This window comes from Segniliparus rotundus DSM 44985 (genome assembly GCF_000092825.1).
In the GTDB taxonomy this organism is placed as follows: domain Bacteria; phylum Actinomycetota; class Actinomycetes; order Mycobacteriales; family Mycobacteriaceae; genus Segniliparus; species Segniliparus rotundus.
Map to the genome: position 1 here is coordinate 2,305,032 of NC_014168.1, position 56,761 is coordinate 2,361,792.

At 67.8% G+C, this 56,761-nt stretch carries 54 protein-coding genes (1 of these 54 running past the window's edge); 6 read left to right on the plus strand and 48 right to left on the minus strand.

Annotated elements, in window-relative coordinates; all coding sequences use genetic code 11:
* Positions 1-30: 30 nt before the first annotated feature.
* From SROT_RS11365 to SROT_RS11415, 11 genes are all read right to left on the minus strand, one after another.
* Positions 31-555: a bifunctional nuclease family protein gene (locus SROT_RS11365; RefSeq protein WP_013139171.1), complete on the minus strand. Its 525-nt coding sequence runs from the start codon at positions 553-555 to the stop codon at positions 31-33.
* Between the two features lie 178 nt (positions 556-733).
* Entirely contained in the window at positions 734-1,213 is a 480-nt protein-coding gene (odhI, locus tag SROT_RS11370) for an oxoglutarate dehydrogenase inhibitor Odhl (protein ID WP_013139172.1), read from the minus strand.
* A 124-nt stretch (positions 1,214-1,337) separates the two neighbouring features.
* Positions 1,338-1,760 (minus strand): glycine cleavage system protein GcvH, encoded by a 423-nt coding sequence (gene gcvH, locus SROT_RS11375; protein WP_013139173.1) that lies wholly within the window; start codon positions 1,758-1,760, stop codon positions 1,338-1,340.
* Positions 1,757-2,419 carry a CDP-alcohol phosphatidyltransferase family protein gene (locus SROT_RS11380; protein ID WP_013139174.1) on the minus strand — a complete coding sequence of 221 codons (663 nt, stop codon included), beginning with the start codon at positions 2,417-2,419 and terminating at the stop codon, positions 1,757-1,759. The genes gcvH and SROT_RS11380 overlap by 4 nt, the downstream gene beginning before the upstream one ends.
* 12 nt (positions 2,420-2,431) lie before the next feature.
* Entirely contained in the window at positions 2,432-4,720 is a 2,289-nt protein-coding gene (gene secA2 / locus SROT_RS11385) for an accessory Sec system translocase SecA2 (protein ID WP_013139175.1), read from the minus strand.
* 64 nt (positions 4,721-4,784) lie between these two features.
* Complete coding sequence (locus tag SROT_RS11390; protein WP_013139176.1) at positions 4,785-5,243, minus strand: OsmC family protein; 459 nt, start codon at positions 5,241-5,243, stop codon at positions 4,785-4,787.
* Positions 5,244-5,326: 83 nt separating this feature from the next.
* A complete protein-coding gene (arc, locus tag SROT_RS11395) occupies positions 5,327-7,072 on the minus strand; it encodes a proteasome ATPase (protein ID WP_013139177.1) in 1,746 nt (581 codons plus the stop codon).
* Between the two features lie 185 nt (positions 7,073-7,257).
* Entirely contained in the window at positions 7,258-7,596 is a 339-nt protein-coding gene (locus tag SROT_RS11400; protein WP_013139178.1) for a hypothetical protein, read from the minus strand.
* A gap of 60 nt (positions 7,597-7,656) precedes the next feature.
* Complete coding sequence (locus tag SROT_RS11405; RefSeq protein WP_013139179.1) at positions 7,657-8,541, minus strand: tRNA (adenine-N1)-methyltransferase; 885 nt, start codon at positions 8,539-8,541, stop codon at positions 7,657-7,659.
* Positions 8,542-8,582: 41 nt separating this feature from the next.
* Positions 8,583-8,852: a hypothetical protein gene (locus SROT_RS11410; protein WP_013139180.1), complete on the minus strand. Its 270-nt coding sequence runs from the start codon at positions 8,850-8,852 to the stop codon at positions 8,583-8,585.
* A gap of 4 nt (positions 8,853-8,856) precedes the next feature.
* Positions 8,857-9,144 (minus strand): hypothetical protein, encoded by a 288-nt coding sequence (locus SROT_RS11415; RefSeq protein ID WP_013139181.1) that lies wholly within the window; start codon positions 9,142-9,144, stop codon positions 8,857-8,859.
* Positions 9,145-9,350: 206 nt separating this feature from the next.
* Between SROT_RS11415 and SROT_RS11420 the strand changes: the two genes are divergently transcribed.
* Entirely contained in the window at positions 9,351-10,235 is an 885-nt protein-coding gene (locus tag SROT_RS11420; RefSeq protein WP_013139182.1) for a RecB family exonuclease, read from the plus strand.
* A 50-nt stretch (positions 10,236-10,285) separates the two neighbouring features.
* Here the strand turns inward: SROT_RS11420 and map are convergent, their stop codons facing one another.
* From map to SROT_RS11450, 6 genes are all read right to left on the minus strand, one after another.
* On the minus strand, positions 10,286-11,161 hold the full coding sequence (gene map / locus SROT_RS11425) for a type I methionyl aminopeptidase (protein WP_013139183.1): 876 nt from the start codon (positions 11,159-11,161) through the stop codon (positions 10,286-10,288).
* Positions 11,162-11,451: 290 nt separating this feature from the next.
* On the minus strand, positions 11,452-13,236 hold the full coding sequence (locus SROT_RS11430; protein ID WP_013139184.1) for a penicillin-binding transpeptidase domain-containing protein: 1,785 nt from the start codon (positions 13,234-13,236) through the stop codon (positions 11,452-11,454).
* A gap of 125 nt (positions 13,237-13,361) precedes the next feature.
* A complete protein-coding gene (ispG, locus tag SROT_RS11435; RefSeq protein ID WP_013139185.1) occupies positions 13,362-14,510 on the minus strand; it encodes a flavodoxin-dependent (E)-4-hydroxy-3-methylbut-2-enyl-diphosphate synthase in 1,149 nt (382 codons plus the stop codon).
* Positions 14,511-14,545: 35 nt separating this feature from the next.
* Positions 14,546-15,814, minus strand: a complete 1,269-nt coding sequence (locus SROT_RS11440; RefSeq protein WP_013139186.1) for a M50 family metallopeptidase — start codon at positions 15,812-15,814, stop codon at positions 14,546-14,548.
* A 23-nt stretch (positions 15,815-15,837) separates the two neighbouring features.
* Positions 15,838-16,953, minus strand: a complete 1,116-nt coding sequence (dxr, locus tag SROT_RS11445) for a 1-deoxy-D-xylulose-5-phosphate reductoisomerase (RefSeq protein ID WP_013139187.1) — start codon at positions 16,951-16,953, stop codon at positions 15,838-15,840.
* A 149-nt stretch (positions 16,954-17,102) separates the two neighbouring features.
* Positions 17,103-18,020 carry an ABC transporter substrate-binding protein gene (locus tag SROT_RS11450; protein ID WP_013139188.1) on the minus strand — a complete coding sequence of 306 codons (918 nt, stop codon included), beginning with the start codon at positions 18,018-18,020 and terminating at the stop codon, positions 17,103-17,105.
* Positions 18,021-18,041: 21 nt separating this feature from the next.
* On the opposite strand from SROT_RS11450, the gene SROT_RS11455 reads away from it, so the two are divergent.
* The gene (locus SROT_RS11455; RefSeq protein WP_013139189.1) at positions 18,042-18,353 is read left to right on the plus strand and encodes a DUF2631 domain-containing protein; all 312 of its coding nucleotides are present in this window, start codon (positions 18,042-18,044) and stop codon (positions 18,351-18,353) included.
* Here the strand turns inward: SROT_RS11455 and fmt are convergent.
* The 10 genes from fmt to carB form a co-directional block, all read right to left on the minus strand.
* Positions 18,313-19,305, minus strand: a complete 993-nt coding sequence (gene fmt / locus SROT_RS11460; protein WP_013139190.1) for a methionyl-tRNA formyltransferase — start codon at positions 19,303-19,305, stop codon at positions 18,313-18,315. The genes SROT_RS11455 and fmt overlap by 41 nt on opposite strands.
* A gap of 87 nt (positions 19,306-19,392) precedes the next feature.
* The gene (locus SROT_RS11465; RefSeq protein WP_013139191.1) at positions 19,393-20,220 is read right to left on the minus strand and encodes a PadR family transcriptional regulator; all 828 of its coding nucleotides are present in this window, start codon (positions 20,218-20,220) and stop codon (positions 19,393-19,395) included.
* 134 nt (positions 20,221-20,354) lie between these two features.
* The gene (locus SROT_RS11470; protein ID WP_013139192.1) at positions 20,355-22,313 is read right to left on the minus strand and encodes a primosomal protein N'; all 1,959 of its coding nucleotides are present in this window, start codon (positions 22,311-22,313) and stop codon (positions 20,355-20,357) included.
* A 79-nt stretch (positions 22,314-22,392) separates the two neighbouring features.
* On the minus strand, positions 22,393-23,607 hold the full coding sequence (gene metK / locus SROT_RS11475) for a methionine adenosyltransferase (protein WP_013139193.1): 1,215 nt from the start codon (positions 23,605-23,607) through the stop codon (positions 22,393-22,395).
* Positions 23,608-23,643: 36 nt separating this feature from the next.
* Positions 23,644-24,891 carry a bifunctional phosphopantothenoylcysteine decarboxylase/phosphopantothenate--cysteine ligase CoaBC gene (coaBC, locus tag SROT_RS11480; protein WP_013139194.1) on the minus strand — a complete coding sequence of 416 codons (1,248 nt, stop codon included), beginning with the start codon at positions 24,889-24,891 and terminating at the stop codon, positions 23,644-23,646.
* 37 nt (positions 24,892-24,928) lie between these two features.
* Entirely contained in the window at positions 24,929-25,198 is a 270-nt protein-coding gene (gene rpoZ, locus SROT_RS11485) for a DNA-directed RNA polymerase subunit omega (protein WP_013139195.1), read from the minus strand.
* On the minus strand, positions 25,195-25,794 hold the full coding sequence (gene gmk, locus SROT_RS11490; protein ID WP_013139196.1) for a guanylate kinase: 600 nt from the start codon (positions 25,792-25,794) through the stop codon (positions 25,195-25,197). The genes rpoZ and gmk overlap by 4 nt, the downstream gene beginning before the upstream one ends.
* Positions 25,794-26,108, minus strand: coding sequence for an integration host factor, actinobacterial type (mihF, locus tag SROT_RS11495; RefSeq protein WP_013139197.1), 315 nt, complete (start codon positions 26,106-26,108; stop codon positions 25,794-25,796). Before mihF ends, gmk begins: the two co-directional genes overlap by 1 nt.
* Positions 26,109-26,332: 224 nt before the next feature.
* On the minus strand, positions 26,333-27,208 hold the full coding sequence (pyrF, locus tag SROT_RS11500) for an orotidine-5'-phosphate decarboxylase (protein WP_013139198.1): 876 nt from the start codon (positions 27,206-27,208) through the stop codon (positions 26,333-26,335).
* A complete protein-coding gene (gene carB / locus SROT_RS11505; protein ID WP_013139199.1) occupies positions 27,208-30,567 on the minus strand; it encodes a carbamoyl-phosphate synthase large subunit in 3,360 nt (1,119 codons plus the stop codon). Before carB ends, pyrF begins: the two co-directional genes overlap by 1 nt.
* Positions 30,568-30,943: 376 nt before the next feature.
* Here carB and SROT_RS11510 point away from each other — a divergent pair, with 376 nt between their 5' ends.
* Positions 30,944-31,150, plus strand: a complete 207-nt coding sequence (locus SROT_RS11510) for a cold-shock protein (RefSeq protein WP_013139200.1) — start codon at positions 30,944-30,946, stop codon at positions 31,148-31,150.
* A 191-nt stretch (positions 31,151-31,341) separates the two neighbouring features.
* On the opposite strand, the gene SROT_RS11515 is transcribed toward SROT_RS11510, so the two are convergent.
* From SROT_RS11515 to SROT_RS11520, 3 genes are read right to left on the minus strand one after another with little or no spacing between them, the layout of a single operon-like run.
* Entirely contained in the window at positions 31,342-32,178 is an 837-nt protein-coding gene (locus tag SROT_RS11515; RefSeq protein WP_013139201.1) for a DMT family transporter, read from the minus strand.
* Between the two features lie 9 nt (positions 32,179-32,187).
* A complete protein-coding gene (locus SROT_RS16775; RefSeq protein ID WP_187288031.1) occupies positions 32,188-32,328 on the minus strand; it encodes a hypothetical protein in 141 nt (46 codons plus the stop codon).
* Positions 32,329-32,337: 9 nt separating this feature from the next.
* The gene (locus SROT_RS11520; RefSeq protein WP_013139203.1) at positions 32,338-33,132 is read right to left on the minus strand and encodes an SDR family NAD(P)-dependent oxidoreductase; all 795 of its coding nucleotides are present in this window, start codon (positions 33,130-33,132) and stop codon (positions 32,338-32,340) included.
* Between the two features lie 851 nt (positions 33,133-33,983).
* Here SROT_RS11520 and SROT_RS11530 point away from each other — a divergent pair.
* Positions 33,984-34,961 carry an NmrA family NAD(P)-binding protein gene (locus SROT_RS11530; protein ID WP_013139204.1) on the plus strand — a complete coding sequence of 326 codons (978 nt, stop codon included), beginning with the start codon at positions 33,984-33,986 and terminating at the stop codon, positions 34,959-34,961.
* Between the two features lie 668 nt (positions 34,962-35,629).
* Here the strand turns inward: SROT_RS11530 and atzF are convergent.
* Genes atzF through SROT_RS11550 form a run of 4 tightly spaced genes read right to left on the minus strand, consistent with a single transcriptional unit; the run spans position 35,630 to position 40,831 of the window.
* On the minus strand, positions 35,630-37,288 hold the full coding sequence (gene atzF, locus SROT_RS11535; RefSeq protein ID WP_013139206.1) for an allophanate hydrolase: 1,659 nt from the start codon (positions 37,286-37,288) through the stop codon (positions 35,630-35,632).
* Complete coding sequence (locus tag SROT_RS11540; protein ID WP_013139207.1) at positions 37,285-39,315, minus strand: 5-oxoprolinase/urea amidolyase family protein; 2,031 nt, start codon at positions 39,313-39,315, stop codon at positions 37,285-37,287. The genes atzF and SROT_RS11540 overlap by 4 nt, the downstream gene beginning before the upstream one ends.
* Entirely contained in the window at positions 39,312-39,974 is a 663-nt protein-coding gene (locus SROT_RS11545) for an urea amidolyase associated protein UAAP2 (protein WP_013139208.1), read from the minus strand. The genes SROT_RS11540 and SROT_RS11545 overlap by 4 nt, the downstream gene beginning before the upstream one ends.
* Entirely contained in the window at positions 39,971-40,831 is an 861-nt protein-coding gene (locus SROT_RS11550) for an urea amidolyase associated protein UAAP1 (protein WP_013139209.1), read from the minus strand. Before SROT_RS11550 ends, SROT_RS11545 begins: the two co-directional genes overlap by 4 nt.
* Before the next feature lie 270 nt (positions 40,832-41,101).
* On the opposite strand from SROT_RS11550, the gene SROT_RS11555 reads away from it, so the two are divergent.
* Complete coding sequence (locus SROT_RS11555; protein ID WP_013139210.1) at positions 41,102-42,700, plus strand: amino acid permease; 1,599 nt, start codon at positions 41,102-41,104, stop codon at positions 42,698-42,700.
* A gap of 50 nt (positions 42,701-42,750) precedes the next feature.
* Here the strand turns inward: SROT_RS11555 and SROT_RS11560 are convergent, their stop codons facing one another.
* The 11 genes from SROT_RS11560 to SROT_RS11610 all read right to left on the minus strand — a co-directional run bounded on the left by SROT_RS11560 (position 42,751) and on the right by SROT_RS11610 (position 54,184).
* Positions 42,751-43,605, minus strand: a complete 855-nt coding sequence (locus SROT_RS11560; RefSeq protein WP_013139211.1) for a DMT family transporter — start codon at positions 43,603-43,605, stop codon at positions 42,751-42,753.
* Between the two features lie 4 nt (positions 43,606-43,609).
* Positions 43,610-44,740 carry a glutamine-hydrolyzing carbamoyl-phosphate synthase small subunit gene (carA, locus tag SROT_RS11565; RefSeq protein WP_013139212.1) on the minus strand — a complete coding sequence of 377 codons (1,131 nt, stop codon included), beginning with the start codon at positions 44,738-44,740 and terminating at the stop codon, positions 43,610-43,612.
* Entirely contained in the window at positions 44,737-45,258 is a 522-nt protein-coding gene (locus SROT_RS11570) for a PH-like domain-containing protein (protein ID WP_013139213.1), read from the minus strand. The genes carA and SROT_RS11570 overlap by 4 nt, the downstream gene beginning before the upstream one ends.
* On the minus strand, positions 45,255-46,553 hold the full coding sequence (locus SROT_RS11575) for a dihydroorotase (RefSeq protein ID WP_013139214.1): 1,299 nt from the start codon (positions 46,551-46,553) through the stop codon (positions 45,255-45,257). Before SROT_RS11575 ends, SROT_RS11570 begins: the two co-directional genes overlap by 4 nt.
* The gene (locus tag SROT_RS11580) at positions 46,550-47,524 is read right to left on the minus strand and encodes an aspartate carbamoyltransferase catalytic subunit (RefSeq protein WP_013139215.1); all 975 of its coding nucleotides are present in this window, start codon (positions 47,522-47,524) and stop codon (positions 46,550-46,552) included. The genes SROT_RS11575 and SROT_RS11580 overlap by 4 nt, the downstream gene beginning before the upstream one ends.
* A complete protein-coding gene (pyrR, locus tag SROT_RS11585) occupies positions 47,521-48,168 on the minus strand; it encodes a bifunctional pyr operon transcriptional regulator/uracil phosphoribosyltransferase PyrR (RefSeq protein WP_013139216.1) in 648 nt (215 codons plus the stop codon). The genes SROT_RS11580 and pyrR overlap by 4 nt, the downstream gene beginning before the upstream one ends.
* A gap of 102 nt (positions 48,169-48,270) precedes the next feature.
* On the minus strand, positions 48,271-49,989 hold the full coding sequence (locus SROT_RS11590; RefSeq protein WP_013139217.1) for a long-chain-fatty-acid--CoA ligase: 1,719 nt from the start codon (positions 49,987-49,989) through the stop codon (positions 48,271-48,273).
* 94 nt (positions 49,990-50,083) lie between these two features.
* Positions 50,084-51,904, minus strand: coding sequence for an SDR family oxidoreductase (locus SROT_RS11595; RefSeq protein WP_013139218.1), 1,821 nt, complete (start codon positions 51,902-51,904; stop codon positions 50,084-50,086).
* Positions 51,905-51,960: 56 nt separating this feature from the next.
* Positions 51,961-52,422: a transcription antitermination factor NusB gene (gene nusB / locus SROT_RS11600; protein WP_049773355.1), complete on the minus strand. Its 462-nt coding sequence runs from the start codon at positions 52,420-52,422 to the stop codon at positions 51,961-51,963.
* A 4-nt stretch (positions 52,423-52,426) separates the two neighbouring features.
* The gene (efp, locus tag SROT_RS11605; protein WP_013139220.1) at positions 52,427-52,990 is read right to left on the minus strand and encodes an elongation factor P; all 564 of its coding nucleotides are present in this window, start codon (positions 52,988-52,990) and stop codon (positions 52,427-52,429) included.
* Positions 52,991-53,059: 69 nt separating this feature from the next.
* Positions 53,060-54,184 carry an aminopeptidase P family protein gene (locus SROT_RS11610; protein WP_013139221.1) on the minus strand — a complete coding sequence of 375 codons (1,125 nt, stop codon included), beginning with the start codon at positions 54,182-54,184 and terminating at the stop codon, positions 53,060-53,062.
* A gap of 260 nt (positions 54,185-54,444) precedes the next feature.
* Between SROT_RS11610 and SROT_RS11615 the strand changes: the two genes are divergently transcribed.
* Positions 54,445-55,167, plus strand: a complete 723-nt coding sequence (locus SROT_RS11615; protein ID WP_013139222.1) for a hypothetical protein — start codon at positions 54,445-54,447, stop codon at positions 55,165-55,167.
* Between the two features lie 43 nt (positions 55,168-55,210).
* Here the strand turns inward: SROT_RS11615 and SROT_RS11620 are convergent, their stop codons facing one another.
* The 3 genes in view from SROT_RS11620 to SROT_RS11630 are tightly spaced (at most 6 nt apart) and all read right to left on the minus strand, a layout consistent with a single transcriptional unit that may run on beyond the window.
* A complete protein-coding gene (locus SROT_RS11620) occupies positions 55,211-55,585 on the minus strand; it encodes a metal-sulfur cluster assembly factor (protein ID WP_013139223.1) in 375 nt (124 codons plus the stop codon).
* Positions 55,582-56,052 (minus strand): Fe-S cluster assembly sulfur transfer protein SufU, encoded by a 471-nt coding sequence (gene sufU / locus SROT_RS11625; protein WP_041407250.1) that lies wholly within the window; start codon positions 56,050-56,052, stop codon positions 55,582-55,584. Before sufU ends, SROT_RS11620 begins: the two co-directional genes overlap by 4 nt.
* Before the next feature lie 6 nt (positions 56,053-56,058).
* A protein-coding gene (locus SROT_RS11630; protein ID WP_013139225.1) for a cysteine desulfurase crosses the window boundary here: on the minus strand, positions 56,059-56,761 show its 3' portion. 566 nt of this gene lie beyond the right edge of the window; 703 of the gene's 1,269 nt are visible here — the last part of the coding sequence; its start codon lies off the right edge, out of view; it ends in the stop codon at positions 56,059-56,061.

Genomic DNA, 56,761 nt, shown 5'->3' on the forward strand with positions numbered 1-56,761 from the left:
TTGCCGGCCCACGCCGAAGAGCACCCACGGTCACTCCCCCTCGGGGGCGGTGAAGTCGCCGGGGCTCACCGAGTCGAGGAACTCCTTGAACTTGGCCAGCTCCTCTTCCGGAACGTCGGCCTCTGGCTCCGCGCTGGAGCCCTCGACCACTTCGACTTCCTCTTCCGAGAGGAAGAGGCCCGCTTCGGCGAGGACTTTCTCATCCGCGTAGATGGGCACCCCGGCCCTCATGGCGAGCGCCACAGAGTCCGAAGGCCGGGCCGAAACGTGCACGCCGCCCGAGAAGACCAGGTCGGCGAAGAACGTCCCCTCCTGCAAGTCTGTGATCCGGACTTCGCGGAGTTCGTGCCCGAGCGCGGTGATGACCTGTCGGAGCAAATCATGGGTCAGGGGGCGTGAGACAGGGGTCCCGCGCTGATGGATGACGATCGCGGCGGCCTCGGCTTGGCCGATCCAAATCGGCAGGTAGCGCTCGCCGGTGGCTTCCCTGAGAAAGAGCACCGGCTCGTTTTGCGGCTGCTCAACCCGGATGCCCACCACCCGCATTTTGCTCATCGTTGCCAACCTCCGCATTCGTGGCGGGCCACTGTGTGGTCCGTCTCCCTAGTCTAGGCGAAAGCGCCGACACTCGCTCAGAATATCCTGGCGGATTCGCCGCCGCCGGGGCCGTTGTCCACTGGCGGGCCAGCGTGGATGAAGACCAAGGCGAACGAGTCCGCGAGGTCCCTGGGAATTACGAGCCGGTGACGAAAACCAGGCGGAACTTTCCGATCTGGACCTCGTCCCCGTTGGACAACAAGGCGGAGTCCACGGGCTCGCGGTTCACATAGGTGCCGTTGAGGCTGCCGACGTCGACGACCGAGAAACCGTTCTCCGCGCGGCGGAATTCGGCGTGACGACGGGACACGGTCACATCGTCGAGGAAAATGTCGCTGTCGGGGTGACGGCCCGCCGACGTGGTGGACTGGTCGAGAAGGAAACGCGAGCCAGCGTTGGGGCCGCGTTTGACGACCAACAGCGCGGCGCCCGCCGGCAGCCCTTCGACGCCGGGGATCGCTGTCTCCGTGGAAGGCGTGGCTCCGGGTTCGACCTCGCCGATCAGATCTGAGCGGAACAACGACGTGGTCTCGACCGGCACCTCGGTGCGCGACGGAGAAACCTGCTCCTCGTCGGAGGCGTTCCCGCCTTGCTCTGGTCTGTTGTAGTCGGTCACCATAGCTCCTTCGTCACTCGCACACCACCTGCGCTCAGCCGCAGACTTGATGCGTCTCGCTCGGCACGCCGAGCATGCCTACAGTATTCCAGTCCGGATATCCCGGCAACGCAGTGGCCCGAAATCAACCGGCGATCGCGCGGTAGCCGTCGGCGTCGAGCAGCTCGCCGAGCTGCTCGGCGAGCGCGGCGGCGTCCGACGCGGTGATCTCCACGAGCCAGCCGCTCCCGTACGGCTGGGCGTTCACCAGCTCCGGGGCGCCTTCCAATGCCTCATTGACCTTGGTCACAGTGCCGCTCACCGGAGCGAAAACATCCGAGACGCTCTTGGTGGACTCCACCTCCGCGAGCGGGTCGGAGACGGAAAGCTCGGAGCCGACCTCCGGCAGTTTCACGTACACGAGATCGCCGAGCTGTGCTTGCGCGAAGTCAGTGATGCCGATTCGAACGACCTGATCGCCCAGTTCCTGAACCCATTCGTGATCTGTCGCGTAACGTAACTCGGCCGGGGTGCTGTGCTCAGTCAAGTGGGCGCTCCATCGTGTCATGCCTCCGCGGCGGAGGACGGTTTGTCCATTGTGCGCAATGTCGCCACAGTTTGCCACCCGTAAAGAACGGCGGTCCAAAGATACATCGCGCCACCCCAGCCTAGTAGCGCCCAGCCGAGCGCCGACGCCAGCACCCGCACCGGCGAGTCGAGCTGCCCCAAAAGCAGGCACGGGAACGCGGACATGAGCGCAAATGTGGCTGCTTTGCCGAGGTAGAGGACCTCAAGGGGGCGATAGCCCTTCCGTCGCAGCACAGCGGCGGAAACGGTGAGCAGCGCATCCCTGGCAACCAGGGCCGCGATGATCTGCCACGGCACGAGCCCGCGCGCGGCGAAACCGACCGCCACCACGACCAGGTACAGCCGGTCCACAATGGGATCGAGCAAGGCCCCGAGCTTCGAGGACTGGTCGAGCAGACGCGCGAGCTTGCCGTCCGCCCAATCCGTGAAGCCGCTCACAACCAGCACGAGCAACGCAAGGGAGTCGTGGCGCGCGGCAAGCGCCCACCACAAGAGCGGCACCCCGGCGAGGCGGAGAAAGCTCAGCAGATTCGGGACCGTGAAGATCCTCGAACTGAGCTCGTCGTCAGCCCGCGGGCGGGTTTCTTCGTCGCCGGGCTCCTCATCCCGCCGCGGCGCGGGCAACGGCTGCTCGACCACAGGGCCTCCCGGTCAGCCGAAGAGCGACTGGAGCAATTGCCCGTCGCCGGAGAGCGGATTGTCGTGCACCATGTACGTCCACGTCGAATGCGCGCGCTTGAGCCCCGCGCCCTGCAAATCGACCCCGTCTTCAGTGATCTGGATGGTCGCGAAACTGCGTTCGGCTCGCTCCACGGCGTCTTCTGCCAGGCGTTTGAACGCGTCCACCGCGCTGCGGTGGAACTCGTCGAGCGGATTGAGCCTGCCGAGCGCCCGAAGGTGGATGCTCTCGCGCAAGTCCGCGAGGAACGCGAGATGCTCGATCCAGCACCTGTCCAGGTGGTAGAGCATGATGTGCCGCGCGGCCGCGACAAGAGCCTGCTCCGCGACGCCTTTGCCTCGGAGTTCTTTGGCGCGCTTCGGCGTGGCTTGGGAAAGCTCCTCCCAGGCGCGCTCGGTCGTCAGCAGCTCATGGCGGCGTTCGCCGACGATGTCGCGCTGCACATCGACGAGCTGGTTGTACTGCCAGGTGCTGGCATGCACCTGGAGCAGCGCCGCCTCCGCCACCCGCTGCGCGTGCTCGACCAGCTCCAGCGCTTTGGCCTGTGTCAGCCGCCCGTCGTCGTCGGGGGGGAACGGGTTCCTCGGCGCGTTGGCGTTGCGCGTCACCACGGCGTCTTCCAGACTGGAGAAGAACACCGACCGCCCCGGATCGCCCTGGCGGCCAGCGCGACCTCGCAGCTGGAAGTCCAACCGCTCGGTGTCATGCCTCGCGGTGCCGATCACGAGCAGCCCGCCGAGCTCTTTGACCTCATCGCGGCCTTGCTCCTGCGACCCGCCCAGACGAATGTCCACACCTCGGCCAGCCATCTGCGTCGAGACGGTCACCGCCCCCCGCGCCCCAGCCTCGGCGATGATCGAGGCCTCTTGGGCGTCGTTCTTCGCATTGAGCACCGCTGGCCTGATTCCGACTTTCACGAGCCGGGCGGCCAGCTCCTCGGACTCTTTCACGTCATGGGTGCCGATCAGGACCGGCTGGCCGGTCTCGTGGACCTCGCGCACGAACTCCACAATTCCGGCGATCTTGTGCGCGGCGGTGTCGTAGACCCGGTCCGGCTCGTCCACCCGGATATTCGGCGTGTTCGGCGGAATCTGGGATATCCGCAGATCGTAGAACTGGCGGAACTGCTCGCCCGCGGCGAGCGCGGTCCCGGTCATGCCGCTCACCGTCGAGTATTTGCGGATCAACGCCTGCACGGTGATCGTGTCGATGACCTCGCCGGAATCTGTGCGCTCCAACCCCTCCTTGGCTTCCACAGCGGCCTGCAGGCCGTCCGGCCAACGCTGGAGTTTCGCCACCCGTCCCCGTGCGGAGTTCACCAGCTCCACCTTGCCGTCGCGCACGATGTAGTGGACGTCGCGTTTGAGCAGGACCCTGGCGTGCAAAGCCAGATTGACCTGCACCAACGTCGTCCCGACATGTTCCACGCCGTACAGGTCCACGCCGCCGAGGCGTTCTTCCACCTTCGCCGCGCCCTGCTCGGTGAGGAAGACGTTGCGCTCATCGGCGTCCACGCTGTAGTCGAATCCGGAACGAAGTCCTTCCACCGCGGCCATGATCTCGTCGGAGGGCCGCTCGGCGGTGGTGGCGCCCGCCAGGACCAGCGGCACAAGAGCCTCGTCCACAAGCACCGAGTCCACCTCGTCCACAATGGCGACGTCGGGGGCCGGGGAGATGAGCTCGTCGGCCGCATACGCGAGATGATCGCGCAACACGTCGAACCCGATCTCGTTGACCGATGCGAACAGCACCGGCTTCGCGTACACCTCACGGCGCCGCTCCGGCGTGGTGTCCTCGTCCAGCCAGCCGTGCTCGACCCCGAGCAACGAAAGCAGCGGCCCCATCCACTCCGCGTCGCGACGGGCCAAGTAGTCGTTCACCGAGATCACATGCACCTGCCTGCCTGCGAGCGCGTAGCCCGCGGCGGCGATGGCCCCGACCAAGGTTTTGCCCTCGCCGGTGGCCATCTCGATCACGTCTCCGGCCAAAAGGCGCAAGACGGCCTGCAACTGCACGTCGTAGGGGCGCAGACGCACCGAACGGTCCGCCGCCTCGCGGGCCAAAGCGAGGAAGCGCTGCTGGTCCCGCGTGGAGCCGAACACGTCCAGCTCGGCCGCTTCTTTCGCGATGTCCCCGTCGGAAAGCTCCGCCGCCCATTCCTCGTATTCGCCCGCCGACTTCGCGGCGTTCACGGAGCGGCCTTGCTCCCGACCGGCCTGCCACGAGAGCGCCTTCCAGAGTGTGGTGCCGAGTTTGCTCATGCCGACACACTACCGCTTCGCGGCTGGGCGCCGCCTGGGCGCAGAACAACGCATCCCCTGGGAATTAGGCTTCCAGCACCTTCGGCTCGACGCGCACCTCGGAATTCAGCGAGTTCGCGATGAAACAGACGTCGTGCGCCCGATGCGCGAGCTCGACCACGAGCGCGTGGTCGGAGCCGGGCGCGACGGTGATGACCGGCCGCAGCGTGATCCGGCTGATCCGGACCGGCTTCTCATCGGACGGCATCTCGCCGAGCGCGTCGTCCTGGTAGGCGCGCACATCGATTTTCTTGCGGTTCGCGAGCGCGAGGAAGGAGAGCATGTGGCACGAGCTCGCAGCTGTGACCAGAAGCTGTTCCGGATTGAGCAACCCGGCGTCGCCCACATACTCCGGGGCGGAGCTCAGGCGCAGTTCGGCGCGCGCAGGAGGGTTGGCGGCCGTGTGGGACCGCGAGTACTCCCGGTAGTCGCCTGCGGTCGAACCGCTCCATTCGAGCCTGGTCTGGAACTCGTGCGTGGCCATAGAGCCAGCCTACCCGAGCCGTGAGCGCTGGCAGCGGGAACGGCCGTGCACCGGCAACGCGGCCACAGGTCCGGGCAACGCGGTCAGAGGTACTGGCCGGTGTTGCTCTCGGTGTCGATGGCCCGCCCGGAGCTGCCCTGTTTGTTCGAGATCAGCGTGCGGATGTACACGATCCGCTCGCCCTTCTTGCCTGAGATCCGAGCCCAGTCGTCCGGGTTCGTGGTGTTGGGCAGGTCCTCGTTCTCAGCGAACTCGTGCACGATGGCGTCGAACAGGTGCTGGACGGACAATCCGGGCTTGCCGGTCTCCAGCACGGACTTGATCGCGGACTTCTTCGCCCGGTCCACAACGTTTTGGATCATCGCGCCCGAGTTGAAGTCCTTGAAGTACATGATCTCCTTGTCGCCGTTGGCGTAGGTGACCTCCAGGAAACGGTTGTCCTCGTTCTGCGCGTACATGCGCTCCACGACACGGCTGATCATCGCGTCGACGCAGGCCTTGCGATCCCCGCCGAACTCGGCGAGGTCGTCGGCGTTGAGCGGCAGCTCCGGCACGAGGTACTTCGAGAACACGTCCACGGCGGCCTCCGCGTCCGGGCGCTCGATCTTGATCTTCACATCGAGGCGGCCGGGGCGCAGAATGGCGGGGTCGATCATGTCCTCCCGGTTGGAGGCGCCGATGACGATGACGTTCTCCAAGCCTTCCACCCCGTCGATCTCGGCGAGCAACTGCGGCACGACCGTGGTCTCGACGTCGGAGGAGACGCCGGAGCCACGGGTGCGGAAGATCGAGTCCATCTCGTCGAAGAAGACAATGACCGGTGTGCCCTCGGAAGCTTTCTCCCGAGCGCGCTGGAAGATCAACCGGATGTGGCGCTCGGTCTCGCCGACAAACTTGTTCAGCAGCTCCGGCCCCTTGATGTTCAAGAAGTAGGACTTCGCCTCGCGCGAGTCCTCGCCTTTGGCCTCGGCGATCTTCTTCGCGAGCGAGTTGGCGACAGCCTTGGCGATCAACGTTTTGCCGCAGCCCGGCGGACCGTAGAGCAGCACGCCCTTCGGCGGCCGCAAGGAGTACTCCAGGAACAGGTCGCGGTGCAGGAACGGCAGCTCGACCGCGTCGCGGATCTGCTCGATCTGGCGGGTGAGGCCGCCGATGTCCTCGTATTGCACGTCGGGAACCTCTTCGAGCACGAGGTCTTCGACCTCGGCCTTCGGGATTCGCTCGAACGCGTATCCGGCTTTGGTGTCCACGAGCAGCGAATCGCCTGGGCGAAGCTGGCGGAAGTCCTCGTCCTCTTTGTTGATGAGCGGATCGGCGAGCCAGACGACCCGCTCCTCGTCCGCGTGGCCCACGACGAGCGCCCGATGCCCGTCTTCGAGCACTTCGCGCAAACTGGAAATCTCCCCGACGGCCTCGAAAAGCTCAGCGGCCACCACGGTGAGCGCCTCGTTCAGGCGCAATGTCTGGCCCTTGCGCAACAGGGCGGTGTCGACGTTGGGCGAAACGGCAAGACGCATCTTGCGGCCAGAGGTGAACACGTCCAAGGTTTTGTCCTCGTTGACGGCGAGCAGCACGCCGTAGCCGCCGGGGGGCTGGCCGAGCCGGTCCACCTCTTCCCGAAGGGCGACAAGCTGCGCCCGCGCCTCTCGAAGGGTGTCGAGGAGTTTGGCGTTGCGCTTGGTGAGCCCTTCGATCCGCTCGCGCAGATCAGTGGCTTCGCCCGTGCCCGACTGCCCGGACGGGCGCCCCGTGTCGTTCTGGTCGCCCGGGCCGCGGCCCGCGCCAGAGTCCTCAAAGGGGTCGTATTCCGTGCGATCCGAGGTGCTCATATTCACCACTCCCTTGTCAGGCGTGTCGCTCTGCAGCGTTGGTCTTACCACCGTACCGGGGAATCGCGCGCGGCGCCGGGCCGGGCAACGCGCCAACGCGATCTTTCCGTGTGGTAGTCGTCATATTGACACAACGAGGACGTTCGGCAAAGCGAAGATGAACGGGCAGCCGCCGCGCGGCGCGCTCAAGGCTCGTCGCGGTGCTCTTCGAGTTCACCGCTCAGCGACATCGCAGCCGCCCGGCCCATCGGGCCGTACGTCGCGCACGGCTCGCCGACGTGATGGCTCATCCCATTCCCCTGCCCTTGCGCCTGTTCGAGCGCCACTTCCTCCGTCTCGCCCACGCCGACCGCCGTGCCCTCGCGACGGGCCTGCCCGTCGGGGGCGGCCCCGGCTTCGACGTAACGGGCGCAGGAGACGACGTACCAGCTGCCTTCAGCAGACGCGGCGACCGTCGTGGAGCCGAGCGCGGCGGCAAGAACGGCGGCCGCCAGAGAGCGGCGACCCAAAGACATGCGCGCCATGGCTCTCCTCCTGACTGAAGCGTCCTGACTGAAGCGTCCTCATCCTGTCCGAGGGCGAGTTTACCCTAGTTCTGGCGCTGCGGCGTTTGGTTGCCGCCCCCGCCGATGCGGCCTCGGCGCGACGACCCCGTCCGCCAACCGCCTCGCGCTGACGAGGAATCCCGTGTGGCCGCGCATTTGGTGCGACGGACGCACCGCGAGCCCCACCGCCTGCCATTCCCGCACCAGGCTCTCCCATATTCTCGGCTCTGTCCACAGGCCCTGCGCGCGCAAGGCCTCGACCAGAGTGGAAATCTGCGTCGTGGTCGCCACGTACACCACCAGCACGCCGCCGGGGACGATCGCTTTGGCGACCACGTCCAGGGTCTCCCAGGCCGCGAGCATGTCGAGCACCACCCGGTCCACCTGGCCGCCGCGCTGCGGGTCGAACTCGACGAGGTCGGCCACGGCGAGGCTCCAGTTGGCCGGGCGCCCGCCGAAAAAGCGCTCCACGTTCTGCACGGCGAATTGGGCGTGGTCTTCGCGGATCTCGTACGAGATCACTTCGCCGGACTGCCCGACCGCGCGCAGCAGCGAGCACGTCAGCGCGCCGGAGCCGACGCCCGCCTCAAGGACTCTGGCTCCGGGGAAAATGTCGCCTTCCATGACGATCTGCCCGGCGTCCTTCGGGTAGACGACCGCCGCGCCGCGCGGCATCGAAAGCACGTAATCCGCCAGCAACGGGCGAAAGGCCAGGTATTCAGCCCCGGAGGCGGCGACCGCGACGCTGCCCTCGGGCGAGCCGATCAGGTCGTCACAGGCGATGGCCCCATGGTGGGTGTGATACGTCTTGCCAGCCTGCAACACCACGGTGTATTTGCGCGCCTTCGCGTCGGTGAGCTGCACACGTTCGCCCTCGCGAAACGGGCCAGAAGGTTTGTCCGCTTGATCCACGGCGCCCATCATGGCACGCCGTGCGGGCGCGCCCCCATCGGCCCCAAGGCTCGTCAGAAGGGCGTCAGGCAGCGGCCAAGCCGCACGCCGAGCCCGTATGAGGACGCCATGTCGCGTTCCGCGTTGGCTTGCGCCTCGGATCGCGACGCGCCCAAGCCCTGGGCGTAGCCCACCAGGTGGGTGTTGTCCTCGCCGCCAGGGCCCCAGACCTCGCAGCGGACGACCACCGTGTCCGGCTCGTCAGCCTGCGCAGTCACGGCCGCGGGCGCAGCCAGAGCCGCTGCGAAAACGGACAGCGCCGCCACGAGCCTCGCCGCGCCCATGTCTTTAGACCGGGTGGCAGTTCTGCAGGTGGGGCATGTTGCCGTAGGGGCCCCACTTCTGCCGCTCCGCGTCCTCGCGGGCCGCGCCCTCGTTGGGGCCATGTCCGGTGACTGTCCCCGCGTGCTGCGGTATTCCGCCCCTGCCGAATCCTCCCATCGGCTGCGCCCAGACGTCGCACTGGATCGCGACGTCGCCTTCCTCCGGATCGGCCTGCGCGGCGATCTGGCTGGCGACTCCGAGCCCCGCCGTCACTGCCGCGATCACGCCCAACCCACGAAGAACACGGATCACAAGCTTCCTCCAAGAGTAGAGAAGGGCGGGAATCGAAACAAAAAGAGCCAAAGAACAGTTTCGAGCGCCACCCACATGCGGACGACTGATTGTAGCACCGGGAATCCGGAATTCCAGTACGCCAAGTCGAGAAACTCAAGGCACAGCGGCGCGGCCCGCCGCCGCCGTGCCGGCGAGTTGTCAGACCGCCTCGCTAGGCTCAAGCTATGACGAAATCAGCCGTCGGCTCCTTGTCCGGCAGACGACTGGCGCTCTCCCCCTCGCGGGCGAGCGACTTCCGCCAGTGCCCGCTGTTGTACCGGTTGCGGGCGATCGACCGCATCCCGCAACCGCCGACCTTGGCGATGGTCCGGGGAACGCTGGTCCACGCCGCGCTCGAAGAGCTCCTCGCGCTGCCCGCAGAGTCCCGGACATTGGACGCGGCGGCCGAACTCATCGCGCCGTCCTGGCAGCGCGTGTCGGGAGAAATGCCCGAAGACCACCGGCTCGACTTGGACGAGCACGGGCTCTCGCAACTGTTCGAGCAGTCGAAAACCTTGTTGGCGATGTACTTCGCGTTGGAGGACCCCGCCCGTGTCACGCCGAGCGCCTGCGAGCTTCGCGTCGAGGTCGACCTGGAGCCGGACGTGCCCCTGCGCGGTTTCGTCGACCGGGTGGACGAGCTCGCCGACGGCGAGCTGCGCGTGGTGGACTACAAGACCGGACGCGCTCCGGGCGGCCCGTACGAGGCCAAGGCGCTCTTTCAGATGAAGTTTTACGCCTTGGCGCTGTGGAAGCTGCGCGGCGTTGTGCCGCAAGAGCTGCGCCTGATGTACCTGGGGTCCGGGGACACCCTCACCTATGAGCCGGACCCCGGCGAACTCGACCGGTTCAGCCGCACCTTGGTCGCCATCTGGCGGGCGATTCAGACGGCCGGTCGAACCGGTGACTTCCGGCCCAATCCAGGCCCGTTGTGCAAGTGGTGCGAGCACCAGAGCCGATGCCCGGCGTTCGGCAACACCCCGCCGGAGTACCCCGGTTGGCCCGACGAAGACTCCGACACGGGCCTCGTGTCAGAGCTGTTGGCGGAGTCAGAGCTGTTGGAGCGCTGAGGGCGGCTGGCGCAGCGCGGGCGGCGGGCGGATGAGGAGCCCGACGGCGCTCAGGAGGTCGGCGGCCATTCGGTCAGGACTTCGACGCCGTCGCGCGTGACGAGGACCGTGTGCTCGAACTGGGCCGACCACTTCTTGTCTTTGGTCACCACAGTCCATCCGTCCGGCCAGATCTCGTAGTCCAACGCTCCCGCGTTAATCATCGGCTCCACGGTGAAGACCATGCCCGGCTCGATGATCGTGCTGACGTGGGGCGCGTCGTAATGCAGAACGGACAGCCCGTTGTGGAACGTCGTCCCGATGCCGTGGCCAGTGAAATCCCGAACCGTGGTGAAGCCGAACCGAGACGCGTACGCCTCGATGACACGGCCGATCACATTGAGGGGCCTGCCCGGCCGCACCGCCCTGATGCCCCGATCCCTGGCTTCGCGCGCCACTTCCACCAGTTGGCGGGCCTGTTCGCTCACCTCGCCAGCGAGGAATGTCGCGCAGGTGTCCCCGTGCGCCCCGTCAATGTACGCAGTGACGTCGATGTTCACGATGTCGCCGTCTTCGACCACGGTCGAGTCGGGAATGCCGTGGCAGATCACCTCGTTGAGGGACGTGCACGACGACTTCGGGAACGACTTGTAGCCCAGGGTCGAGGGGTACGCGCCGTGGTCCACCATGTACTCGTGCGCGATCCGGTCGAGCTCGTCGGTGCGAATGCCCGGCCGAACAGCCGCGCCCGCCGCCGCGAGCGCTCCTGCGGCGATCTTGGACGCGACCCGGACCGCGGCGATGGTCTCCTCGGTCTGCACCCAAGGCTCGCTGCCCTCTTTCGCAGTGGGCTTCCACGCGTACTCAGGTTTGACAATGGTGTCCGGCACAGTGAGGATCGGACTCGGTTTGCCAGGTCGAAGAGGCTTGCGGGCAGCGGTGGTCATGCAACGAGTGTACCCAGCCCACGTGCGGGGACGCGTGTCTCCTCGCCTCCCTCACGACGAGGAGACACGCCTCGGAGGTTCTGAAACCACCTGCTGCAGAACGCCCGAGCCCATAGCTGCCGTCCGAGTCGAGACGACCCCTCGAACACGTCTCGACGAAGTCGGAGCGTCGAGCCTGCTGGGAAAACTCCTTGCGAGGCTCTGTTGGATAAGACGCACGGCGGGCCGATTCGGTTCCATAGAATTTCGACGGGCGCCGCAACAGGCCAGGACGAGGTCTGCGCGCTCGGCTAGGAGTTGCTGTCGGGGATGCTCTGGAGGAACAGTTTTGTCACCGCGACCGCCGATTCCGAACTGCCGCCCCGGACGATCAACGTCGCGAAGGCGACGTCGCCGCGATATCCGACGAACCAGGCGTGCGATCCGCCGTCCACCTCGGCCTCGCCGGTCTTCCCGTACACTTCGCCGCAATCAGCGATATGCGTCGCGGTCCCAGCGGTGACGACTTGGCGCATCATCGGCCGAAGCCCCGCGACAATATCCGCGCCCAACGCAGGCCGGTCCCCGGACACTTGCGTGCGCGAGTCGAGCCGGAAAACCGGAGTCACCGGCGAACCATGCGCGACCGTCGCGGCGACCACGGCCATGCCGAAGGGGCTGACCGTCACCTTGCCTTGGCCGAAGCCGTCCTCGGTCCGGACGGTGAGGTCGTCCGCTTGCGGCACCGAACCAGAGACCGTCGTCAGGTCGGGAATCTGGTAATCCTCGCCGAGGCCGAGGGATGCGGCGGCCTGTGTGAGCGCGTCCGGCGACATCTCGCTCGCGAGCTTGGCGAACGTGGTGTTGCACGAGTGCGCGAACGCCGTGCGCATCGGCACCGTGCCGAGGCTGAACTCGTTCTCGTTCGGCACGGTTCGGGTGCCGATGTCCACTCGGCCCGGGCATCCGACGTAGGACTCTGGGGTCGCGACGCCCTGTTGCATCGCGGCGCTCGCGGTGATGATCTTGAACGTGGAGCCGGGCGGGTACTGCCCTTGGGTCGCGAGCATCCCCTCTTCGTCCGCCGCGCGGTTCTGCGCCACAGCGAGGATACGGCCGCTGGACGGCTGTATCGCCACCATCATGGCCTGCTGCCCTCGGCTGTCGACGGCGCGCTGCGCAGCGTCTTGGAGCTGGCGGTCCAAGCTCAGCGTGATCGCTGGGGACGGTTGCGCCGGGGCTTCGTGGAGCACGTCGAACTCCACGCCGTCCGCGTTCACCGTGACCACGCGCCAACCCGTCTTGCCGTCCACCTCGGCGAGCGCCTGCTTCTTCACCTGCCCGACCAGGTTGGGGGCAAAATGCAAATCGGTCGGCACGAGGTCGTACTCCTCGTTGAAACTGACCCCGGTGATCTTGCCCAGACGGTCGCGGACCCCGTCGACCTGGTCGGCCCGCAGCACGATCAACCCGAACGAGCCGTTCGCGGCGGTCGCCTGCTCGGCGAGCGACTGGCCGGTGAGACCGGGAACGAGGTCGCCGAGCGCGTCGGCGAGACGTTTGGACACCGAAACGGTCGTGTCCGGCAACCGCACGTCTTTCGGGGTGAACACCAACCGCGTCACCATGCCGGGGACCAAGACTTGGTTGCCCGAACTGTCGATCACGGAAGCCCGCGGCGGCGTGAGGGAGCGCAACGCGACGGTTTGCGTGTCCCCGAGTTTGGGGTGCAAATTCGTGTTCGTCCAGAGCACCCGCCATTCGCCCTGGAACTTGCCGAGGCGCAACGCGCCGTCGTAGGCCCAGACCCGGCCCTTGGGCAAACTCCACTCGTAGTGGTAGCCGACCTTGGCGGTGTCACCGTTGATGTGCGCGTCGCCGATCCTGGCGGTGAGCCCCTGCGCTTGCAGTCCGTCCCACATCTGCTCCATGGCGCGGAACGCCCGGGCGGGGAAGTCGGTCCGATCTGCCGCCTCGCGTGTTTTGTGCTTGCCGAGCAAGCCGAGGAAGGTGAGCGCGGCAGGGTTCGGGCCAACAGGCTTCGGCGTGCAGGCCGTCGTGCCCGCAGGGAGGAGCACCACCAACGCGAACAGCATCGATCGACACAAAAAACTGCGCATACCCGCAGATGGTAAGAATTTTTATGGCCTCCGCGCCGAAGGCGCACCGAGAGCTGCCCGCTCAGGCTGGCGACGCGGCAGTTCGAGCCTCTGGCCGCAGGTCAGCTGACAGTGACTTCGGGCACGCCGCTCTGAAGGCCGGACTCCTCGGCGATGCGCAACGCCTCTTCGATCAAAGTCTCGACGATGAGATGCTCGGGCACCGTCTTGATGACTTCGCCTTTGACGAAAATCTGCCCTCTGCCATTGCCGGAGGCAACGCCCAGATCCGCTTCGCGGGCTTCGCCGGGGCCGTTGACGACGCAGCCCATCACAGCGACGCGCAACGGCACTTCGATCCCCTCAAGACCTGCGGTGACCTGCTCGGCGAGGGTGTACACGTCCACTTGCGCGCGACCGCAGCTCGGGCAGGAGACGATCTCCAACGTGCGTTCTTTCAGGCCGAGCGACTGCAAAATCTGCTGGCCCACCTTGACCTCCTCCACCGGGGGGGCGGAAAGCGAGACGCGGATGGTGTCGCCGATGCCCTTGCCCAGCAGCACGCCGAAAGCCACAGCGGATTTGATCGTTCCTTGGAAGGCAGGACCGGCCTCGGTGACGCCGAGGTGCAGCGGATAGTCGCACTGCTCCGCTAAAAGCTCGTAGGCGCGGACCATGGTGACGGGGTCGTTGTGCTTGACCGAGATCTTGAGGTCGAAAAACCCGTGTTCGGCGAAGAGCCCCGCTTCCCACAACGCCGACTCCACAAGCGCCTCCGGGGTGGCTTTGCCGTATTTGGCGAGCAGCCGCGGATCCAACGACCCCGCGTTCACCCCGATGCGGATCGGGGTGTTCGCCGCGGCGGCGGCCTGCGCCACCTCTTTCACGCGCCCGTCGAACTCTTTGATGTTGCCAGGGTTCACCCGCACTCCGGCGCAACCGGCGTCAATGGCCGCGAAGATGTACCGGGGCTGGAAATGGATGTCCGCGATCACGGGGATCTGGCTCTTCTTCGCGATGGCGGCCAGCGCGTCGGCGTCCTCTTGGCGAGGGCAGGCCACGCGCACCAAATCGCATCCGGCGGCGGTGAGTTCCGCGATCTGCTGCAAGGTCGCGTTCACGTCGTGGGTCTTGGTCGTGGTCATCGACTGCACGGAAACCGGGTGGTCGCTGCCGACGCCGACCGGGCCGAGCTTGAGCTGCCGTGTCTGCCTGCGCGGGGCGAGCACCTGCGCGGGCGGGGCCGGCATCCCGAGTTCGACGGAAGTCATAGGGACAGTCTAGTCCGCCCACGCCGCCTCGGCGCTCACCTCTGGAACAGGCGGATCGGGTTCACCACGTCCGCGGCCAAAACAAGCACCATGTACACGCCGACGATCGCGAGCACCGCGTACGTCGCCGGGGCGAGCTTGAGGTAATCGACCGGCCCGCCCGCGGCTCTGCCCCGCAGCCGACGCAGCGTGTCGCGGGCCTTCTCATAGCCGATCACCGCGATGTGCCCGCCGTCGAACGGCACGAGCGGCAACAGGTTCACCATGCCGAGCACGAAGTTCAAGCTGGCCAACAACAGCACGAAGGTCGGCCACCCGCCTTGGTCGGCGTGCTCGGCGAGCTCCCCGCCGATGCGGCTCGCGCCGACCACGCTCATCGGCGTCTGCGGATCGCGCTCCCCGCCGCCGAGCGAACGCACCAGCGCCCCGGCCTTGGAGGGGATCTGCAAGACGCCGTCCCACGTTTTTCCGAGCACGACGCCAGTGAACTCGAACGTCGCCGGGACGGCGGTCACAGGGTTGTAGCGCGTGATGATCGAGTCGGCGGGCGCGACGCTCACGCCCACCTTGCCCGTCTCCCGCACGAGCGGCTTGTGGGTGGCCGGGTCGTACTTGTACGCGCCCGTGGCGGGATCGACGTCGAACCACTGGACCCGTTGGGGGGTCACCTCGAACGAAAGCTTCTGCCCGCCGCGGAGCACATCGAAGCGCACCGGGCCGGGCGAGGCCGCGATGGCCTTCGTCGCCGCGCCCGAAGTCGAGACAGGCACGCCGTTCACAGCGGTGATGACATCGCCCGCTCGCATGCCCGCGCGCTGCGCCGGGCCTTCGCCGGCGCACGGGGCGAACTGCTCCTCGGCGAGCTGCGCGGGGGGGACGCACCCCAGCCTGGGCACGACGACGCCCGCGACGTGGGACATGCCCGGCAGTCCCCACCCGAGCGCCACCACATACAGCAGGGCGGCGCCCAGGATGAAGTTCATCGCAGGACCGGCGGCGAGGACGAAGACCCGTTTCCACGGCTTCTGCTTCCACATCGCGCGGTCTTCCTCGTCCGGGGCGAGCTCGTCCATCGTCGTCATACCGGCGATGTCGCAGAAACCTCCTGCCGGAATGGCCTTGAGGCCGTATTCCGTGTCGCCGCGCTTGACCGACCAGATCTTGGGGCCGAAGCCGACGAAGTAACGGCGCACCTTCATCCCCGCGGCCAGCGCGGCCCACATGTGCCCGCACTCGTGCCACGCCACGGACAGCAGAATGCCCAGCGCGAAGAGCGCCACTCCAAAGATGAACAACGCGGGCACGACTCCTTGCTTCTGTGGAAACCTTATTGTGTGGAAATATTTTTGGCGAGAACGTCTTGAGCGGCGGCCCGAGCCCATGTGTCCGCTTCGAGCGCCTCTTCCAGGGTACTCGGCCGCGCGGCCCATTGCGATCCTCGCGCAAGGGCCTCCTCGATGACCTCCGCGATCTGCGGGAACCGGATCTTTCCCGCGAGGAACGCGGCTGCCGCCTCCTCGTTCGCCGCGTTGTAGACGGCGGGCAGCGATCCGCCGCCCTTGCCTGCCTCCCTCGCGAGCCGCACGGCGGGGAACACCAGGCCGTCCAACGGCTCGAACGTCCAGGTGTGGGCTTTCGTGAAATCCACAGGCCGGATCACTTCCGCAAGCCGCTCGGGCCAGGCGAGCGCCAAAGCGATGGGCAGCCGCATGTCCGGCGGGCTCGCCTGGGCGATTGTGGAGCCGTCGATGAACGTCACCATGGAATGCACGACGGACTGCGGGTGGACAGTCACCTCGATCTGGTCGCACCGCACGCCGAAGAGATAGTGGGCCTCCAGGAGCTCCAAGCCCTTGTTCACCAAGGTCGCGGAGTTGAGCGTGTTCATCGGCCCCATAGACCAGGTGGGATGCTTGCCCGCCTGTTCGGGTGTGACCGCGTCCAGCCGGTCACGGGTGTAGCCCCGGAACGGGCCGCCCGACGCGGTGAGCACGAGGCTCGCCACTTCCTGCCCAGCCCCGGAGCGCAAACACTGGGCGAGGGCGCAATGCTCGGAGTCCACCGGGGCCAACTGCCCGGGCTTCGCCAGCTCCGTCACCACCGGGCCGCCCGCGATCAGCGACTCTTTGTTCGCGAGCGCCACCACAGCCCCTGTCTTGAGGGCTTCGACCGTCGGGACGAGGCCCACTGCGCCGACCATGGCGTTGAGCACCACATCGGCTCCGGATTCTCGGATCAGGTCCAGCACGGCGTCTTGTCCTCGGGCTCCGGCCGCCGTCCGCGAGACCCCGAACGCGGCGGCCTGTTGCGCGAGCAGCTCCGCCCGCGCTCCCCCGGCGGCGAGGCCGACCACTTCGAACCTGTCCCGGTTGCGGGAGATCACATCGAGCGCCTGGACGCCGATCGAGCCGGTCGAGCCCAAAATAAGCACACGGGTGGTCATCGGGCTAGCTTAGGACGCCGCCGCGCGGCCAGGCGCGCGTCCAGCCGGGACGCCGCGGCGTGGACAGGGCAGCACACTGGCGGCGCCACGAGCCGGTTCCTCCCGTCCGGGGGCCGCGCTCCGCGTCCGCCCCGGCATCGCGCGAGCGGCTAGAACTTGTCCGGATGCAATATCGCGGCCAACCGTTGCGCGACCTCGGGGACTTTGGGACCTGCCTCGAAAAGGCCGTCGTCCAAGCCGTTCAGTCGTGTGACCTTCTTGGCGAGCGACGGATCGGCCGGGACTTGCGAGCCGTCCACCAACACGACCAGATCTGGTTGTGCGTCTTTGATCGCCGCCCAGTCCGAGGCGAGCCATTGCCCTGAGCCGGTGGCGACGTTCGCGCCGCCGGCGAAGGTCACCAGGGTCTGCGCCAAGGACCCCGGCCCGGCGAGCTTGGGCTGCCCGCCCCGCGCGTCCACGATGGCCACATTCGGCCTGCGAAGGCCCCGCATTCGTTCGGTCAAGCGGTTGAACTCGCCGCGCCAGTCGTCCACCAGCTTCGCGGCGGCTTCCGGCACGCCGAAGATGTCGCCGACAATGGTCGCTTCGAGGTAGACCGTGTCGAGGTTCTGCAGATGGCCGGGGCAGTACAGGACGCTGACATGGGTCGGGTGGTCGTAGCGTTGGAGTCCGTCGCGCAGCGCGACCCCGCCCGCAACAGGATCTTGGTCCGGCACTTGGCCGGTCATCCCCGACATGGTCCCGGAGTAGACGAAATCCGAGTTCGTGGCGCGGATGCGGGCGAAGTCGGGGCCAAGGCCGCTGGCGACCACCCTGTTCGACACCCCGAGCGCGCCGAGCAGGTCCGTCGCGCCAGGGGTGAGCGTCGCGGCCCGGATCGGGGCGAGGTCGTATTTCACCGTCACACCGCAGTTGTCCCGGTCGAAGTACGGGAACAACACCCCCGAATCGTTGGTGTTGTCCGGCATCGGGAGCGAACACCCGGCCAACGCGAGCACAATCGCCGAAACGCCCGCTCCGAGAGCTCGCCCCCCTCGCGAGAGGACTTTTGAACGCGGTTTCATAACACCCAGTACACTAGCCGTATGTCGCAGACTGAAGCGCCCGCCCTCCCCGCACACGACGACGAGCACGAGCCGCAGCCCGCGCAGGCGCGCTGGTACGACACGCCGAAAGTGGACCTCGCGGTCGAGCCCTCCGGCCGATGGGGCTGGCACGGCGAATACCCGACCACGTACCGCTGGGTCGCGCTCGCCGCGATTTTCTCGTTGCTGATCATGAACGTGGGCAACCATCAAGGCCATGTTGAGGACGTCTGGCTCGACGTGGTGGCCGCGATCATTGCGATTTGGCTGGTCATCGATGTTGTGTCGAAGCGCGGTCGCTGGAAGCGGTAACCTGCCCCCCTGCGTGGGGCCCGTCGAATGTGGAGCCGGGAGCCAGCCGCGCCCCGCGCGCCCAGTCGACGGCGCGCATCGCGCCTTTCCCTTCCGGACGCACTTCGCCGAGCGCGAGCACTTCCGCGCCCGCGCCGACATGCACCTCCGACTTTGCCGCCCGCAGCTCCCCGGGGCGCAGACCGCACACTTGCTCCTTCGGACGGGCAAGCGGGCCGAGTTTGAGCCGTTTGCCCTGGAAGACGGTCCACGCCCCTGGCGCGGGCGTCATCGCCCGAATCCGCCGTTCCACCACATGCGCTGGGAGCTCCCAGCGGACTTGCGCGTCTGCGGCGGAGATCTTCGGGGCGTACGAGGCTCCGTCCTGGGGCTGCGGCTCAGGCACAAGGGCGCCCGATTGGAGGCCCGAGAGCGTCGTCGCCAGCAGGTGGGCGCCGGTGAGCGCGAGCCGTTCGAGCAGCGAGCCGCCGGTGTCGTCGGCTCGGATCGTCTCGGTGGCGCGGCCGAACACCGGACCCGTGTCGAGCCCTTCCTCAAGCAGAAACGTGGTCACACCTGTGACCTCGTCGCCTGCGGCGATGGCCGCTTGGGCGGGCGCCGCCCCCCGCCATGCGGGCAACAGCGAGAAATGCAGATTCACCCAGCCGTGCCTCGGAACGGCGAGCAAAGCGGGCGGGATCAGCGCGCCATAGCCGACGACGGGCGCGCAATCCGGGGCGAGCTCGGCGAGCGCCGCGTGCAATTGCGGGTCTTTCGCGCTCGTCGGCGTGAGCGTCGGAACGCCGCGCTCGTGCGCGAGCGCGCCGACCGGGGACGGTTTTCGGGTCAAGCCCCGCCCAGAACGGGCCGGGGGCCGCGTGATGACGGCGAGCACTTCATGCTCGCCGTCGTCCAAGATTTTGGCGAGCGACACCGCCGCGACCTCGGGGCTCCCAGCGAACACTATGCGCACGTCGTCTCCTTCTCCTGGCGTATCGCCACAACTGGACCAGCCGGACCAGGATAGTTCTCCTGGTCCGGCTGGCGTTGCGGCGGCGTGTCACCGCGCTGGGCCGCTCGGGTCCGGGCCGCTCGGGCCGTCCTCGTGCCGCCCCGGCGAGGGCTCGTCCTCGTCTTCGGCGAGGACGGCGTACAGCTTGCGGCGGGCCGCGACGATCACCGCGGCAGCTTTCTCCAGCTGCTCGGGGTCGCCAATGGACACCAGTTGCCGGGCGGCCATCATCAGCTGGCGGACCTGCGCCCAGAAATCGACCAACGGATCGTCCTCGGCCGGCTCGGCGCCCGCCCACACCTCGCCGAGCTCGGCGGCGAACTCGGCGACATGGGAGCGACCGGCCTCGGTCAGTTTGGCAGTCTTGCGGCCGTCCTCTTCCTCGATGAGGACAAGCCCTTCGTCGCGGAGCTTGGCGAGCGACGGATAGATCGAACCGGGGCTTGGGCGCCACTGGCCGCCGGAGCGCTCACTGATCCGTCGCATGAGCTCGTAGCCATGCAGTGGCTCCTCAGCCAGGAGAGTGAGGATGGCGGCCCGGAGGTCGAAATTGCGCCCTTCAGGGCCGTGTCCGCGCCGCCGGTGGCCACGGCCCCTGCCGCGGCCTCGGCCATGCGGGGCTCCTCCCCAGCCAGGGCCGTCGAGAGGCCCGAAACCGCCTGGGCCGAAGCCTGGGCCGAAATCTCCGGGGCCGCCCCGTCCGCAGCGCGAGCCGTCTTGGCCCAGGGCTTCTTTGCCCGGACGGCCCAGGCCCGCGGGCCCGAAACCGAAGTTCGGCCGAGCGAAGTCGAAACGGGACGCGAAAGCCTCACGGGCCCCGCGGATCGCTTCCGCTGGAATCTGGTCGAACAAATCGACGTGCAATGGTCGAAACATATGCTCCTCCTCAAGTCTCTGTTTAGCAACACTCGATAGTATGTTGATATATCGAATATACATCGAAAATCTCTCCGGTCAACCAACATTCACGATATATCAATATGAACTGCATCACAAAAAGCGAGGAGGGGTCAGCCGATGTGGGCGGGATCGACTCGCACCCGGACCCCTTCGCCCTCGCCTTTGGCGGAAACGACAGCGCGAGCGGCCCGCAGCGCCGCAGAAAGGGCGGCGCCGTGCTGGCGCGGCGCCCTGAGCAGCATTCGGACCTGACGGCAGCCCTCGTCTTCGTCCAACTCGACCGGCCCCAAGACGTCCGCCGTTTCCGGCAGCGCCACAGCGGCGAGGAACCGCTCCACCGCCGCGGCCTCGCCTTCGACCGAGGCCATGCGCACCGCCGGGGTGAAGCCGAGCTCCTCACGGTCCGCGAGCTCTTGCGCCGCCAACCACCACGGGTCCCAGCGGATCAACGCCTCCACAGCGCGCGAAGCGGCGTCCGCGGTGATGACCACCCTGCCGCCCTGCGCCGCAGGCCGCACGAACGCCGCTGCGTGGAACCAGGCCTGCGCGGCTTGCTCGACCGCACGAAGATGCGGGCGCTCCAGGAGCTGCCACGCGTCGAGGAGCAGCGCGGCCCCATACCCCCCGTTCTCGACCCTCGGCTCGGCTCCGGGGGTGGCCACGACGAGCATCGCCGACGACGGGACCCGCTCGATGATCCGCTCGCCCGCGCTGTGGCTGACACGCGTCCCAGGAAACGCCCGGCCGAATTCTTCGGCGGTGCGCTCAGCTCCTCTCACCCCGGCCCGAACCTTCTGCGCGCCGCATGCGGCGCACGCGAAATTCGCCTCGGCCTCGCCGCACCACCCGCACCGCAGGCCACCGGACTGGCCCAGGACGAGCGGACCGCGGCAATGCCGGCACCTGGCAGCCACACGGCAACGGGCGCAGGAGAGCGCCGCCAAATAGCCCTTGCGAGGCGTTTGCACCAAAACCGGGGAACCCGCGTCGAGCGCCGCCCGCGCCGCGGCGAAGGCCGAGCCCGGCAGGCGCGCGGAACGGGCCAGCGGATCGCGGGCCAGCTCGGCTTCGCGCTCCCCCGCCGCAGCGATCCGAGGCGCGGCCGCGCGAAGCTCCGCCCGAGAGGCTCGCACGCCGTGCGCCCAGCCAGAATCCACGAGAAGCTTGCTTTGCGGGGTCACGACATGACCAGCGACAAGCAGCGCGCAACCACTCTCCCGCGCCCGCAGGATCGCCACCTCCCGCGCATGGTAATAGGGCGCGCGCTGCTCGTGATGGTTCTCGTCGCCGTCGTCCCAAATCGCCACAAGCCCCAACTGCGGGACTGGCGCGAACATGGCGGCCCTCGTGCCCACCACGCACCACACCCGGCCGCGCAACGCTGCGAGCCACTGGCTGTACCGGGCTGACGGGCCGGCGTCCGCCGTCACCACCGCGACGGCCTGGGGGCCGAGCGCATCGCGGCATGCGTCGGCCAAGAGCCGGACGTCCCTCGCGTCCGGCGCCACGAGCACGCTGGCGCGACCGCTCGCGGCGGCGACGGCCGCGAGTTCCGCGAACCGGCGCGGCCACGACTCCCCCGGCAACGCCGACCACACACCGCGCGGGGCGCGGCCCTCGGCCAAAGCAGTGGCGAACGCGGCCCCGTGCTCGTAACGGGACCATCCGTCGGGATGGCCGAGCTCGGGACGAGGCTGGGATGGACCGGGACGAGGCTGGGCGGGCGCGGTTTCAGCCCGCGCATGCCGTGGGGGGATCGCCAAACGCACGACCTCGCCCCTCGTGCCCGCGTACCGGGCGGCCACGGCTTCGACAAGCGCGCGAAGCTCTTCAGGAAGCACTCGTTCCGGGGAAACGACGCGATGCAGGGGCGCCAGGCGGCCTTGATGTTCGCTGCGCTCGGCGCGCTCCAACAGAAAACCGTCCACCAGCCTTCCGGCGAAACGCACCCTGACCCGCACGCCCGGCTGCGCCGCCGCGTCCTGCTCCGCGGTGACGAGGTAGTCGAACTCACGGTCCAGATGCGCCGGTCCGACGAGCGGCAGCACTCTCGCGACAGGCAAGGACACAGCAAGAGCGCCGGGCGGACCCGCCCGCGTGCTCCGCGAGCGGGGAATCGTCTTCACACGAGGACGTTCACGAGCGGGCTCAGCCCTGCTCAACCGCAGCTTTCAACGCGTCCGCCCGGTCGGTTTGCTCCCACGGCAGCTCCACATCGGTGCGGCCGAAGTGGCCGTACGCTGCAGTCTGGGCGTAGATCGGGCGCAGCAGGCCCAAATCGCGGATGATCGCGGCGGGACGCAGGTCGAAGACCTCGCTGAGGGCGGCGCGGATCTTCACAGGGTCGACGTGCTCGGTGCCGAACGTCTCCACGAAGAGGCCGACCGGCGCGGCCTTGCCGATGGCATAGGCGACCTGTGTCTCCACTTTGTCCGCAAGGCCCGCCGCGACAACATTCTTGGCGACCCAGCGCATCGCGTACGCTGCGGAGCGGTCCACCTTGGACGGGTCCTTTCCGGAGAACGCGCCGCCGCCGTGGCGGGCGTAACCGCCGTAGGTGTCGACGATGATCTTCCGGCCGGTCAGACCGGCGTCGCCCATGGGCCCGCCGAGGACGAACTTGCCGGTCGGGTTCACCAGCAGCCGGTAGTCCGACACGTCGAGGCCGTTCGCCGCAGCAGTCTGGAGCACCGGCTCCACCACGGACTTGCGGATGTCGGGGGCCAGGAGATTGTCGAGGTCGATGTCGGCGGCGTGCTGCGTGGACACCACGACGGTGTCCACGCGCACCGCCCTGTCGCCGTCGTACTCGATGGTGACTTGGGTTTTGCCGTCCGGGCGCAAGTACGGCAGCACGCCGGTCTTGCGCACCTCGGTGAGGCGGCGGGAGAGCCGGTGCGCCAAGGAGATCGGCAGCGGCATGAGCTCGGGGGTGTCGCGGGTCGCGAAGCCGAACATGAGGCCTTGGTCTCCCGCGCCCTGCTTGTCGATGTCGTCGAGCCGCCCGTCCACTCTCGACTCGTACGCGGTGTCCACGCCCTGGGCGATGTCCGGGGACTGCGCGCCAATGGCGATGTTCACGCCGCAAGAGTTGCCGTCGAAACCCTTGGACGAGGAGTCGTAGCCGATGTCGAGGATCCGCTCGCGCACGATGTGCGGGATGTCCGCGTACGCCTTGGTGGTGACTTCGCCAGCGACATGCACCTGGCCGGTGGTCACCAAGGTCTCCACCGCGACGCGGGAGGCGGGGTCTTGCGCCAGCAACGCGTCCAGAATGGAATCGCTGATCGCGTCACAAATCTTGTCGGGATGACCCTCGGTGACAGACTCGCTGGTGAACAGTCGCCATCCTGCTTGACTCATGGAACGCTCCTCAAATTGTTGCTGACTCCGAAGAGATCAGTCTACCTGGTGTTGCGCGCGGAGCGCCGACGCTGCGTCCAGAACTCGGCTCGCGATCGCCGCCTTCGACCCCTTGGCCAACGACCGCTCGGACCCGTCCGCGGCGAGTATCCAGCCCGCGTTCTCGTCCACCTCGAACGCGTTCCCTTCGGTCACCGCGTTGACCACCAACAAATCACAGCCCTTGCTGGCGAGTTTGCGCCGCGCGTGGAAAAGCACATCGCCGCGCTCGTCGCCAGTCTCTGCCGCGAAGCCCACGATGGCGACGTCCGCGGGCAGCTCGCCGCGGTTGCGCGCCGCGACCAGGGAGGCGAGGATGTCGTCGTTGCGCTCCAAAACGATCGGCTCCGGCTCGGCGCCAGTTTTTTTAATCTTCGTGGACGAGACGGCCTTGGCGCGGAAGTCTGCGACGGCGGCCGCCATCACGACAAGGTCCGCCTGGCCCGCCAGTTTCAGGACGGCGTCGCCCATCTGCTGCGCGGTGGCCGCGCGGACCACGTTCACTGCCGCGGGGTCCGCCAGCCCCGCTGTCGTTCCGGCGACCAAGGTGACCTTCGCGCCGCGTTGGGCCGCGAGGCGGGCCACCGCGTAGCCCTGCTTGCCGGAGCTGCGGTTGCCGAGGAATCGCACGGGGTCGAGCGGCTCGCGAGTGCCTCCGGCGGTCACGAGCACACGGACGCCTTCCAAGTCTCTGGGCAGCGCGTCGGGACGCTCAAGGAGCAGCTGGCCGAGCGCGGCGACCTCTTCCGGGTCCGGGAGGCGGCCGGGGCCGCTGTCCGCGCCGGTGAGCCTGCCCGACGCGGGCTCGACCACAGTAGCGCCCCGCTCGCGCAACGTCGCGACGTTCGCCCGCGTCGCGGGATGCTCCCACATCTCCGTGTGCATCGCGGGAGCGAAGAGGAGAGGGCACCGGGCGGTGAGCAACGTCGCGGTGAGCAAGTCGTCGGCCTGGCCGTTCGCCGCTCTCGCGAGCAGGTCGGCGGTCGCGGGGGCGACCACGACGAGATCGGCCTCTTGGCCGATGCGGACATGGGGGACCTCAGGGACGTTCTCGAACACTTCCGCGCTGCACGCATGGCCGGAAAGAGCTTCGAAGGTCGCCGCCCCGACGAATTTGAGCGCGGATTTCGTCGGCAGGACACGGACGTGGTGGCCGTCCTCCACATAGCGGCGGATGATCGAGCACGCCTTGTAGGCGGCGATGCCGCCACCGACGCCGATGACAATACTCCGACTTGTCGTCATACCCACCGAGCATACGGGTCCGGCGCGAAGCCCCGGCCTAGACCTGGGCTTCGTTGTGCTCCAAAAGCCCTTCGTGGATCTCACGCAGGGCGATGGCGAGCGGCTTCTCCTGAAGGCCGGGCTCGACCAGCGGGCCGACATAGTCGAAAAGGCCCTCCCCGAGCTGGGTGTAGTAGTCGTTGATCTGGCGGGCGCGCTTGGCGCCGTAAATCACCAGGGCGTACTTGGAGGAGACGTGCTCGAGCAACTCGTCGATCGGCGGGTTGGTGATGCCCTGCGGCGGGTCGAAAACGAGCGCTTCGCTCATCCGTGTCGCTCCTTGTCGGTCGGTTGTCCTTCGAGTCTGTGGACCAACGATACCAGATCCGCGGCCGTCCGCTCCACGTCGTGATTGACCACGACCTCGTCGAATTCCCCCTGTGCCGCGAGCTCCACCTGCGCGGTCTGCAAGCGGCGGGCGAGCACGTCCTCCGTCTCGGTGCCTCGGCCGCGCAGACGGGACACCAGCTCGTCCCAGTTCGGCGGGGCGAGAAAAACGAGGTAGGCCTCGGGGACGCGAGCCCTCAGGGCCCGCGCTCCGCCGAGATCCACCTCTGTGAGCACGGAAAAACCGTGGTCGATCGCCTCCCGAACCGGAGCCTCGGGGGTGCCGGAGCGATGCAGGCCTTTATGGATGCTCATCCACTCCAAAAATTCGTCGTTGGCGACCATCTGGTCGAAGCGCTCTGGCGTGATGAAGTAGTAGTCCACTCCGTCTTGCTCGCCAGGACGCTGCTCGCGCGTGGTGGCCGAGACGCTCACCCGAAGCTCAGGCATCATCTGACGCACCCGGGCCACGATCGTGGACTTGCCAACGCCGCTCGGCCCGGTCAGCACAATCAGCCGCCCTTGCTGGGCGGGCATTAGCTGCCGAACTTGGCCAAGAGGGCCTTGCGCTGACGCTCGCCGAGCCCGCGCAGGCGACGGGTCGGAGCGATCTCCAACTCGGTCATCGCTTCCTGCGCCTTGACCTTGCCCACCTTGGGCAGAGACTCCAGCAGGGCGGAGACCTTCATTTTGCCGAGGACGTCGTCCTTCTCAGCGTCCGCAAGGACCTTGGAAAGCTTCACCTTGCCCTGCTTCAGCTTCTCTTTGAGTTCCGCGCGGGCCTTGCGGGCCGCAGCAGCCTTGTCCAGAGCCGCCTTGCGTTGCGCGTCCGTCAACTGGGGAAGAGCCACTTTGCCTCCATATCTTCGATTTCGCCTACTCGATGTTCTGGCCGTGCTAGCCAGCCGAAAATTGACCGTACCTGCTCGGCCCGCGCGATTGTGGGAGGACCCCCCTGTTTTCGCGGGTCAACGTGTTTGCAGAGCTTCGACTTTTGCGGGGCAGCTCCGCTGCGTCTCGGCTAAATCGCAGCTCGGAGAAGGTTTTGTCACGCGCGTGAACAGTATCGGGTTATTCAGGCTCGCAGCGCGTTCTCCAGCGTGTCCACTGTTCGTGTCGTCGCCGCCCGCAACGCGCCGATCCCGGGGCCCGCCCGCAAAAGCGACCGGGAAGCCGCCACAAGAAGGCTGTCCCTGCCGACCGGGAAGCGCCGCGCGACATCCGTCTCGCTGGCCCCCTGCGCCCCGAAGCCGGGGGCGAGAATCACCCCGCCCAGCCCGGAGAGGTCCAGCCCGTGGTCGAACGTCGCGCCGACGACGACGCCGCCCGGTCCGATAGGCCGGGGGAAGCCGCCCGGTTGCGCAGAAGGGGACGACGCCCCTCGGTCCGCCTTGTTCCACTCGGCCACTTCATCGACCACCGACTGCGCCACCGACCGCCCATCGGGAAGCTTCGCGCGCTGCCCGGCGCGGGCCTCGGCGTTCGAAGTGGCCGCGAGCGCGATCACTCCCCGCCCGGACTCCCGCGCGGCGGCCACAGCGGGCCGCAGAGCCCCGGTGCCGAGGTAAGGGGACAACGTGACCGCGTCAGCGGTGAACGGGGCGCCTGGGGCAAGCCAGGCCCTCGTGTACGCCTGCAGGGTCGAGTCGATGTCGCCGCGTTTCGCGTCGGCGATCACCAAAGCCCCTGTTTTCGCCGCAGCGTCCAGACCGACCTGGAGCGCGGTGAGCCCTTCCGGCCCATGCGCCTCGAAGAAGGCCACCTGGAACTTGATCGCCGCGACCAGGTCGCCGAACGCGTCGACGCACTTCTGCGCGAAGGCGGCGAGCCCCGACGCGTCGTCCGGCAAGTTCCACTCGGCAAGCAGCTCCGGATGCGGATCGACTCCCGCGCACAGGCGCCCTCGTCTCGCGATGGCCTCCCGCGCCCGCTCGTTGAAGCTCGGCGGCATCAGGCGCGGTGCTCCCGGATGGAGGCATGCAGCTCCTGCAACGAACGGACCCCGATGTCGCCCGCGATCCGCGCCTCGACGCCCTGCACCGCGGCGCTCGCGCCCTGCGCTGTGGTCACACAAGGAATGTTGGCGACCACGGTCGCGCCTCGGATCTCATAGCCGTCGCTGCGCGGTCCGGAGTTGCCGCCGGGCGTGTTGATGACCATGGAGATCTCCCCCGCGCGGATTGCTTCGACAATCGAGACAGGCGCGTGCGGCGACGGCCCGCCGTCCTCGCCGCCGGCGGCCCGGCCTCTCGCCGCAAGCACCTCGGAGTGCTTGGCGACCACCTCGCAGTCGATGCCGTTGCGGCGCAGCATGTGCGCGGTGCCCTCGGTCGCGACAATCGAGAAACCGAGCGACGCGAGCCGGGACACGGCGAGCAAGAGCGAGCGTTTGTCCCGGTTGGCGACGGAAACGAACACTTTCCCAGAGGTCGGCAGCTCACCGTACGCGCCGGACTGGCTCTTCGCGTAGGCGCGTCCGAAATCGGCGTCGATGCCCATGACTTCGCCGGTGGACTTCATTTCCGGGGAGAGCAAGATGTCCAGCCCCTCGCCGCCCGGCTTGCGGAACCGGTTGAACGGCAGCACCGCCTCTTTGACCGCGACCGGGGCGGCGGCGTCGAAGTCCGCGCCGTCCCCGCGCTTGGGCAAAAGGCCTTCCTCGCGCAATTGCGCGATGCTGGTCCCGAGCATGATCCGCGCGGCGGACTGGGCGAGCGGCAACGCCATCGCCTTGGAGACGAACGGCGTGGTGCGGGAAGCACGCGGGTTCGCCTCCAACACATAAAGCTGGTCGTCCTTGAGGGCGAACTGCACATTCATCAGTCCCCGGACGCCAATGCCGAGCGCGAGCGCCTCCGTCTGGCGACGCACCTCCGCGATGCCGGAGCGGCCGAGCGTCACCGGGGGAAGGGCGCAGGCGGAGTCGCCGGAGTGAATGCCCGCCTCTTCGATGTGCTCCATGATCCCGCCGATGAACACCTCGGTCCCGTCGCAGAGCGCGTCGACGTCGATTTCGAGCGCGTCTTCGAGGAAACGGTCCACGAGCACCGGATGCGCGGGCGAGAGCTCGGTGGCGCGCTCGACGTAGCCGCGCAAGGAGTCCTCGTCGTAGACGATCTCCATGCCCCGCCCGCCCAGGACGAACGAAGGCCGCACCAACACGGGGTAGCCGATCTGGTCGGCCACCGCCTTGGCCCCGTCGACGCTGGTGGCGACGCCGAATTTGGGCGCGGTCAGGCCCAAGTCGCCGAGGAGCGCGCCGAACTGGCCCCGGTCCTCCGCGAGGGCGATGGCCTGCGGACCCGTGCCGACGATGGGCACCCCCGCCTCGGCCAGCGCTTCGGCGAGCCCGAGCGGAGTCTGTCCGCCGAGTTGCACGATCACCCCGGCGATGGTCCCCGACTCGCTCTCGGCCCGGTACACCTCCAGGACGTCCTCAAAGGTGAGGGGTTCGAAGTAGAGCCGGTCCGCGGTGTCGTAGTCGGTGGAGACGGTCTCCGGGTTGCAGTTCACCATCACCGTCTCGTAGCCGGCAGCCGACAGCGCCCGCGCGGCGTGCACGCAGGAGCAGTCGAACTCCACGCCCTGGCCGATCCGGTTGGGGCCGGAGCCGAGGATGAGGACCTTGGGCCGCTCGCGCTGCGGGGCGACTTCGCTCTCCGCCGAGGGGTCCAGCTCGTACGCCGAGTAGTGGTACGGGGTCTTGGCCTCGAACTCCGCGGCGCAGGTGTCCACCGTCTTGAACACAGGCCGCACCGCGAGACGCTGGCGCAAACGCCGCACGCCGGACTCGCCGGCGAGCTCCGGCCGAAGCGCGGCGATCTGACGGTCGGAGAGGCCGGAGCGCTTCGCGCGGCGCAAAAGCTCCACGCCGAGCACCGGGGCCGATTCGAGTTCGCGGCGCAGTTCGACGAGGCCTTTGATCTCGGCGAGGAACCACGGGTCCACCCCGGAGGCCTTCGCGACCTGCTCGACGCTCGCGCCGAGGCGCAGCGCCTCCTCCATCTGGTAGAGCCGCCCCTCGGTCGGGACGCGCAGGGAGTCCAACAGCTCCTGCACGGTCTTGCCGGAGTCCGGCACGGTCCAGAAACCGACCGCTTTGGTCTCCAAGGAGCGCATGACCTTGCCGAGCGCTTCGACGAAGTTGCGGCCGATGGCCATCGCCTCGCCGACGGATTTCATCGTGGTGGTGAGCGTCGCGTCCGCGCCGGGGAATTTCTCGAAGGCGAAACGAGGAGCCTTGACGACGACGTAGTCCAACGTCGGCTCGAAACAGGCGGGGGTCTCGCCGGTGATGTCGTTGACGATCTCGTCCAGGGTGTAGCCGATGGCGAGCTTGGCCGCGATCTTCGCGATGGGGAAGCCGGTGGCCTTGGAGGCAAGCGCCGAGGAGCGCGACACCCTCGGGTTCATCTCGATGACGATGATCCGCCCGTTCTGCGGGTTCACCGCGAACTGAATATTGCAGCCGCCGGTCGCGACGCCCACCTCGCGAAGGATGTCGATCCCGAGGTCCCGCATCCGCTGGAACTCGCGGTCGGTCAGCGTCATCGCGGGCGCGACGGTGACCGAGTCGCCGGTGTGCACGCCGAGCGGGTCGAGGTTCTCGATGGAGCAGACGACGACCACGTTGTCCTTGCCGTCGCGCATCAGCTCGAGCTCGTACTCTTTCCAGCCGTAGATGGACTCTTCGATGAGCACGTTCGCGGTGGGGGACGCGCTGAGCCCGGCCCCTGCGATCAGTTCGAGGTCTTCCGGAGTCCGGGCGAGGCCGGAGCCGAGGCCGCCCATGGTGAAGCTGGGGCGCACCACGACTGGCAGACCCAGCTCGGCGACGGTTTCGTGGACCTCGGCCATGCTGTGGCAGACGCGCGATCGGGCGGACTCGCCGCCGATTTTCGCGACGATGTCTTTAAAACGCTGCCGGTCCTCGCCGCGCCGGATGGCCTCCACATCGGCGCCGATGAGCTCCACGCCGTATTTTTCGAGGACCCCGTTCTCATGCAGCGCGATCGCGGTGTTGAGCGCGGTCTGGCCGCCGAGGGTGGCCAGGAGCGCGTCGGGGCGTTCGCGGGCGATGACCTTCTCCACGAACTCGGGGGTGATCGGCTCGATGTAAGTGGCGTCCGCGAACTCAGGGTCGGTCATGATGGTCGCCGGGTTCGAGTTCACGAGCGAGACGCGCACCCCCTCGGCCCGCAGAACCCGGCACGCCTGGGTGCCGGAGTAGTCGAACTCGCAGGCCTGTCCGATGACGATGGGGCCGGAGCCGATAACAAGGACATGCCCCAGATCAGTGCGACGTGGCATCAGCGCACCCCCCACGGCATCTGGGGCGCGAGAGCGCCCGCGGGTGCGGCCGATGGCGTCGGGCCGGAGCCGATGACAAGACGGCGTTCACAAAAACCGGGTTTCAGGTCAGCACGGCGTCGCACGCTGAGACCTCCTTCTCCGCCTCTCTGGACGGTCCGTTAAAGGATGTCGAACGGTCTGAGTCTAGCAGCAGCCGGGGCGGGGCGCGCACGGCCTTGCGGGATGTGCTACTCTCGAAGAGGTTTAATTCTTTGTGACTAGCTCGCGAGGTTTTTTTACGCGAGCTTTTGTTCGTAATCTCTTCTGATAGAACTTCTGCACTTGCGGCCCGGGCCGGAACACCTGCCCGTATCCAAAAAACGCAAGGAAAATTATGTCTCTCGGCACTGTCAAATGGTTCAACGAGGAAAAAGGCTTCGGCTTCATCGCCCCCGAGGACGGCAGCAAGGATCTGTTCGTCCATTTCACCGGGATCGTGGAGAACGGCGGCTTCCGCACCCTTCACGAAGGGCAGCGCGTGCAGTTCGAGGCCGAGGCCGGCCAGCGCGGCCCGCAAGCAGTCTCCGTGGTCGCAGTCTGAACGGCTCCTCGCCGCAACCAGCGAAGAGCACAGTGGGATTGTTCTCCCACACGGAGCTGACGCAGGAAACGTACGACGCTCCTGTGTCCGTCACCCCCGTTCTCTTCATCGCGCCAAGCGATCGCTGAACCACTGACAGTGCGGCCTCGGTGTCCGCAACCCCCGTTGCGGACACCGAGGCCGCACTGCTTTTATCCCAGCGCGAGCAGGCTGACCGCCCCGGCGGCGAGGACAAGGCCGACGTGCTGGACCCGAGCCACCCGTTCACGCAGCACCAGCCAGGCGAGCAACACTGTGCAGGCCGGATAGAGCGCGACGATCACCGTGGTGATCGAGAGCTCCCCCGCGCGGGAGCCGAGCAGGAAAAACATATTCGCCATCTCGTCGAGCAATCCTGCCGCTAAGGAGGGGAGCACGGCGAAGGGGCGGGATTTGATCCTCGGCCACGCGAGAGCGGCAGCGACGAGCAAGACGAAGCTCGACACAGCCCTGCCAACGACCATCGGCGCGAGACCGCTGTCATGCGGAGCCTGATGCAGCGCCAAAAACTGCCCCGCGGCCGCGAGACCAGCGCCAGAAGCCAGCAGGAGCCCTTGCGCGCTCGGGAGAACGCCTTCCGATTCGCCGCCTCGGGCGACCAGGATGACGGCAACAAGCGCCAGAGCCATGCCGATCCCCGATCTCGGCGTGAGCGATTCGCCAAAAACAACACCCGCGATGACCGGTATCGCCGCAGCAGTCAGCGCGCTGATCGGCGAAAGGACCGACATCGGGCCGACTGCCATGCTCAGATAGAACAGCGGGAACGCCGCAACAGACGCCAGCCCGCCCACAGCGCCCCACACAACAGCGCCGCCGCTGAAGTCGGCGCCGAGAAGCGGCGTCAACAGGAACGCCATCGCGAGGCTCGCCGGAGCGCTGAGCATGACCACCCGCAACACATGGGAACGCCGCGAAGCCATGCCGCCCGCGAAGTCGGCGACGCCATAGCTGACAGCGCCCGCGAGCGCGAGGAGAATGGGGAGCACCGAAAAAGTCTAGGCCCCGCGCAGGGCGCAGGACCGCCAGCCGCCGAACCCGGTGATGTCCTTGGCGTGGGCGGCGGCCCAGACAGCTGTCAGGCCTCCGCGTTCGCGCCGGACGAACTGCCAGTTCAGCCAGCGCATGGCAGCGCGCACGCCGGATCTTCATGACGGCGGCGCCGGACGCATTGGATGCAGTATCCGGGCCACGAAGGGAATGAGCAGCCTGCGAGGGGCCAGTGCCGCGAGCCGCGCCGCCCACGAGTTCGCAATCCCGGACACGACATAGGGCGGAGTCGACCGGCGATCAAGGGCGCGCATGCCTGTGGCCGCGACTTGCTTGGCCGTCTGCATCCGCCCGGCCACCGCCGCGCCCTCGCCGATGACCTCGAAGAATTCGGTCTGCGTGGGGCCTGGGGCGAGCGCGAACACCTTGACGTCATGCTGTTTGGCTTCGTACCACAGCGACTGAGAAAAACTTTGAACGAATGCCTTCGCCGCCGAGTAGACAGCAAGCGAGGGAACCGGCTGAAACGCGGTGGTGCTGGAGACGTTGACGATGGCTCCCTGCCCCCGCTCGACCATTGCCGGCAGAAACGCATTGCACATATCCACCACGGCCCGGACGTCCACGGCGATCACGCGAGCGAACTCCTCGCCACTGCCGCTCACAAACGGGCCTTGCGTGGCGAAGCCGGCGTTGTTGACCACGAGGTCGAAATCCCCAACGAGCCGCTGGCGCAGGGCTGCCCCCGCCCGGTCGACCGACAGGTCGAACGCAACCGTCTCGCAGGTGATCCCGTGTGCCGTTCTCAGCTCGCGCGCAACGCGCTCAAGCCTCTCCTCGCGCCGCGCGACCAGAACGAGATCCGAGCCGCGCGCGGCCAATTCCCACGCGAATGCCATCCCGATGCCCGAACTGGCGCCGGTGACGAGCGACCGTGACGGTCGAAAAGACATCGCACTCCTATTCCTGTGGCATTCCGTTGCCGGACGAACAATGCGGCAGGTTGATGGCCGCAGAGTCACGTCAAGCGTGGGTCAAGTCAAGCTTTGTCGGGCGCGGGCGCGCCTGGTCTGTGCTGCAAAATCCTGGTGCGGGCGTTGCACTTCAGTCCAAACGTGGTTCCGGTGTCCACGGAACCGCCTCCCGAGTTCCTGTGAGCGTGAGGGCGGCCTGAAGCTGCGCGCGTCGCCTGCCGATCAGCCTGCGGCGCAGTTGCTTTGCGCGGGACCGCGACCTCTTCCTCCAGATCGGGGATGCGCCTGCTCGCCGTCGCCAGTTCCTTGGAGTCCTCGCTGGACCGGCCCGGTTTCACGCCGGTGGCCACCACCTCGCGCGAACGCCACTGACGCGAGCGCCACGTGCGGAGGGCAGCCGGGATCAGCCCCAGCAGCTCGGCGGCCTCGACCACTGCGCGGCCCGAGGCCGCCAGATCCCGAGCCCCGCGGCGGAACTCGGGCGGATAAGGCTTCAGCAGAGCAATGCTCCTCTCGACGGCGACCGATGCGGGAGCGCCCTAGCCAGATCCGCGCCCGGAAAACCGGGGCGCAGATCTTGAAATCCGAGGGCCGGGCCTCACGCGGCGCACCATCGGACACCGGAACCACGTTTGGACTGAAGTGCAACGCCCGCACCAGGATTTTGCAGCACAGACCAGGCGCGCCCGCGCCCGACAAAGCTTGACTGAACGCATGGTTCATTGCCGAGGAGGACACGTGACAACGACACCGCCCTGCGGCGCCTCAAACGCACCGCCGCGCCGGAACCGATCTCGTCCGCCTTCGGAATCGTCGTCAGGATGGCGATCATGATCTTGGTCACCAGCGCCGCAGGCGGCGTCGGACGACCGCTGGTCCGCAGCCTCCGCGAACGCGGGTTCGACGTGCGCGCATTCGTCAAGAACGACGCCCAGGCCCAACTGGCGCGCAGCGACGGGGCCGCCGAGATCGTGGTGGGCGACCTGCGAAACCGCGCGGATCTGGAGAAGGCGTTGAGCGGCGCGAAACGGGTGTACCACGCCGCTCCGACACAACTCATCGATGAGGTCCCGGTTGCCCGAGCCCTCATCGAGATATGCGCGGGCGGCGGTGTCGAGCACATCTGCTTCCACTCGGTGATCCATCCTGACATAGACGCCTTGGTCCATCACCATCAGAAGCTTTTGGCCGAAAGACTGTTGCGCGATTCGGGGCTGCCGGTGGCTGTTCTGCGCCCGTCTCACTACATGCAGAATTATCTGGAGTTCTGGGAGTTCATCCTGGCGGGCCTCATGCCCTACCCAGTGTCACCGACCAGCGTGATGGGCATGGTCGACGTCGAAGATGTCGCCGAGGCGGCCGCAGCGGTGCTGAGCGCGCCCGATGAGCACGTGGGCAAGACCTACGATCTCTCGGCGCAGGCGCTCGACCGCGACGAGATGGCACAGATCTGGAGCCGCGTGCTCGGACACCGGGTCACCGCTCTTCGGCTGCCGCCCAACGCTGTCGACAACCCGCTCGCCGCCGCGCCGGCGCTCGGAGCCGCCGTCGTCCGGTCGCTGCGCAACACCAAGCTCAACGCGGTGCCCCACCTGGTCCGCGGCGTCCTTGCATCGTCAAATGCGCGGGGTATCCGAAGCTGGCCGCCCGAAGCGCGCAGCGCCTACGTCAGGATGATGACGTACTACGATGCCAACGGCCTGCCTGTCGGCGAAATGGCTGACCTGCCGAAGCTTCTGGGCCGCAAGCCCACGAGCTACGAGAACTTCGCGAGACGTGTCGCAGTGTCACGAGGGGTGAGCCGCTGAGGCGGCCTCTTGCGGAATGGTCGTCGCACAGCGCTCTTCGAACTCTGCGATCCGCGAGCGGTCGATCCTTCCCCGAGCTTGAAGAGAAGTTCGCCGCAGTGGTGCATCTGGCCCGTGACCGCACTGACGGAAATCCGAGGAGGCGTCATCACAGAGGGCGATCTCGCGCCGCCCAGAGCATCCAACAAGCCGTCAAACAACCAGCCAGAACAAGCTGGCGATGGCTTCTCGAACGAACCTCGCCAAGGGTATGCGCCTATCCGCAGCGCGCGGGAAAACCTATACCCTGGTGTCGGGGCGTGGGGTTTATGGATGACGGCAACACAGGAGCATGGGGTGCTCGCTCCATCTTGGAGCATGTGCTGGAAGCCTGTAGGGCCGCCAGGTTCGAGCACGTCAGCCAGCGCTTTTCTTGCAAATGGCGCTCTACCCGTCCTTCTGGCGGGCCTGGGGTGGGCGCGGGAAGGTCAGCGAGTTCCCGAGGGGTTCGACATCGGCGTTGGGCACGTCCACGACCAGGGTGAGCGAAGTGTCCTCATTCGGGGCCGAGGTTGTTCTTGTTCGATCCGCAGCCGCCCAGGAGCACGACCGCCCCGGACAGGACCCCCGTCGCGGCGCCGAAAAGCAGCGCCCGCGAGCGCGAGGAGACGGGGGAGCGCCGAAAAAGTCTAGGCCCCGCGCAGGGTGTAGGACCGCCAGCCGCCGAACTCTGTGATGTCCTTGGCCTGCGCGGCGGCCTGCGCCTCGCAACTGAACCCGACCGCGCGGGAGCCGTCCTCCAACTCCACCGAGCCGAGCAGCATCGGCGCGGGCAGATCGGCGAGGAAACGGCCAAGCGCGGCCTCGGAGAGCAGCCACGCCTCCCCCTCGACCGATACGCCAGCCTCACCGGGAAGCGCCCGGACCAGTCCCGGCTTCGGGGGCACTGTGTCGAGCGCGCGCAAGCGGTACGCGGGGGCAGTTCGAACCGGGCCGAGCCAGCGCGCGCCCAAATCCACGAGCTGGTGCTCCAACGGCATGCCCCGCAGATGGGCTCCGACGACCACAAGCTTTTCGCCCAAGGGAACCCACGGCACGACGGGCGGCTCTTCGCCGAGGACGCGGGCTGCGACATCGAGCGCCACAGCGTCCTCGAAGGCCCGAGCCAGCACGGTCACCCCGAACTGGTCCTCGCCCACCTCGCCGGATGGCACAGAAACGGCGCACAGGTCGAAGAGGTTGCAGAAGTTCGTGTACGTGCCCATGCGCGAATTGATCGCGATCGGATCGGCGAGCACATCAGCGATGGTCGGATGCGTGGTGGTCGTCGGGACCAGGAGCACGTCCGCGTCGCCGAGCAACTCGAAGGCCCGCTCACGCAGCTCGGCGACCCGGTCGCGGTCGGCGAGCAAGCTCGTCGCCGAAGCCGAGCCCGCCGAGCGGACGATAGAGCCGACGGTCTGGTCGACCTCGTCGGGGTGCTCGTCCACGAACGCGCCGACCGCATGATGGCGCTCGACCACCAACGCGCCTTCGTAGAGGAGCTTGGCGGCGTCGAGGAACGGAGCGAGATCGATCCGCCGCACCCGGTCCTGCGGGAGACGCAGGGCGACTGCCTCGAACGCCTCGGCCCACGCGGGGTCCATCGCGACCAGTTGCTCCGGCACTGCGATGATCGCGTCCTGCGGGGCGGCAAGCCTCGGCCGCGCGGCCCAGGGCCGGCCTGCGGCTTTCGCCATCGCCTCCATCGCGAGGTTCGCGAGGCGGAGGTCCGGGGCGAAGACCGTCACGCAGTCATACGAGGCGCAGGCAGGCACCACGCCCTTCGCCGACACAACGCCGTAGGTCGGCTTGATCCCGACAATCCCCTGCAACGCCGCAGGCACCCGGCCCGAACCCGCTGTGTCCGTGCCGATCGCGATATCAGCGAAACCGAGCGCCACCGCGACCGCCGATCCCGAGGAGGAACCGCCGGAAATCCGGTCCAGGCGACGAGAGTCCCGCACGGCGCCGTAAGGGCTGCGGACGCCGACGAGGCCGGTGGCGAACTGGTCGAGGTTCGTCTTGCCGATCACCGTCGCACCCGCCGCGGTGAGCGCGGCCACCGCCGGCGCGTCGGCGTTCGGCGTGTACGCGTAGGCGGGGCAGGCCGCCGTCGTCGGCAGTCCGGCCACGTCCACATTGTCCTTGACCGCGAGCAAAAGACCTGCGAGCGGGCCTCGCGCCGCGTCGAACTCGGCTTGGACTTCCGCCTGAGGGCGCAGGTGGATGAACACCTCCGGCCGGTCCTGCTCGGCAATCTTCTGATACGCCTCCTGAACCCGGTCATAAGCAACTGGTCGGCTCATCGGACTCGCCGCGCTTTCTTCTGTGTTGGGGCTGTCTGCTGCGCTGGGGCGAATTCGTCCGCCGCGGCCCATGCCGCCCGCTCGACGTCCATGGCCTCGCGCTGCGCGCTGCGGAACGCCGCGATGGAGTCCGCGTTCTCCGTGAGAAACGCGCGGTGCTCCGCGAGCGAGAAACTCCCCTCCGCGACCCGGACGCCGCCGTCGCCCTTACCATCGGCAAGCCCAGCGCGCAGCTCGGCGAGCTCCTCCGTGGACACGGGGTACCAGTGGATCCGGTCGAAGCACCGCAACAGCCACGGCAAGCCGTCATGGAAAGCGCCGACCTTGTGCGGATGACGATGGTTCCACATCTGCACCGTGCGGCCGACGAATTGGTAACCGCCGGGGCCCTCCATCCCGTAGACGCAGAGATAGGCTCCGCCGATCCCCACGGCGTTCTCCGGGGTCCAGGTCCGCGCCGGGTTGTACTTCGTCGTGACGAGCCGGTGGCGGGGATCGACCGGCGTCGCGACCGGAGCCCCGAGGTACACGTCGCCGAGCCCGAGGACAAGGTAGGAGGCCTCGAAGACAGTCCTGCGGACGTCCTCGACGCTGCCGAGGCCGTTCATTCGGCGAATGAATTCGATGTTCCACGGCAGCCACGGCGCGTCCGCTCGGACGCCGTTGCTGTAACGGCGCGTGGCCTCCCGAGTGGCGGGGTCGTCCCAGGAGAGCGGCAACTCGACCCGGTTGGAGGGGACCACGAGGTCCTCCGTCTTCGGCAGCTCCGCCTCCACTTCGCGCAAGAGGCCCAAAAGGCGGCTCGCGGGCAGCACGGCGGGATCGACATGCGCCTGCACCGACCGAACGCCCGGAGTGACGTCCACAAGCCCGTTCGGCCGCAGTTCGAGGAGCCGTTCTGTCAGCGCATGCGCCCTTGCCCGAAGCTCGAGCTCGAGCGCCATCGGACCGTACTCGACCAGGATGTTGTCGTCGCCGGAGCGCCGGTACGTGACCGGCGGGTCGCCGTCGGCGCGCAGGATCACTCCCCCGTCCTTGTCGCCGCCCGCAGAGGACACGAACGACCACTGCCCCCGGCGTTCGGCCTCAAGGGAGACCAGCGGCGCCGCTTGGGACACCCGCACCGGCACGAAACGAACGGTGTCGCCAGGACGCAGCTGCCCCAGTTTCCACCGCTCGGCGGACACCACTGTCAGCGGGCAGACGAACCCGCCCAGACTTGGCCCATCAGGGCCCAGCAGGATCGGGGTGTCGCCGGTGAAGTCGAGCGCGCCGACGGAATACGCGTTGTCGTGGATGTTCGACGGGTGCAGCCCGGCCTCGCCGCCGTCAGGCCTCGCCCATTGCGGTTTCGGCCCGATCAGCCGGACGCCGGTGCGGTCCGAGTTGAAATGCACTTCGTAGTCGGTCTCGTACAACGTGGCGATGTCCGCTTCGGTGAAGAACTCGCCATCGCCGTGCGGACCGATGGCGGCGGCGAGCTCCCAGCGGTGCGTGATCGCCGGTTCGAGCTCCCTGGGGACGTAGACGAACGCACGGCCTGTCGGCTCGCCGAGCGGTATCTCGTCGCCCGCCGACAAGGCCCGGCCGGCGTGGCCGCCGAATTTGCCCAGGGTGAACGTCGCTTTGCTGCCGAGGTAGTCGGGCACGTCGAACCCGCCCGAGACGAGCACGTAGACCCGCAAACCCGTGTCTCGCACACGCCCCACCGACAGGACGGAGCCCGAGGGCACGAGCACCGGCTCCCACATGGGGGCTTCTTTGCCGTCCACCGCGACCGGCGCTGCCGCGCCCGTCACGCAGACATGCGTGGCGCGGGAGAAGCGCAGCGAGGGGCCGGCCATCACCGACTCGAGCCCCGCCGCGCCCTCGGGATTGCCAAGGGCCCGATTGCCCAGCCGGAAAGACAAGTCGTCCATCGGTCCGGACGGCGGCACGCCGACCGACCAGTAGCCGGTCCGGCCAGGCCAGTCCTGCACCGTGGTCAGCGTGCCGGGAAGCACCACTGTCGCGCTGGTCCCCGTCATAACCTCATGCTCCGTGAGTACGGCTCTGTGACGATCATCCGCACCGGAGTCGGGTCGAACCCGTTGCAGGGGTTGTTCATCTGCGGGCAGTTCGAGACGAGGACCAGCACGTCCGTCTCGGCGATGAGCGCGATCCGCTTGCCGGGGGCGGAGAGCCCGTCCACGATGCCGAGCGTGCCGTCCTCTTCCACCGGGACGTTCATGTAGAAGTTGATGTTCGGCACGAGGTCGCGTTTGCCCAGACCCCATTTCGCGCCTTCGATCAGGAAGTTCTCGACGCAGGCGTGCTGGTGTTTGGTGTGGTGTCCGTAGCGCAGGGTGTTGGACTCCTGCGAGCAGGCTCCGCCGATGGTGTCGTGGTTGCCGACCTCGTCGGCGACGATGGTCATGAGCGCGCTGGCGTCCTCGGCGCGGAGCACCGAGCCGGTGGTCAAGAAGAGCTGCCTCTGGCTCGCGATGGTCACCGGGGCCGAGTAGCGCACGCTCGTGTCGTGGGCGTGGTACACAAGGGTGTCCACGGATTGGTTGCCGCGCAGGTCGACGATGGTGAGGACGTGCCCCTTCTTGACGACGGAGCTCCACGGGGCTCGGGCTGGGACGGTCTGGTCGAGCACGACGTCGCCGGGGACGACGGCGAGCTCTTTCGCGGAGGCGGTCATCGTCGGGCTCCTTCTGTGTTCGCCGCGTTCCATAAGGCCTCGGTGTTGAGGAGCGCGCGTTGGTATTCGGGGTCGGTGTTCGGCAGATCGGCCAGCTCGGCCTCGGCTTCCCAGGCGAGCAGCTGGGCGGCCCCGACCGTGTACTCGGGCGCGGGGTCGAGAGGATGTGCCGCATTGGCGGCCAAAACCACCATCGGCAAGTGCAACAAGAGGTCGACGTGCCGCGCAGGCCCGGCGGAACCGGTGCTCACCAGCTCTCCGCCAGGCAGGGCGCGCACCCCGTGGAAGAAAGAGAGCGAGGGCGGGAGGTCCCTCGGGCCGAGCCCGTGCTTCGCCGCGGCGAGAAGGAAAAGCTCCCTGGCTGCTGGGCTCGACGAATGCGCCTCGCCCGCCCCGTATTTCTCAGTGTTGCCCACGAGCGTCGACGCGCCGCACAGCGTGTCGTGGTGGCCGGAGGTGTCGGCGACGACAGTGGCGAGGACGCGGCCCTGGTCGGAGAGCAGGGGATGCCCGGAGCCGAGGTACGCCTGCCACGGCACTTTGCGCGTGTCGGCGACGTTGAGCCGTTCCCACGGCGCATCGGCGCGGTGCAGCAAGAGATGCACGCACGCCGTGCCGTCGACGTCGATGAAGCGAAGCCGGGTGCCTCGGGCGAAGACGTTGTTCGTGTAACGGCCGCCGGGGACAGTCTCGGCCCAGACGAGTTTGTCGACAGGGACGTCGGACGGCGCCCACGGCCAACGGCTCGCGGGAAGGACAGGCATCGAATCGGTGACGTCGCCCGCTTGGGCGCGGGCGTGGGCCTTGGCGCCTTCGGTGCTGCTCGTGGCGAAAGAGGTATGGGAGGACAAATGCATCACGCTCCTGAGAAGTTGTCCAGTGATGGATCATTTCTCCGCGAGCCTGATGCCTCATCCGCGTCCCAATCAGGAAAGCGGGAGGTCTTACTCCTCAGCGCGAGCCCCGGCGGGCAGCTGGCGGTTGCCTTGTTCCGAAACATAGCAACAAAACCCGACTGCCGCAATCCCTCGAATCGAGTTATTAACACGATGGAGATTTCCATGGCAAAAACGGAGGTTTCACTGGTGCTCGTCCATCCCGCGAAACCTCACCGTCAGGAGTCGTCCATGACCGCCGTCATAGATCCACCGGCCCGTGCGTCCGGGATCTCCTCAGCTCAAGACGCTGGCGAGCTCGCCGAACTGGGGTACGCCCAGGAGTTGCACCGAGGCGTCAGCCCCTTCGCCGCGTTCGCCTCGGGCTTCTCGTTCGTGTCGATCCTCACCACAGTTTTCGCTCTGTTCGCCGTCGGGTTCGGGCTCGGCGGACCCGCGTTCTTCTTCACCTGGCCGATCGTGTTCGTCGTCCAGTTCAGCGTGTGCTTGGTCTTCGCCGAGCTGTCCGGGAAATTCCCGATCGCCGGGGCGATCTACCAATGGTCGCGACGCCTCGCCGGGAACACCACCGGCTGGTTCGCGGGATGGTTGATGCTCGTCGGCTACATCGTCAGCGTGGCAGCGCTCGCCATCGCGATGCAGAGCGTGCTGCCGGACATCTGGCGCGGCTTCCAACTCATTCCGGGCGACTCCGCGATCACCACGAAGACCGGCGCGACCAACGGCATCATCCTCGGCGCGCTCACGATCGTCGTCTGCACGATCATCAGCAGCGCCGGGGTCAAGCTCATGGGCCGGATCACCACCGTCGGCGTGGCCATCGAGATCGTCGGCGTGGTCCTCATCATCGGCGCCATGTTCGTCAAGGCGCAGCGCAATCCGGTCGCGGCGGTCGCCTCCACCGGCGGGCACGGCACGGGTGCGGGCTATATCGGCGCGTTCGTGGCCTCGATGGTGATGGCCGCGTACGTGATGTACGGGTTCGACAGCGCGGCGGAGCTCTCTGAAGAGACCGCCGAGCCCCGCAAGGTCTGCCCGAAGGCGATCATCAACGCCCTCCTGGTCTCGTTCGTCGGGGGCGGTCTGATGATCCTTGCGGCGCTCATGGCGGCTCCCTCGCTCGACGACCCCAACCTCGCGGCCACCGGTATCCCGTGGGTGATCACCAGCCAGCTGAACACCGGACTGGGCAAAGCGCTGCTCGCCATGGTCGCCGTCGCGATCTTCTCAGCGACCCTCGCCATCCAAGCCTCGGCCGCCAGAGTGATGTTCTCCATGGCCAGGGACAACCGGCTGCCGTTCGGACCGGCTCTCGCCAAGGTCAACCAACGCACCGGCACCCCGATGGCCACCGGCCTCGCCGTGAGCGCGCTGTCCATCGCCGTGCTGCTCGTGAACCTCGGCCAGGCGGGCGCGTTCAACGCACTGGTCAGCGTCTCTGTGGTGATCGTGTACCTCGCGTACTGCATGGTGACCGTCCCGGCGCTGTACCTGCGGGTTCGGGGCGTCCGGCTCACCTACGGCAAGCCGGTCATCGACCTCGGAAAATGGGGCATCCCGGTCAACACGGTCGCAGCGCTCGGCGGCGGCGCGTTGTGCCTCAACATTCTCTGGCCTCGGGCCGAGGTCTACGACCCGGACGGCAGCTCGTGGTTCTTGCACTACTTCGCGCCGATCTTCTTGGCGGTCACCTTGGCGGTCGGGTTCGTCGCCTTCCGCATGATCAAGCGCCGCAACGGCGTGGCCGCTCCCGCTCCGGACGCGCTCTTCGGCCAAGCGAAGAAGCCGATCGTCGCCCAGGAAGCCCTCGCCCAGGAAGCGCTCGCCTAGGGAAAGCCGCTGCTTGGGCGCCTCGCGGTCGCGGGCGCAAGCCTTCGCGCTCAGCCGTTCGCGGCTTGCGAACGGGCCAGACCGGCAGTCGCGGCGACCATGACGAGCACACATGCCGCGACCAGCGCCCATCCTGCGCCGCAGACCTGGAGGCGCTCATCGAACACCACCGCCCCGCACAGCGCCGCGACCAAAGGCTCCGCGACGGTCAACGCGGGCAGGGACGTGCTGATGTCGCCGGATTGGAACGCGAGCTGCTGGAGAAAGAACCCCGCCGCGCCCGCCACCGCCAAAACCCACGTCTGCCAGGCGAGGGGAACATCAAGAATCGTGTCGGAGGCAACGGCGGCCACTGCTTTGGTCAACGGTGCGCACACCCCGAACAAGACCCCCGTCGCAGTGCCCAGGAGCAACGCGCGCCGGGGCCCGGTGACGCAATTCGCCGCCCAGGCGCATGCGGCGGCCGCGGCGGCGGCGGGGATCAACGCGATGAGCCAACGCCGCAGGGGTGCTGAGGCCAATCCCTCGTCGGGATGCCCCACCAGCAAGAACACGGCCAAGGCCGCAGTGAGCGCCCCGGCGAGCAGAACATTGCGCCGAGTGAGCGGGCGGCGGGTGAGCGCGGCCGAGATCGGCAGCGCGAACAAAAGCGAAGCCACCAGGAGCGGCGAGACCAGCAGCAAGGAGCCGACGGACAACGCCGCCGCTTGGGCCGCATAGCCGCCGCCGTCGCCGAGCACGCCGACCCACCACCTGGGCTGGGCGACGAGCGAGCGGACAAAAGCCAGGCCCTGGCCGCGCTCGTGGGGAACACCTTCGGCCACGCTCTGCTGCGCCGCCGAGGCGGCGGCGAACAGCAACGCCGCGAGCAGCGCGAGACACACGGCCAAAACGGCGGCGCTCATCGGATTACTTGCCCAACAGTTCCACGAACTGGTCGAAATGATTCCCAGCGTCGTGGGGACCAGCGGCCGCCTCCGGGTGGTATTGCACGGAGAACGCGCGCCCGTTCGCGAGCGCGACGCCCTCGACCGTGCCGTCGTTCGCGCAGGTGTGGGTCACGACGGCTTCGCCGAACGGGGTGTCGAACCGCTGCCCCGCCTCGCCTTCGAGCGCGAACCCGTGATTTTGCGCGGTGATGATCGCCCGGCCGGTGGCGTGCTCGATCACCGGGATGTTGATCCCCCGATGGCCGAACTTCATCTTGTAGGTGGACAGGCCGAAGGCTCGCCCGAGGAGCTGATTGCCCAGGCAAATCCCGAAGAACGGCACACCGTCGCCGAGCGCTTCGCGCAGCGTTTCGACCACGCCGACCGCCGTCGAGGGGTCGCCGGGGCCGTTGGAGGCGAAGAGCCCGTCGACGCCCAGCTCTTTGATCTGCGCGTAGCTCGTCCCTGCGGGCAGCACATGCACACGGACGCCGCGTTGGGCGAGCAGTTTCGGGGTCATGGTCTTGATCCCGAGGTCGAGCGCAGCGATGGAGAACCGGGCCGCGCCGTCCGGCTCGACGACGTACGCCTGCGGCGTGGTCACCTCGCCCACGAGGTCCGCCCCCGCCATCGAAGGCTGCGAGCGGACGACGCCGACCGCCTCGTCCCGATCGGTGAGGGCGTCTCCGGAGAAGATCCCCGCCTTCATCGAGCCGACATCGCGCAACTTGCGCACCAGGGTCCGGGTGTCGACCCCTTTGACGCCGACGATGCCCTGGCTGCGCAGTTCGTCTTCGAGACCGCCTTCGGCCCGCCAGTTCGAAGCCTGCCGGGCGAGGTCGCGAATGGCGTAACCGGCCGCCCAAATCCGGTCCCGCGCCTCGTCGGGACGGTACGACTCGGAGTCTTCGTTGTTCCAGCCGGTGTTGCCGATCTGCGGCGCTGCCGCGACGACGATCTGACGGCGATAGCTCGGGTCGGTCAACGTCTCCTGGTAACCGGTCATCGCTGTGCAGAACACGGCCTCGCCGAGGGTCTGCCCGGTCGCGCCGAACTGCTCGCCGGTGAAAACGGTCCCATCCTCAAGGACCAATACAGCAGTATTGTTCATCTGACCCTTCCTGATTGGTCGTTGGAGCTTATCCACGCAGCCTGCGCAGCGGGATCGTCGGCGCGGAACGCTGTGTCGAGCAGCGTTCCGTTCGGCAAAGTCCAGCGGATGACGCCGAACGCGTTCTCACGGGCCACCTTCCCCGCCGCAGCGCGCTCGGAGCGGACGGCGACAACGGCCGCGGCGGGGATCCACAGCCCCTCCGCCCGGCCAGGCGACGGGATGTCCAGCAAAAAACCCTCCATGTGGCTGACGAGCGTCGCCCGCGCGCGCAGGCCGAGGGAGCCCCACGCGACTCGGTCCTGCCAATTCGGCGCGAACGCGCTGCCGATGTACATGCCTTTCACCGGGCCGACGAGCGCTTCGCCCCGGTCTGCGGCGGCGGGCACGGGGGGCAGAGCCCCGAATCGGACCCGCTGCGCCATCTTCCGACGCGACCAGCCCCGGCGCATCGCCCAGACCGCGACGGCCAGCACGGCTGCGAGCACGAGGATCTGCACCAAGTAGGCCGCGGTCACAACTCGGCCCTGCCGTCCCGAGCGGTGACCCGGCCGCGCAAGACCGTCGCCACCGCCCTGCCGCGCAACCGCATCCCCTCAAAGGGCGTGTTGTCCGCGATGCTCGTGAGTTCTTTGCCGCGCACAGTCCATTCGAAATCCGGGTCCACGACCACGAGGTTCGCCGGTTCGCCCACCTCGATCGGCCTGCCCTGGTCGGCGAGCCCGGCGATCTTCGCCGGATTTTCGCTCATCGTCCGCGCCACGCCGCGCCAATCCAGAAGACCGGGGCGCCACATGGTTTCGAGCACGATCGGCAGCGCGGTCTCCAAACCCAGCATGCCCGGCCGGGCGAGGGCGAACTCGCGGTCCTTGTCGTGCGCGGCGTGCGGGGCGTGGTCGGTGGCGACCGCGTCGATCACTCCTTCCGCGAGCGCCCGGCGCAAGACCGCGACGTCGCTCTCCTCGCGCAACGGCGGGTTCACCTTGAAGACCGGGTCGTAATCCTCAAGCCTGGAATCATCGAGCAGCAAATGGTGCGGGGTGACTTCGGCGGTGATCGCGATCCCTTGTTCCTTCGCCCACCGCAGGACAGACACGCTGCCCGCTGTGGACACATGGCAGATGTGCACCCTGGCGTCGGCGTCGCGAGCCAGGATCGCGTCGCGCGCGATGATCGACTCTTCCGCGGAGCGCGGCCATCCGGCAAGGCCGAGACGCGCCGCCGTCGGCCCCTCGTGCGCGCACGCGCCACAGGTCAGCCGGGGGTCTTCCGCGTGCTGGGCGATGAGCGCGCCAAGCCCCGAGGCGTACTCCAGCGCCCGACGCATCACCAGCGGGTCGCTCACGCAGAAGCCGTCGTCGGAGAAAACCCGCACCTGCGCCTCGCCCGCGGCCATGATGCCCATTTCGGCGAGCCGCTCCCCCTTTTGCCCGACCGTGACCGCGCCGACCGGGTGGACGTCGACAAGGCCGACTTCCCGTCCGCGCCGCCAGACGTGGTCGCAGACCAGGGCCGTGTCCGCGACCGGGTCGGTGTTGGGCATCGCGAAGACGGCGGTGAACCCGCCGGCCGCGGCCGCGGCCGAACCCGAGGCTATGGTCTCCGCGTCCTCGCGGCCAGGCTCGCGAAGGTGGACGTGCAGATCGACGAGCCCGGGCAGCAGGACGTTCCCGCCGCCGCTGACGGCAGTCTCCGTTCCGTTCGTCTTCGGCGAGGGGGCGATCTCGGCGATCAGCCCGTCCCGGACCAGCACGCAGGTCGGTTCGCCCTCGCCGTACACGCGGACGTTTTCGATCAGGACAGATCCGCTCACTGATGCACCGCTTCCTTCGCGGCAGGCGCCTGCGAGCCCGCCAACAACCTGTACAGGACCGCCATCCGGACATGCACGCCGTTCTGCACTTGTTGCAGCACGGTCGAGCGCTCCGAATCCGCGGCGGCGTCGGAGATCTCGACGCCGCGGTTCATCGGCCCAGGGTGCATCACCACGGCGTCCTCCTTCAACTGGTCCAGGCGTTTGGGGCTCAGGCCGTAGAGCGTCGAATACTCCCGCAGCGAGGGGAAGAAGCCGCCGTTCATCCGCTCCGCCTGCAGCCGCAGCGCCATCACCGCGTCCAGGCCGCCCAACTCGTCGTCCAGCCGGGACGAGACCCGGACCCCCCGGATTGCCCGCTCCTCTGCCCCGGCGGGGAGGGCGAAGCCAGGCGGAATGAGCGTCGGCGGGGCGATGAGCACCACCTCCATGCCCAACAGGGCGAACAGGCGCGCGCCCGAGCGCGCGACCCTGCTGTGCAGGATGTCGCCGACGATGCCGATGCGTTTGCCCTCGAGTTCCCCCAGGCGCTCCCGCAAGGTGAGCGCGTCCAAAAGCGCCTGTGTGGGGTGCTCGTGGGTGCCGTCGCCGGCGTTGACGACCGCTGGCCCTTCGGTCCACTGCGCGATCCGCCGAGCGGCCCCGGAGACGGGGTGGCGCACCACGATCACATCGGCTCCTGCCGCGCGCAGCGTCAAGGCCGTGTCCCGCAACGACTCGCCCTTCGCCGTCGACGAGCTGGAAGCCGAGACATTGACCACGTCCGCGCTCATCCATTTGCCAGCGATCTCGAAAGAGACCCTGGTGCGGGTGGAGTTCTCGTAGAAAAGCGTCACGACGGTCCGTCCGCGCAGGGTGGGAAGCTTGCGGACCACACGGCCGCTGAGCAGGCTCGAGAAGTGGGCCGCGTCGTCGAGGAGCGCGACCGCCTCGTCCTTGGCGAGGTCGTCGACGGCCAACAGGTGCTTCATGCGCCGCTCCTCGGCCCGCCCGCCGCGGGCAGCGCGCGGATCAGCGCGACCTCGTCTCGGCCGTCATGCTCCACGAGGCGCACCGCGACGCCCTCGGAACGCGCTGTCGGAATGTTGCGCCCGACATAATCGGCGCGCATCGGCAACTCGCGATGGCCGCGGTCGACGAGGACGGCGAGCTTGACCACAGCGGGCCTGCCGAGATCGCGCAGGGCGTCCAATGCCGCGCGGACGCTGCGGCCCGAGAACAGCACGTCGTCCACCAGGATCACCACCGAGCCGTCGACTCCGGGGGAAGGAATCTCTGTCGCGGACAGGGGCCGGTTCGGGCGCTCGCGCAAGTCGTCCCGGTACAGCGTGATGTCCAAAGAACCCCAGGGCACCTTGGCTCCGGAGAAACGCTCCACTTCGGCGGCAAGCCTGCGGGCGAGGTGCACGCCCCGCGTCGGCACGCCGAGCAGGACGACCGGGAGCGCGCTTGGCCTGTCGGGAGAAGTGGTCTCGATGATCTCGTGCGCGATCCGCGCCACGCAACGGGAAAGATCGGCGGCGTCGAGCAACAGCCGTTCGGCTGGGCGAGCCCCCGGTTGCACGGGTTGGCCGTCAGCGGTGGGGGCCTCGGAAAAAGGCGAGTTGTGCGTCATGCTCCTGACTTCCTTGTCCGCCTCACTGGACGGACTGTTAAAGGACGTCGAACTGGAGAGATCCTAGCAGATCCGTCAGCGGGCACATGACACTGGAGCAGCTCAGCCGCGCTTGGGCCCCGGCACGGAAGTCACGGCGAGATCGCCCCGTTCCCTGCCCTGACGCAGGGCTTTCTTGTCGAATTTGCCGACCGAAGTGCGCGGCACCTGGTCGATGAACGCCCAGTGCTCCGGCACCTGCCAGCGAGGGAATTCCGAGGCGAGGTGGGCGCGCAGTCGCTCGATGACGGCGAGCGCGGCCGCTGGGTCCACGGGCCCGCCCGCCTGCTTCGGGGGCGCCGCCGAGCCTTCTGCTTCTGCGAGGACGACGCAGGCCAACGGCCGCTCGCCCCAGATCTCGCACGGCACGGCGACCACTGCCGCCTCCCGCACGCACGGATGCGCCATGAGGTGGTTCTCCAGATCCACCGAGCTGATCCATTCGCCGCCAGATTTGATGACGTCTTTCGTGCGGTCCGAGATCGCCAAATACCCGTCCGAGGTCAGTTCGCCGACGTCGCCGGTGCGCAGCCAGCCGTCGCGGAACTTGTCCGCCGCGTCGACCAGGTAGTAGCTCGTGGTCACCCACAAGCCCCGGGCCTCGATCTCGCCCGTGCCGCCGCCCGGCGCGATGGCCCTGCCCTGCTCGTCCACGATCCGGATCTCGACCCCGTGGGCGGGTTTGCCCACATAGGACCGGTAGCGCCAATACTCGTCGCTCGCTGGGTCCAGGTCGTCGCGGGGAGAGGACGTGTTCGCGACGGGCGACGTTTCCGTCATGCCCCACAGTTGCACGAGGTCGACCCCGAACTCGGCGCGGAACGCTTTCATCAGCGAGACGGGCACTGCGGAGCCGCCGGAGTACAACCCCCGCAACGAGGAGAAGTCGAGTTCGTGTTTGTGCTCGCGGGCGTAGCGCAGCACGTCCGCCCACACTGTGGGAACGCCGGTCGACACGGTGACCCGATGCTCGTGGATGAGCTGCGCGATGGCTTCGCCGCCGAGGAACGGGCCCGGCATGATGAGATCGCATCCCGCGAGGAACGCCGCGTGGACCAGACCCCAGGCGTTGGCGTGGAACATCGGCACAATCGGCAAGGCGCGGTCCGCGCCCGAGAGGCCGAGCAGGTTGACGGACATCACCGCCGAGGAATGCAAATACACGGAGCGATGGCTGTACACGACCCCTTTGGGGTCGCCCGTGGTGCCTGAGGTGTAGCACATCGCCGCGGCGGCGTCCTCGTCCACGTCCGGCCACTCGGCGACCGGCTCCGCGGCGGCGAGCAGGTCCTCGTAGCGGCGCGGACGGGCCTGCGGGGCGGCCTGCGACAGCAGCGCGAGGCTGTCCTCGGCGAGCGGCCCGTTCACGATGATCTCACGGACGGAGCTCATGCGGGGCAACGCCTTGGCGAACAGCGGCACAAGGCTTTCGTCGACGATGACGACCTGGTCCTGGGCGTGGTTTGCGATCTGAGCGACTTGCTCGGGGGCGAGCCGGATGTTCAACGTGTGCAAGACCGCGCCCATCGCCGGGATGGCGAAATACGCTTCGACGTGCTCGGCGTTGTTCCATTGGAACGTGCCGACACGTTCGTCGCCCGTGATCCCCAGCCCGCGCAACGCCCCGGCGAGCCGAGCGGCCCGCTCCGCCGCCTCGGCGAACGTGCGCGTGCTGTGCCCGGATTCCGTCTTGGTCACGATGCGCCGCTGGCCGTAGACGTGGCGGGCGTGCCGCAGGATAGCGCCGACGCCCAACCGTCCGCCCGTCATGGTGCCTCGCATCGCATGTCCTCCATCACTCGGGCCAACTTGTTGAGATACAGCACTCGATACTATCCCCGCCGGAAAGGACCGGTCCGCCCGCCGTCAGAGGGGCTTAGAAGAGTTCAAGACGGGCGATGAGGCGGGAGAGCCACGGCGCGAAGCGGTACTGGCGGTAGCCGAGCTGGGATTCGATCGTCACCGGGACCACGGCCTTGTTCTTGCGCACCGCCCAGAGTATCCGTTTGGCGACCTTGTCGGGGGTGAACCCGCGACGCTGGTAGAACTTGTCGATCCGGGCGACATGGGCAAGGCGGTCGTGCTCGGACAGACCGGCGATCTGCGTGTTGCGGACGATGTTCGTGTCCACAATGCCCGGCAGGATGGCCGAAACGCCGACGCCGGCCCCGTGCAGCTCCGCCCGCAAACACTCGGAGAACATCGCGACGGCGGACTTCGTCGCAGCGTAGACGCCGATGCCGCGCGCCGGGCCGAAGGCGGCCAACGAGGACAGGTTGACGATGTGACCGCCGAGGCCCCGCTCGACCATATGCTTGCCGAAAAGGCGCGAACCCGTGATAACGCCGCGCACATTGATCCCGACAATACGCTCGACCTGGTCTTCGGTGAAGTCCAGGATCTGGCCGCCGATGCTGATCCCGGCATTGTTGACAACAATGTCCGGCACCCCGTGCGCGGCGACGACCTCGGCGACGAACTGCTCGTACGCCTGGTGGTCCGAGACGTCGAGCCGATACGGGTGCGCGACCCCGCCGGTTTCTTCCACGAGGCCGACTGTCTCCTTGACGGACACGTCGTTCACATCGCTGAGCACCAGCTCGGCGCCTTCACGGGCGAAAGCGAGCGCGGTCTCGCGGCCGATGCCGCTGCCCGCGCCGGTGATCGCGACGAGCTTGCCCGAGAATTCGCCCTTGCCGCGAGCCCCGACCGCCGCTCGCTCGAAGACCCGGGACGGCTTGCCGTCCAGCCCGTCCACGAAATCTCGCACCAGCGTCGCGATGGCCTGGGGTCGGGCGTAGGCCGCCCAGTGGCCGGTGGAGAGATCGTGCCGCCACAGCCGGGAAACCCACCGGGAGTACTCGTCATAGGTGCCCGGCCGGATCGCGACGTCGTTGCGGTTCACGATGAGCTGGGTGGGGACGTCCGTGGGGCGGGGGTCCGGCTTGCCGAACGCCGTCGGCGCGGAGTTCGCCCAGTACACCCGAAGCCCGTTCGCGATGTCCTTGCGGAACGTCGGGGCGAGTTCGATCTGTTTGGCAGGCGTCCCCTCGATGGCCCGCAGAAAGCGCCGCCACACGGCGGGCTTGCCGAGCGAGACCGCGAAGAGCGCCTGCGGCAGCGGGGACATATGGAAGAAGATTTGATACAGCAACGATCCGATCTGGCCGAACGCCCACGGCAAGCGCCCCACCCGGAGCCGTCCGAGCGTCTCACGAATATTCACAGCCAGATAGTCCGTGCTCGGGCCGGAGATCGACGTGAACGACGCGAGCCTGTCTTTCGCCCGGTCCTGCACCACCGCTTCCCAGCCCGCGACCGAACCCCAGTCGTGCGCGACGAGGTGGACCGGGGCGTCCGGGCTGACGGCCTCCGCGACCGCGAAAATATCGTCCGCGAGATCCGTCATGCGCCACTGCCGGTAGCTTCTCGGACTGGTGCTCTGGCCGTGTCCGCGCGAGTCGTAGGCGACGACGTGGAACCTGTCTTCGAGCAAACCGGCCACCTGGTTCCAAAGGCAGTGGGTGTCCGGCCAGCCGTGGGCGAAGAGCACCGTGGGGTTCTTCGGGTCGCCCCGCTCGTACACCGCTAAGGTGACCGCGCTGGCGGAGCCCGCGGAACGCGAGGGGCTCGTGACGCTGCGCCGACGCTCCGAGGCGGCTCCGCCATTGGTCCTCGGTTGTGCCTCAGCTGTCATGGTCGGGGCTCCTCGTTCTCGCGTCGCTGGTCTGTACGCCGACAAGCGTACGCGAGTTACGGTTCGACGGATGACCTGGCCTGATCCGCCAATGCCACCAGTTGGCCAAGCACCCCGTTGATGAAACTCGGCGAGTCGTCTGTGGAAAGCTCTTTCGCCAGTTCCAATGCCTCGTCCACCGCCACAGCAGTGGGCACTTCTGTGGCGAAAAGCAATTCCCAGACCGCGATGCGCAGGATGGAGCGGTCCACAGCGGGCAACCTTTGCAAAGTCCAGCCGCCGCGCAAATGGTCGATGATGGTCTGGTCCACCACGTCCAAGTTGTCGCGCACGCCTTCGAGGAGGAGCAGCGCGTACGGGGTGAGCTGCGGCGCGGAGAGGTCTTTGACCAGTTCGGCGGAGCGCTCGGCGGCGAGTTCGGCCGGGTCGAGGTCACGGGCTTCTGCTTCGAAGAGCAATTCCACAGCCCGTCTGCGCGCCTTGCGGCGCGATCCGGCCCGTTTCGAAAGATCCGACAAGGCCTTAGGCATTCACGCGCCCGAGGTAGCTCCCGTCCCTGGAGTCCACCTTGAGCTTGTCGCCCGTGTTGATGAAGAGCGGAACCTGGATCTCGGCTCCGGTCTCCAGAGTCGCCGGCTTGGTGCCGCCAGTGGAGCGGTCGCCCTGCAATCCGGGGTCGGTGTGCGAGACCACAAGCTCGACCGTGGTCGGAAGCTCCACGAACAACGGCACCCCGTTGTGCGTCGCGATCTGCACCTCGGTGTTCTCCAGAAGGTACTTCGCGCCGTCGCCGACCACGCTCGGGGGGACCGGCTCCTGCTCGAAAGTCTCCCCGTCCATGAAGACGAAGTTCTCGCCCTCCTTGTACAAGTAGGTCATATTGCGGCGGTCGACCGTGGCGGTGTCCACTTTGACCCCGGCGTTGAAGGTCTTGTCCACGACTTTGCCCGAAACCACATGCTTGATCTTGGTGCGCACGAAGGCGGGGCCTTTGCCAGGCTTGACGTGCTGGAACTCTGTGATCTGCCACAGCTCGCCGTCGAGGGAGAGCACCAGGCCGTTTTTGAAATCGCTCGTGGAAGCCATGTGAGAAGTCTCTTTTCTTCTGTTTTCGCCGGTCGGGCTGCGCCGAGCGGCCGGTGTGATCTCGTCAGGTCACGACCCGAGGATGGTAAGCGCCTTGTCGGTGCGTGTCAAAAGCTGGTTCTCGGACTCCCCGACCACCAGGGTGTCCTCGATCCGCACCCCGCCTTTGCCGGGCAGATAGACCCCCGGCTCGACCGTGAGCACCGCGCCGACCGGCACAAGCCCCTCGGAGAGTTTCGAGAGGGCGGGCGACTCGTGGATGTCCAAGCCGACGGCATGGCCGAGGCCGTGGTCGAAGTGGTCTTTGTGCCCCGCCGCGTCAATGACGTCCCGCGCGGCCGCGTCCACGGATTTCAGCTCGACGCCGGGCTTGAGGGCTTCCCTGCCCGCGGTCTGCGCCGCGAGGACCAGTTCGTACACCTCGCGCTGCCAGGCGGCGGGCTCGCCGAGGACGTAGGTGCGGGTCATGTCGGAGTGATACCCCAGCCAGGTGGCTCCGAAGTCGATCTTCACGAAGTCCCCCTCGGCCAAAACCGCGCCGGTGGGGCGATGGTGCGGCATCGCGGAGTTCGCCCCGGCGGCGACGATGGTCTCGAAGGACGCGCCTTCGGAGCCGAAGTCCAGCATGAGGGATTCGAGCTCTCGGGCGACTTCCAACTCGGTGCGCCCAGGACGCACCCCGTCCTTGCCCAAAAGCTCGGCGAGCGCCTTGTCGCCGATTTCGGCGGCCTTGCGCAGCGCCTCGACCTCGTGCGGGTCTTTCACCACGCGCAAAAGCTCCACCACGCCCACGACGGGGACGAGATCCGGCGCGACGAAAGCGGCCTGGTCCGCGGCGTGGCCCGCGGCCGAGACGAGCGCGCGATGCTGTTGGAGGGTCACGACGTGGCCTTCCACGCCGAGCCGATGCGTCTTGTGCTTCGCGGCGTGCGCGACGAGGGCGGTCGCGACGCCGCGCGCGTTGAGCACGACGAGGTCGGGGGCTTGCTCGGCGACCTGGGTCGTGTACCTGCCATCGGTGGCGATCCGAGACTGCTCCTCGCCGCGCGCGTCGATGAGCAGTCCGCCGTTGGACCCGGTGAAACCGCTGAGGTAGCGGACATTGGTGAGATCTGTGACGAGCAGGGCGTCGAGGCCGCGTTCGCGGAGCGCGGCACGCAATGCTTCCCTGCGGGCCCGATGGTCGAAAGTCATGCCACAAGCCTACTGGCGGGAGCCGCAAACGGAACGCTCGGGCTCACGCTCGGCGCACATCCTGGAGCATCGAGGGCACGCGCATGGGCCGCTCCTACGACGCAGTGGCGATCCGCGCCCAGGGCTGGCGCGATCTGCGGCGTCGCGCGGGGCGCACATGCTCTCCCAGGAGGCGCACAGCCGCAACGGTTACAGTGGGAGCGAATCCACGAGCACACAGACCCGACATGTCAAAGGCGACACGTCAGAGAGCGGGACCCATGCACCAGCACGTCCGGAACACGTCCTCGTCGAAACCCCGGCCTGCGCAGACGGCCGCGGCCTTGTTCGCGCTCGTTTCCTCCGCGTGGCTCTGGTCCAGCGCGGCGGCGCACGCGGACCCGCACGAGCAGGCTCCGATGAAACCGGCCCAGCTCCAGGGCAACGACGACGCGGACGGCCCCGACGACGACCTGTCCTCCGAAGACCCCGGCCAAGGCCGAAACCCGTACGTGAGCGGCCCCCTTGCGAATGTGGGCGGCCCGAGCTCGGACGAAGGGCAGCAAGACATCGGCCAAACCCTCGACAGTGCCCTCGGCGGCGACGGGCAGGGCGACGGGATCGGGCAGAGCATTGGCGACATCCTCGGGACAGGCCCGCAAGGAGTCGGAGCCGACGGGATCGCCCAAGCCGTCGGCGGCCTGTTGCAGGGAGCGCAGAGCGGCGGCGCGGACAAGGTCGGCGAGGCCATCGGCGGGCTGTTGGGGGCCTCTGGCGACAACCAGGGCGTCATGGGGTCCGGCCTCCTCGGCGGATCGTCATCGGGTGACGGGCAATCCGACGGCCAGGTCCCCGAAGCTGTGCGCAAAGGCGTGATCCGGCTCAATCGGGCGCTCGGCGACACGGGTTACAACAGCGACCCGGACTCGCGCGGCGCGGGCAGCGCCGCGAACGGCGACCAGAACGAGCCGCACACGGGCGAAGCCGGCGATGACGAGGACTGAGCGGCCCGCCCGGCGCGGGCAAGCAGCTTGAGCGTTGCGGCCCTCAGACGTTGAAGCCGAGCGCGCGGAGCTGATCGCGCCCGTCTTCGGTGATTTTGTCCGGCCCCCACGGCGGCGTCCACACCCAGTTGATGGTGAGTTCGTCCACCAGGCCGGAGCCCACCAGAGCCGCCGAAGACTGGTCCTCGATGACATCGGTCAACGGGCACGCCGGTGAGGTGAGGGTCATGTCCAGGAGCACCGTGGTCTTCGCCTCGCCCTCTTCGCCCGTCCCGCGCTGCACGGTGAACCCGTAGACAAGGCCCAAGTCCACGACGTTCACCCCGAGCTCCGGGTCCACCACGTCGCGCATCGCCTCTTCGAGCTCGCCGAGAAGCACATCCTCTTGTTGCTGCTCCTGGGTCGGAACCTCGCTCATGCCAAACCCTCCTTCTGTTCGTCCTGGCCTGCCACGGTCTGCGCCAGCGCGTCTTTGAACGCCATCCAGCCGAGCAGCGCGCATTTCACCCGGGCCGGGTATTTCGACACACCCGCGAAGGCGATCCCGTCGCCGATGAGGTCCTCGTCGCCTTCGAGTTCGCCGCGCGAGGAGATCATTTCGCTGAACGCGGCCACCGATTTGAGCGCGTCGCCGACAGTTCGGCCGATGACCTGGTCCGCGAGGACGGAGGTGGCGGCCTGGCTGATCGAACAGCCCTGCCCGTCGTAGGAGACGTCCTCCACGCGCTGCCCGTCCGGGGAGACCGCGACCCGCAACGTCACCTCGTCCCCGCAGGTCGGGTTCACATGATGCACTTCGGCGCCGTACGGCTCGCGCAGCCCCCGATGGTGCGGGTGCTTGTAGTGGTCGAGGATCACCTCTTGGTACATCTGGTCAAGTCGCACAGGGCTTCACACTCCGAAGAATTGCTGAGCGCGCCGGACGCCGGCGACAAGCCGGTCCACCTCGTCGTGCGTGTTGTACAGCGCGAAGGAGGCCCGCGCTGTCGCCGCGACGGCGAAGCGCCGGTGCAACGGCCACGCGCAGTGGTGCCCGACCCTCACCGCGACCCCCTCGTCGTCGAGCACCTGTCCGATGTCGTGCGCGTGCACGCCGTCGACCACGAACGACACCGCAGCGCCTCGGTCCTGCGCGGTGGCCGGGCCGACGATGCGCACTCCCGTCAGCGCGCCGAGTTCGGCGAGCGCGTGCTCGACAAGCGCGTGCTCATGCGCGGCGACAGCGTCCATGCCGATCTCCGACAGGTACTCGACGGCAGCGCCCAGGCCAACGACCTGCGAGGTCATGGGCACCCCGGCCTCGAATCGCTGCGGCGGGGCCGCATACGTGGTCTTTTCCATGGTGACAGTCTCGATCATCGAACCGCCGGTGAGGAACGGCGGCATGGCGCTGAGCAGTTCCGCGCGGCCGTACAGCACGCCCACCCCGGACGGGCCGAGCATCTTGTGGCCGGAGAAAGCCGCGTAGTCCACGCCGAGGGCGCGCAGGTCCACCGGCAGGTGCGGCACGGACTGGCAGGCATCGAGCACCGTGAGCGCGCCGACCTCCCGAGCCCGCCGCACAAGCTCGGCGGCCGGGGCGAGCGCGCCGGTG

Coding starts and splice junctions, on each gene's coding strand:
- SROT_RS11365 (WP_013139171.1), bottom strand. CDS start 555: ATGAGCAAAATGCGGGTGGTGGGCATCCGGGTTGAGCAGCCGCAAAAC.
- gcvH (WP_013139173.1), bottom strand. CDS start 1,760: ATGACACGATGGAGCGCCCACTTGACTGAGCACAGCACCCCGGCCGAG.
- secA2 (WP_013139175.1), bottom strand. CDS start 4,720: ATGAGCAAACTCGGCACCACACTCTGGAAGGCGCTCTCGTGGCAGGCC.
- SROT_RS11390 (WP_013139176.1), bottom strand. CDS start 5,243: ATGGCCACGCACGAGTTCCAGACCAGGCTCGAATGGAGCGGTTCGACC.
- arc (WP_013139177.1), bottom strand. CDS start 7,072: ATGAGCACCTCGGATCGCACGGAATACGACCCCTTTGAGGACTCTGGC.
- SROT_RS11400 (WP_013139178.1), bottom strand. CDS start 7,596: ATGGCGCGCATGTCTTTGGGTCGCCGCTCTCTGGCGGCCGCCGTTCTT.
- SROT_RS11405 (WP_013139179.1), bottom strand. CDS start 8,541: ATGATGGGCGCCGTGGATCAAGCGGACAAACCTTCTGGCCCGTTTCGC.
- SROT_RS11410 (WP_013139180.1), bottom strand. CDS start 8,852: ATGGGCGCGGCGAGGCTCGTGGCGGCGCTGTCCGTTTTCGCAGCGGCT.
- SROT_RS11420 (WP_013139182.1), top strand. CDS start 9,351: ATGACGAAATCAGCCGTCGGCTCCTTGTCCGGCAGACGACTGGCGCTC.
- map (WP_013139183.1), bottom strand. CDS start 11,161: ATGACCACCGCTGCCCGCAAGCCTCTTCGACCTGGCAAACCGAGTCCG.
- SROT_RS11430 (WP_013139184.1), bottom strand. CDS start 13,236: ATGCTGTTCGCGTTGGTGGTGCTCCTCCCTGCGGGCACGACGGCCTGC.
- ispG (WP_013139185.1), bottom strand. CDS start 14,510: ATGACTTCCGTCGAACTCGGGATGCCGGCCCCGCCCGCGCAGGTGCTC.
- dxr (WP_013139187.1), bottom strand. CDS start 16,953: ATGACCACCCGTGTGCTTATTTTGGGCTCGACCGGCTCGATCGGCGTC.
- SROT_RS11450 (WP_013139188.1), bottom strand. CDS start 18,020: ATGAAACCGCGTTCAAAAGTCCTCTCGCGAGGGGGGCGAGCTCTCGGA.
- SROT_RS11455 (WP_013139189.1), top strand. CDS start 18,042: ATGTCGCAGACTGAAGCGCCCGCCCTCCCCGCACACGACGACGAGCAC.
- SROT_RS11465 (WP_013139191.1), bottom strand. CDS start 20,220: ATGTTTCGACCATTGCACGTCGATTTGTTCGACCAGATTCCAGCGGAA.
- metK (WP_013139193.1), bottom strand. CDS start 23,607: ATGAGTCAAGCAGGATGGCGACTGTTCACCAGCGAGTCTGTCACCGAG.
- coaBC (WP_013139194.1), bottom strand. CDS start 24,891: ATGACGACAAGTCGGAGTATTGTCATCGGCGTCGGTGGCGGCATCGCC.
- rpoZ (WP_013139195.1), bottom strand. CDS start 25,198: ATGAGCGAAGCGCTCGTTTTCGACCCGCCGCAGGGCATCACCAACCCG.
- gmk (WP_013139196.1), bottom strand. CDS start 25,794: ATGCCCGCCCAGCAAGGGCGGCTGATTGTGCTGACCGGGCCGAGCGGC.
- pyrF (WP_013139198.1), bottom strand. CDS start 27,208: ATGCCGCCGAGCTTCAACGAGCGGGCGCGGGAGGCCATCGCGAGACGA.
- carB (WP_013139199.1), bottom strand. CDS start 30,567: ATGCCACGTCGCACTGATCTGGGGCATGTCCTTGTTATCGGCTCCGGC.
- SROT_RS11510 (WP_013139200.1), top strand. CDS start 30,944: ATGTCTCTCGGCACTGTCAAATGGTTCAACGAGGAAAAAGGCTTCGGC.
- SROT_RS11520 (WP_013139203.1), bottom strand. CDS start 33,132: ATGTCTTTTCGACCGTCACGGTCGCTCGTCACCGGCGCCAGTTCGGGC.
- SROT_RS11530 (WP_013139204.1), top strand. CDS start 33,984: ATGATCTTGGTCACCAGCGCCGCAGGCGGCGTCGGACGACCGCTGGTC.
- atzF (WP_013139206.1), bottom strand. CDS start 37,288: ATGAGCCGACCAGTTGCTTATGACCGGGTTCAGGAGGCGTATCAGAAG.
- SROT_RS11540 (WP_013139207.1), bottom strand. CDS start 39,315: ATGACGGGGACCAGCGCGACAGTGGTGCTTCCCGGCACGCTGACCACG.
- SROT_RS11545 (WP_013139208.1), bottom strand. CDS start 39,974: ATGACCGCCTCCGCGAAAGAGCTCGCCGTCGTCCCCGGCGACGTCGTG.
- SROT_RS11550 (WP_013139209.1), bottom strand. CDS start 40,831: ATGCATTTGTCCTCCCATACCTCTTTCGCCACGAGCAGCACCGAAGGC.
- SROT_RS11555 (WP_013139210.1), top strand. CDS start 41,102: ATGACCGCCGTCATAGATCCACCGGCCCGTGCGTCCGGGATCTCCTCA.
- SROT_RS11560 (WP_013139211.1), bottom strand. CDS start 43,605: ATGAGCGCCGCCGTTTTGGCCGTGTGTCTCGCGCTGCTCGCGGCGTTG.
- carA (WP_013139212.1), bottom strand. CDS start 44,740: ATGAACAATACTGCTGTATTGGTCCTTGAGGATGGGACCGTTTTCACC.
- SROT_RS11580 (WP_013139215.1), bottom strand. CDS start 47,524: ATGAAGCACCTGTTGGCCGTCGACGACCTCGCCAAGGACGAGGCGGTC.
- pyrR (WP_013139216.1), bottom strand. CDS start 48,168: ATGACGCACAACTCGCCTTTTTCCGAGGCCCCCACCGCTGACGGCCAA.
- SROT_RS11590 (WP_013139217.1), bottom strand. CDS start 49,989: ATGCGAGGCACCATGACGGGCGGACGGTTGGGCGTCGGCGCTATCCTG.
- SROT_RS11595 (WP_013139218.1), bottom strand. CDS start 51,904: ATGACAGCTGAGGCACAACCGAGGACCAATGGCGGAGCCGCCTCGGAG.
- efp (WP_013139220.1), bottom strand. CDS start 52,990: ATGGCTTCCACGAGCGATTTCAAAAACGGCCTGGTGCTCTCCCTCGAC.
- SROT_RS11610 (WP_013139221.1), bottom strand. CDS start 54,184: ATGACTTTCGACCATCGGGCCCGCAGGGAAGCATTGCGTGCCGCGCTC.
- SROT_RS11615 (WP_013139222.1), top strand. CDS start 54,445: ATGCACCAGCACGTCCGGAACACGTCCTCGTCGAAACCCCGGCCTGCG.
- SROT_RS11620 (WP_013139223.1), bottom strand. CDS start 55,585: ATGAGCGAGGTTCCGACCCAGGAGCAGCAACAAGAGGATGTGCTTCTC.